Genomic DNA, 57,671 nt, shown 5'->3' on the forward strand with positions numbered 1-57,671 from the left:
ACGCACGGATCTAACTGAGAGGTGCGGGGAATAATATCCCCCATCGACTCAACCACAGCACCAGAGCGTAAACTTTACCTTGCTGTTGGTGCGATCTCGCTTATAAAAATTTTTTCAACCAGGATGTGATTCAACTCATCCTCCACAAACATCAACTTCCACTCATTGTCGTCGATACAGAGACGAATGGCACTAAGAAAAGCCCAAAGACTTATTCTATCCTCGTTCCCAGCCTGGAGGCTGGGAACGAGTTCCGAGAGGCTCTGCCTCTTGTCAAGCTATGGAGGCGGAGCCTCCGAGAATGGTTTCCCAGCCTGGAGGCTGGGAACCAGTTGGGGCAAGGGCTGTATCTTAACTTAGTGCCATTCGATACAGAGACAGAGGAAATCACACAATGGATAAATTGACTGAGTATCCCCAGATAATTAAGCGTATCCTAACAGAGTATGTTGAACTATGTAACCGTCGTCCTAACGGAGACATCGAAACATTTTTGATTATGGATGAGCCAAAGGGGCACTATATCTGGATGAACCTTGGTTGGCAAAATGGCGAACGCATTACTGGTATGACTGTCTACATTCGGATTCGAGATTGCAAATTCTGGATTGAGGAAGATTGGACTGAAGATGGTATTGCAACTGACCTAGTTCGTGCAGGTGTTGCCAAGGAAGATATAGTGTTGGCATTCCATGAGCCTAAGATGCGGCAGTACACAGATTTTGCAGTAGCATCGTAGCGATGAAGCTTTGGTTTGAATGATCTTGCTCGCCGCTAACCTGAGCCGGATAATTAGCTCAGAATTACGACAGGTGAATTTTTGTTAGACTGCTCATCTGTGCGTAACCAAATAGTCACAAAAATAGGGTTTAACGCGTTAATCCTCAACTGGATATTAACTATTATGGCTGAAATGAGGTAAATTCGTTAAGACCACCTTAATTAGATAGACCTCCCACACTGCCCTATTCCCCCTTTCCCCTAACATATTTGTCAAATTAACTGTTAATTTTTAAGTTGTTGGGCTTTATAACAAAGACTACTAACAACTTTATTTAAGATGCTAAATCTGTTAAAAACAATTCGAGATGCGATCGCAAGTTGGTGGTCGGAGTTCACTCTCCAGACTAAACTGCTGGCTGTGGCCACAATGGTCGTTTCATTGGTGATGAGTGGTTTGACCTTCTGGGCTGTAAATACAATTCAGCAGGATGCGCGGATGAATGACACCCGCTTTGGTCGTGATTTGGGGCTGCTGCTTGCTGCCAACGTTGCCCCCTTAATCGCGGACAATAATCTCACAGAGGTTGCCCAATTTTCCCAACGCTTCTATAGCAGCACCTCTAGTGTGCGTTATATGCTCTACGCCGATGAAAACGGGGAAATCTTTTTTGGCATTCCTTTTTGGGAGGCTGAGGTAGAAAACTCCCTTACCATTAAACGGCGAATACAACTGCCAGAAGATTACCCTGGCGATGGGGAAAAGCCGATGGTGCGGCAACACACGACCCCAGATGGGATAGTTACCGATGTATTTATTCCCCTGATTGTCAATAAAAAATACTTAGGTGTATTAGCGATCGGGATCAACCCCAATCAGACCGCTATTATCTCCACCAATTTTACCCGCGATGTCACCATTGCCGTTTTTATCACAATTTGGGTAATGGTGATTTTGGCCGGAGTGATTAACGCCTTGACCATCACCAAGCCCATTAAAGAACTACTGGTGGGGGTAAAGCAAATTGCTACCGGGAATTTTAAGCAGCGCATTAATTTACCTTTAGGGGGCGAACTAGGGGAATTAATTTTAAGCTTTAATGAGATGGCAGAGCGATTAGAGCGCTATGAAGAACAGAATATTGAGGAACTAACCGCAGAAAAAGCCAAGCTAGAAACCCTAGTTTCCACGATCGCAGATGGGGCTGTATTGATTGATAACAACATGCAGGTGATTTTAGTCAACCCCACAGCAAAGCGAATTTTTGGCTGGGAAGCCGCTAATGTAGTCGGTTGCAATGTCTTGCATCACTTGCCAGCATCAGTACAAATCGAAATCACCCGTCCCTTGTACGAAATGGCAGCAGGGGAATGCGAAAGCGCCGAATTCCGAATTTTTATTAACCAACCCACCCCACGGACAATCCGCATTCTCTTGACTACAGTACTCAACCTCCAAAGGGAAAGTATTAAAGGTATTGCGATTACTATTCAAGATATAACCCGTGAGGTCGAACTAAACGACGCAAAAAGTCAATTTATCAGCAACGTTTCTCACGAACTGCGAACGCCTCTATTCAACATTAAAACCTATATTGAAACCCTGCACGACTACGGCGAAGATTTAGCTTTACAAGAACGCCAAGAGTTTCTGCAAACAGTCAACCATGAAACCGATCGCCTCACCCGCCTAGTTAACGATGTTTTGGATTTGTCAAAACTCGAATCTGGTCGTAACTACAGTTTCGACGGCGTAGATTTAGCCCAAGCGATCGAGCAAACCCTGCGTACTTACCAACTCAATGCAAAAGATAAATGTGTTGAACTTGTTCAGGAAGTTGGCCCTAATTTGCCGCTAGTATTAGGTAATTACGATTTGTTAGTACAAGTGTTTGGCAACCTGATTGGTAATGCCCTTAAATTCACCAAAGCCGGTGGTAAAGTAGCAATCCGCGCCTACCAACTAGATTTCAAACCCAGTCACACCGAATCTGCACCAGTGCGGATTGAAATTTCCGATACTGGAATTGGCATCGCCACAGAAGATCAACACTCAATTTTTGAACGCTTCTTCCGCGTAGAAAACCGAGTTCACACCCTAGAAGGCACGGGTTTAGGTTTATCGATTGTCAGAAATATCATCGACAGACATCGTAGTAAAGTCCATCTAGTGAGTGAAGTCGGCATTGGCACCACTTTTTGGTTCGACTTAGCCACCTTTGAAGAAAAAGCGCCACTGATACAAGTTGAACCTATTGCAGAAACATCCAACATCATCACAGCTTGAAGGTTAGGGATTGGGTACAAGAGGCAGAGGGGCAGAGGGGCAGAGGGGCAGAAAAACTTACTGCAACTCTCCCTTGCTCCCCACTAAACCCAAATCAAGACCTTAATATCACGAACAACAAACAGACTAATAATAAACCTAATAGCAACAGCAAAGCCTGATTGCGTTTTACCCAACTTTTCACAGTTATTGCAAAGCTGTTAGTGTAACGCTGCTGTTTCAACTCTAACTTTGTCTCTTCAATATTTTGGTAGAGGGTACAGTCTTTGGCATAAGGACGTTTAGGAAAATTGCAAGTATCATCAGCATGATAGGTGCATGTGTCGCACAGATACCCATCCCCAGCGGCGCGGTGCAATGGAATACCGGGATGACCGTAAGCTTTGAGTGTAGTCCGACAATAGGGACAACTAATAGCTTGACTATCAACAAGTTGATGGCAGTGGGGACAAGATACAGTAGCCAAAACCTTTAGCGCAAATAGGTAAACACTTTGATTCTAGCCATTTACAGGGATAATGGGGAAATACATACGTAGCCTGTTAATTTTGAATATGGCTAGCTCTCAAAATTGGTTACTTTATCAGCAGAAGTACTAATTTTGTGATGATTTTTTAGATTTTAGTAAGTGATTTCTATCACTCAACATAATTAAGGCTATGCCATAATCTAGCAAATATCAGGTTTTGTCCCAAGTCCAATAATTATTTAGAGGTAGAAAAATATTGCCTTTTAATCCTGAGCTGTGCCGTAACGAAAGCGAAGTTGAAAGCAAACTCATAGTGCAATATTTGCTACCGCAGCTAGGTTATACTCCTGACACCTGGCATCAAGAAGTTGCCATTGGTAGCATCCGCTTAGATTTTTTAGCATTTGCTGCACAAGTGATTCCCTTTGTCTTAGATGCCAACTCACCGCTGAGTGTTGTCATGGAGGCAAAGCATCCCAAACAAAACTTAAATCATCATGTCCCTCGACTCAGGCATTATTTAACCAGCTTGAATGTCAGATATGGATTGTTGACTAATGGCAAAGAGATTAGAATTTATCAAAAATTACAGACTGATATTCAGTTAATATTTCAATGTTCTGGGAAGGAAGTTGAAGCAAGGATAGAGGAAATTAAAGGTTTAATTGCTAGGGAAAGTTTCACAAATAGGCAGTCTAAAGATGATTTTGAAATTCAAGTACATGGAAATAATTCAATTATAGAAATTAAGAGAGAACATTCAATGAAAATAATTGCAGTTTATCACAACAAAGGCGGCGTTGGTAAGACAACAACAGTAGTTAACCTAGCTGCTGCTATTAGAAAAAAGGGTAAAAGAGTTTTAGTAATTGATTTTGATAGCCAAGCTAATACTACATTTGCCACAGGTTTAGTCAAATTTGATGATGAAGAATTTGATGATATCAAGGATTCTAATCTTCTCCAAGTATTACAATCTGAAGAATTGTATCCTATTTCGGAAGTAGCCAGAAAATCCAATTTCTGCAATCCTGAGATTGATGTTGTTCCTGCACACATCAATTTGATGAGAAATGAAACTGAATTGAATGCTCTTGATGGTAGTAGACTGATACTTATTGATAAGTTAGAATATGTAAAAGATAAATACGATGTTGTCCTTATAGATACTCCACCATCACTCAATCTTTATGCGATAATTGCTTTGATTACCTCAGACTATCTTATCATTCCATCGGATCTAAAACCTTTTGCAAACCAAGGATTAACAAACGTTAAAGAGTTTATCAAAGGTGTTAATACATTTAGAAAACAAATAAGAAAACCTCCTATTGAAATTTTGGGTGTCCTTGCTTGTAAGATATCTACTAACAATCAATTTGTGAGACATACTTTACCTAAAAGACTAGAAGCAATTCCAAAAAGGTATAATCTTCAAGTCATGGATACAGTAATTTATGATAGAGATGATCTAGCGAAATGTGCTGAAAAATCTCTGATTATAGGAGATATGGAGATAGCTGATCCCATGTCTGTACTTGATTTTAAGCCAGATTCAATTGCCGCACAAGAATTTGAGTTACTAGCAATAGAAGTTTTACAAAAAATAGGGTTAGATTAATGAAACTATCTACTTCACTTGTTGCTGTCAAGAAAATTACCTCCAGCAAGCCCCGTTCAACTTTTGCAGATGATGAGCTAGAACAAGCTGCTCAGTTAATTTTAGAATCTGAAGGGGTTGTTAACCCTATTGTAGTCCGCAGAACAAGTTTGCAATCTTTTGAAGTAGTAGATGGAGACTTTGAGTATTATGCTGCGGCTAGAGCTAGAGAAATAGATATTCGTAAAGGAGAGATGATTGGAGTATTTATAATTGAGTCTGAAAATGAGGAGACTTTAACAAAGCAAGTCGAATTATTTAGAAAATCAAAAGTTTTTATTAGCAACAATGTACCTACTAATTCAGATAGTATTGAATCCCGCTTAATCAATATGGAATCAAGGACTACTAACATAGAATCTCGCATGACAAACCAAGAATCACGTTCTGAAAAACGCACTAATGAATTGGAAGAAGAGTGGAAACGTGAAATTAAAAATATTTATAACAGACTGAACGAACTGGAAAATAGACTTCCCAAACCAATTGAACCTTTAGAAGCACTTAATACTTGGAATCTAACTAAACTGACTTCTAAGTTGAGCCGAGTTAATGTTAAATCTCAAGTAATTGAAAAGATATTCAATGAACGAGAAGCAAATGGCAAATACTCATCCTTTAGTAATGTGCTTGCTCGTATGAAAGGTAAAGGCTTAGGTGAAAAAACAATGCTAAAGATTATCGACAGTTTTGCAGAGGGTACTGTCTGACTTGATTCTATAAAGTTAAAATTGGTGGCTAATTATAATTATGGATAGTCTGGAATCTAAAATTATTGAAATATTAAAACGTGGCACTCCCTTAAGAGCAGTAAAAATTGCTGATATGCTGGGAGTTGAAAAACGGGAAGTCAACCATTACTTATATTCTTCATTGAAGAATATGGTTGTCCAAGATAGTGAGTTTAAATGGTCATTGAAGACAAATGAAATAGGTAATAATCAGCGTATCCCAACTCAACCTCCAAAACCTCAAAACCAATCATCAAAACCTGTAACGCAAAATAACGTCTACAGTTTTACAAAAAAAGAAATTCGACAAGATACTCCGATTCAACCACCAATTCGGCCAAATCAATCCTCAGAACCCGTCAAGCATGAGAAACTGGAGAAATTTCATCAGCAACATTTTCAACCAAACCCTCAAACTCCATCCTCACAACCTGTAAAGCAAACTAATCCTTATGAAGTTGTCAAAAGAGAACTTGCTCAAGTATCTTCTGAGGAAAAGGTAAAAATCCTAGAAAATGCTTTTAGACAAGATAGGTATGCAGAACTAGAAGATGAGCAGATAAATGCTCTCCAATCAATTTTAGAAGAGGCTAGGCGGGAAGTGAATATAGCTAATAGGGCTTATACACAAGGAAAACTAAGCTTTTGGAAGACTAACTCTTTAGCGATCGCACTTATATCAATAGCCTTAACTCTTAGTACATTTTTGGTGATTAGTCAACTGAGATCCAGTTCAACTTACCAACATACCCCAACTATTCCACAAAATAGGTAGATTTGCCATATTCTTTTCCAAATAACGTCAAAAGTAAGTTGCACAATATGTCAATCTCTAAGAGGTTGTTTTAAAAGTGTTTGGCTGTGTTTAATCACATTTTCATCCCCCTTAATCCCCCCTTGTAAAGGGGGGAAACCGGAAAATCTAGTTCCCTCCCCTTTGCAAGGGGAGGGTTAGGGTGGGGTAAACAAATATTTGATACACTACTACAGACTTTTCAAACATCCTCTAACTCTGCATCTGTCGCAGTGCATTAAACGCCTTACCTCGCAACCCAACTGGTAACAACGATAAACCTAAACCAGTCCAAGCTTTAGCAGTCGAAAAAGACTGTCCCGCCAAAACTAGCTCTCTGCCTTTTTGCGTTTCACCCTTTTCAATTAAACGCAAACCTAATAATAATTGTGTTTCAGTTAAACGATTTTTTCTGACTTTCTCTAATTTCTCAGACTCAAACTTATAACTTTCTAAATACTGAATTTTATCAAATAAATAAGGAATGGCTCGATTAATACCTTGCTGCTCTGGATGAGAGCGATATTCCATCAATAATTCTGGTAAGTAATAGCCCTTTTTTCCAGCCAAAGCTAGACGCACAAATAAATCATTATCCTCACAATTTTGCAGATTTGGCTGCATATATCCTAATTCTTGCAAGGTTTTACGGCGAAATAATGTCGCCCCAACTTGAAAACTTTGCTGAATAAATACGACTTCCAACAAATTATTTACAACACCTGCGGGTAAATTCTTCCTACCCCAGCGATGAGAATTTTCTTGAGTTTTTGCCTCATCCCGTACATTGTTAATATCAATTATCCAATGGTCTGTACCAACAAAATCAATGCTAGAGTCTTGAGCAAGAATAGCTGCTGTACTTGCGAGAAAATCGGGTGTTAGCCGGTCGTCATCATCAAATTTAATAAAATATTCACCACTGGCAGCATCAAACCCAGAGCGCATATTATTACTTTTACCAATATTTTGCTGATGACGGATATATTTAATCCGATCGTCTGTGTATTGTGACATCAATTCGGGTGTGCGATCGCTAGAACCGTCATCACAAATAATTAGCTCAAAGTCTTGCTCAGACTGCTTGAGTACACTGTCAATTGCGAAAGGCAGTAAATTAACTCGATTAAACGTGGGAATGGAAACACTAACTTTAGGCATTTTTGCAAGATGAGAGTGGACATTGCTCACTAACTAAACGCTTAATGAGCAAGGCTGGGCAAAAGCTAAGTGTAGGAAATAGTTTGATTAATTTTATTCAAAAGTTTTTTGATAAATCGATTGCTTTTAGCCGCTATGGTAGGTGGCTTTAATCGCTTCGGTTTTTGCTCTGGTTGCTTCAGAAAGCGATAATGCAAAAATTCATTTTTGTAACGGATATCAACATCTTCACCTTTACACAAGCGGGTAAATCCAATAGCAGAATAGCCCATATAGTGAAGGCGATGAATTGGTTTTAATCCCTGTTGGTTGTAAAGAACATTATCAATGTTCACAAATGGATTTGCATTAGCACAGTTACCAGTTCGATCTTCACCATTGGGACTGAGTGTAAAGTTAAATAGTGGTCGAGCAATTCTAAAAGTCATGTAACTAAATAAATCTGCGTCACACCACCAAGCGATTTCGTTAATCAATTCGACTTCCTTATCTTCTATCAATCGCTTTTTGAGTATTTGTAATTCTTCAACGCCTAAAATACCCTTTTTTGAACCAAAAAAACTAGAACAGTGTATTTCTCGCCTGATTTCAGATTCAGGCAAAGACATTTTTTGTTCTAACTTCGGCAAGTCGAAAGCTGCAACTGAAGTTTGTTTTGTGTGTTCCCAGTCATCAAACACAAAGTCGTATTGGTCTAGTTTTTCTAAAACCTTGTCCAACTTATTCATTGCCAAACTATCAGCATCATAAAATACAAATCTTTCAAACTCACCATCAAAAGCACACATTTTTCGGATTAAATTATTTTTTTTATTCCATTCGATAGAAGGTTTATTTTTTCGACCATTTCTTGGATAAGCGTTCCAAACTTGAACGGCAAAATCCTCCCATTTTTTGATCGAGCTTTTATCGTTAAACAGGGTGACATTCGGTCGAGAACGTATCTCCTGTTTAACTCGCTTTAAGCGGTCATCATAGGGAATAATACAAATCGGAATATCTGGACTAACATTCACCTCAATACTATTTAGCAAAGCTACTAGTTGGTCAAATACCACATCATTAGCAAGTGTGTAAATCCCAAAATTATCCATTGTAATAAATTATTTTGATCTTTGATTTACTGAGCAAAGCCAATTCTCTGTGAAGCTGCACATCATTTAAACCCCTCCCAACCTTCCCGAACTCGCAGGAAGCGTCGCAGGTAGTGGGGTAATTTCTACACATCTTTATACAGAATTGGTCTAACGCGAATAATACGATCGCTATTTTTTGACCTATTATTCTCAAATAATAATATACACATTTTCAACTTTATGCTGAAAATTAGTTTGGATGATACTAAACATTACCCACTTACTTAGAAGTGCCTAAAACTCTAGCTGTTAAACAATTGCCTCCTAGAAAATAATCTCAGCAACCCGGCGGTTCCCACACCCCAAGCACCATTAACTAATAAACCTGTCACTATTCCCACAAATTTCCAGCCGCCAGCGATGGGTTGACCCTTGAGCGGTGCAACCACAAACCAAGCCACTAGCGTCGGAGCAATTGCACCAAAGACTAAAGCTCCTAACCAATAGTTTTTATTATGTCGAAAACGAGGTGCAATTACTACCCAAATCAGTCCCCAAATGCCTCCCCAGAATGCATTTGACCAAATTTGCGGGATTCCTAATGGTTGTGTCGGTGCAGTTGAATAAGGGGCGCGAGGTGTAAAATTTACTGCATGTAGCAGCGCCAACACACCTTGATGAAATAGCAAAACAGAGACAAAGCCTGCAATAAATCCTAAAGCAAATCGAGAGAAGGCAGCTTTTTGAGTCATTACTTATACAAAAAGGTACTTATTTGCAGTTGCAGATGTAACTTTAATAATTGACATTTACCATTCCCTATTCTCCATTTTCTCTAGAGCTTGCTTCTGAGAGTTGTCTATGATAGTTTGCTAACTAGTCTCAAATACAGTAACTCCATCAAATTACCGTATTTTGTTGATTTTTATTGTTGATACAGCCGAAGGAGTGGAGAGTTAAGAGTACCTAAGTACTCTACCAAATATATGACAAGTGAAAAAGCCAATCTTGCCGATTCAGAAGTAAATACCTGAACATAAATCTAAATTTTTCAATTCATCTAGAGCATTTCTTAACGAAGCGCTTGCTGCGATGGCTACGCCCGCCGCAGGCATCGCACTCAACATCGCCAACGTTAAGGATGGAAGCGGCAAATTTAGTTTCTTAAACTTGGTAGCGAGGATAGCACCCTACAATGAATATACGTATGCAAACTATTCACAACCGTAAAGTCAAAGGCGGAGGCTAAACGTTGGCACAATTCCAAACAGAACCTCTGGCTTTATCAGGCTCTCAAAAAAATTGGGTCTTACTCGGTGTAGGACTTGGGGTGTTCATGTCTACCCTAGATGTGGGCATTATCAATGTTGCTTTACCCACATTGGTGCAAGCCTTTGGCACTACTTTTCCTACGACCCAATGGGCTGTATTGAGTTACCAGTTGGTCAGTTCTGGTTTAGTTTTGGGAGCAACCCGCTTGGGGGATATGTGGGGTAAGAAGTCCTTATACCAGGGGGGACTTGTTCTGTTTACTTTCAGTTCGCTACTATGTGGTTTTGCACCTAGTATTGAGTGGTTGATTGGCTTTCGGGCACTGCAAGGACTAGGTGCTGTATTCATCTCTGGGCTTGGTTTGGCAATTATCACAGAAGTTTTTCCCTCTTCCGAACGAGGTCGGGCTGTTGGCGTCATCGGTAGTGTAGTGTCACTGGGAATTGCTTTTGGCCCCTCTGCTGGCGGATTGCTCTTAAGCTGGTCAGGCTGGCATAGTATATTCTTCATCAATGTACCCTTGGGGATCATCGCTAGTTTCTTAATAGCTCGTGTAGTGCCACCTTCTGGACGCATTGAGGGCAAACAGACATTTGACTTTTTTGGAGCCATATTGGCTTTATTGACTCTCGGTAGTTTTGGGCTGGGTATGACGTTAGGGCAAAGCCAGGGCTTTAGCAGTACGAATGCATTGATATTATTAGCGATCGCATCTGTGAGTTTCACTACTTTTTTGGTAGTTGAAGCGATTCTAAAGCAGCCACTACTAGAACTAAAGCTGTTTCGCAACCTTCAGTTGAGTATGGGTTTGCTAAGTGGCTGGTTAGCATTCATTGTTATTGGCGGTTCGCTACTCATCGTCCCTTTCTTTCTAGAGAGGGTCAAGCAATATCCGACCGTAAAAGTAGGGCTATTACTAGCCGTATCACCTGTACTTAGTGGGTTAATTGCCCCACTAGGTGGAATCCTTTCAGATCGCTTTGGCGCTCGACTAATCAGTTCAATTGGGCTGGGGTTGATGATTGGCGGGTGTCTGGGGATTAGCACCTTTGATGCTCAAATTACTGAGTTAGGTTATGTATCGCGGTATTTTATTTACGGCATTGGTCTGGGTTTATTCCAATCGCCTAACAACAGCACTGTTATGGGATCAGTACCAAAAGAGCGGCTAGGGATTGCTTCTGGGCTTTTGTCTTTGTCACGTACATCAGGTAACACCGTAGGAGTTTCTGTAATCGGGGCAGTATTCGGAGCCTTAATCGCTAGTATGTCTGCGGGTGCAGATGTCTCTGTTGCCCCTCCTGATGCGATCGTTGCAGGGTTCCAAGGAACTTTTCGTTTTGCAGCCCTAATACTTTGTGGGGCGGCTGTTGCATCCGTTTTGAGGATCGGTAAGAGGTGGGAGGCAGGGGAGGAATAATTAATGCTCAATATTCAATTATCAATTACTAAGGAGTTAGATAAATGACAGGTAAATTAGAAGGAAAAGTGGCAATTATCACTGGGGCTTCAGCGGGAATTGGAGAAGCAACTGCGATCGCCTTAGCAGTAGAAGGAGCAACAGTAGTACTCGCTGCTAGGCGTGGCGATCGCATTCAGGCATTAGCAGAACGCATCGAAGCTAGTGGTGGCAAGGCATTACCTATTGTCACTGATGTAACTGATGAAACCCAGGTAAATAACTTGGTGGCAAAGGCAAATGCAGAATTGGGAAGGGTCGATATCCTCGTGAATAATGCCGGGATTGCCTTGCTGGGAACTATTGAAGCTGGAAATAGCTCAGACTGGCGGCGATCGTTTGACCTCAACGTACTAGGACTGCTATATGCGACTCATGCCGTTTTGCCTTTGTTGAAGGCGCAAAAATCGGGGCATATAGTCAATATCTCCTCAGTGGCTGGCCGGACAGCGCGGGCGGGCGTTGGTGTTTATAATGCTACCAAATGGGGTGTTAATGCTCTCTCGGAAGCATTGCGTCAAGAAGTCCACAAGGACAACATCCGCGTCACCATTATTGAACCTGGGTTGGTGGATACGGAAATTGACAGCCAAATTACCGATCCCGTTGCCAAACAACGGATTGAAGAACGACGCAAGTCAATTCAACCTCTGCAAAGCGAAGATATTGCAGCTGCGATCGTTTACGCCCTTACGCAACCACCACGCGTTAATGTCAACGAAATCCTCATTCGACCAACGGGACAAGAACATTAAAGCTAAAGGGCAGGCTTAATGGGCGTGCCCTTTTTTAGATAAAATCTTTAACCCAATTTCAACATAAGTGATGAATCTTCAAAACTATGGACGCTGTATTATTTGATATGGATGGGACTCTGCTGGATAGCGAACCGCTAAGTGATATTTTTCTAATCAAGTTTTGTAGGGAAATTGGTTTCGAGTTAACAGAAAATATCCTAGACAAATTTAGGGGTTCTGATGGTCGGACATTCTGGACATATCTCAGCAGAGAATTTAATTTATCCTTATCAATAGAAGAGTATGTATTGAGAGCAACATCGGATTTTGTTGAAGAGTTAAAAAATAACTCCAATCTTGCACCTATTGAGGGAGTTAAAGAACTGATCGATGAGCTTTTTGATTTGGGAGTGCCTTTAGCCTTAGCATCTTCAGCTTCTAGAATAAGAATTAACACAGTTTTAGAGTGCTTTAATATGCAAAATAAATTCAGTGTAAAAATATCTGGTCAAGATGTGGAACGAGGTAAACCTGAACCAGATATCTTATTATTAGCATCTGAAAGGATGAATGTTAATCCTAATAAATGCGTTGTGATTGAAGACTCAGAAAATGGGATAAAAGCTGCTAAAAAAGCAGGCATGAAATGCGTTGGTTTTGCTGGATTGAAACATAATAAGCAGAATTTATCAAGCGCAGATTTAATTGTGAGTGCCTACTCAGATGTGAATTTTTACAGATTACAGCAATTATTCAACTGAGAAAGTTAGCTCTTACTTGAATCTGGCTAAGTATACTAAGAAATAAACCTATATATGGAAAGCTTTCAATTACTTTTGCTTTTCAAAAATCAAAGTTAATTCCCCATTTAACATTTAGCATAATTATCTCACTTAGTACTTACTAAATCTTAGAAAGAATCGCTTGGGCAGCAGCTTCATCGGTAATCAGTCCTGTAATTAACTTGCCATGCAGAGCAGCCAAAATCGCCTCCGCCTTTCTCACACCGCCCGCCACACCAATAATTAGTCGATGAGCCGATTGTTCGAGCGCGACACTGGCAACCCGGTTGTTTGTCCCCTCTTGCAGCAATACTCCGCGATCGCTGTAAGCCCAACCTGCAATTTCTCCTACTGCTCCCAGTTCAATTAATTCAGCTACCTCATCGTCATTGATGAAGCCGTCTTGATGTAATGGAGCATTCCAGGCAATATGACTAATTCCGACAAAGGTTACTTTGGCTTGCTCTGCAAGAGTCTTGACGGCGATAAACGATCGCTGTGTCTGCAAAAGTTCTCGTTCTTCAATACTAGTCGCGACAACCGGAGTCGGCACTGGGTAAGCTTGAGAACCGACGCGATCGGATAAATGCATAACCACTTCGTGACGACCTGCACGCCCAGAATGAGACATATTCCCAATAATTGACACAATCTTATGTTGGGGTTGGTTCATTGAGGGGATCTGCTCTACCATTGTTCGCAATGTGCGACCTGATGACAACGCTAGTATGGTCGGGGTTTTAGCCATCAGGTAAGCCTCTAGGTGGGTGGCAGCACATACACCAATCCCGTATAATGTATCACCACTACCTGCGTCAGTTGGTACTACTTCACAAAGTGACAGAGCAAAGCGATCGCGTAACGACTCAGCCAGAGCAATGCATTCACTCAGGGGATGATCGAGTCGAAATTTAATCAATTTTTCACTGACCGCCAGTGCCACTAAGCGTTGTGCAGCTTGCCGGGACACATTGAGCTTGGCGGCAATTTCTTCTTGCGTGTTACCAGCGATGTAATAGAGCCAAGCAGCATGAGCAGCCAAGTCTAATTTGCGCGCCCGAAGGGGGGTGGCATCGCGGCGCTCTAAAAAAGGTTGTCCCATATACTACCTGCAAAAACTATGTATCTATCAAAGGTATGATTGCATTTTATCGATTATATGCCCAAAGATATAATCTTTGCTCAATTATTTTTAAAATTCTATTCTCCCCCAGTAACCTCCAAGTTAAACCCAGTAATGTAGCTTGCTTCTTCGCTCATCAGAAACGCTACTCCATTTGCCACCTCTTCCAGGCTTCCTAAACGTCGCATTGGCACTGAATTGATCATCTGTTGCTCAACTACTTTGGGATCGGCATCAAAGTATTGCGATCCCACTGCTGCTTGCAATTCGGTTTGTCGCGTCCACATAAAACCAGGGCCAATCAACGCAGGCGAGAGTGCATTCACCCGAATGCCATAAGGAGCCAAGTCTTTCGCTGCCGTCTGAGTAATTCCAATCACTGCAAACTTTGAAGCAGCATAAGCCAACATATTTGGTGGCCCAACTACCCCGGCATAACTCGCCATATTAACGATCGCACCTCCACCTGCATCGCGTAATTGTTGTGCAGCTGCCTTGAGAATATGGAAAACGCCGACAACGTTAATATTGATCACCTTTTGAAAGTCGTCTTCAGGATATTCGTCAGTCTTGGCAAACACTCCTTGATAACCCGCATTATTAAATACATAGTCAATTCGCCCAAGTTGCTTTACAGCGCTAGTAAAAGCTTTGGCAACATCATCACTAGCTGTAACATCACAGCCAAACGTGCCAACTGGAACGTTGTAACCTTTTAGTTCCCCAGCCACATCTGCCATCTTCGGTTCATTCAAATCTAGCAGGGCTATTGCTGCACCATTGGCAGCAAAACGATGTGCAGTTGCCTTGCCAATATCTCCTGCACCGCCAGTAATTAGGATCGTCTTACCTGCAAATTGATAAGTTGCTTTTGCCGTCATAGATTCAACCTCTTATTGAAGAATTGTTGCAAATGACCGTGATGGAAATCAGATTGGTATGATTTCTATTATTGAGCTTTTGCCCAAAATTAGAGCATAAAATCAAAAATTTATTTCGTTCGGTTTTTTACTTTAAAGGAGTTATGCGATGCGTATCCGCCGCTTCGCTAAAATGCTAGCTGCATTTCTCGCTGGAGTAATGCTGGTGCATCTGCTATATGCTTGCTCACCGCGCTCCCAAGCCGCCCAGAAAACTAAACTAACGATCGCCACTGTTAATAATGGCGACATGGTGGTGATGCAAGGGCTTTCTCGCAAATTTGAGGAAGCTAATCCTGATATTCAACTCCGGTGGGTTGTGCTGGAAGAAAATGTGTTACGCCAACGCACAACTACAGATGTTGCAAGCCAAGGTGGGCAATTTGATGTCATGACCATTGGTTCCTATGAAACACCAATCTGGGCTAGACGGGATTGGTTGAGACCTTTGGATCTAGGTGCAAACTATGACGTAAATGACCTGCTTAAACCTATAAGAGAAGGACTTTCCAATAACGGCAAACTATATGCCGTGCCATTCTATGGGGAAAGTTCCATGCTGTATTACCGAAAAGACTTGTTTGAAAAAGCCGGGATTGTGGTTCCTCAACAGCCAACTTATCCCCAAATGAGAGAATGGGCAAGCAAAATCCACGATCCAGCGCATGGGGTTTATGGAGTTTGCCTGCGCGGAAAACCCGGTTGGGGTGAAAACGTCGCATTTGTTTCCACATTGGTTAATACCTATGGTGGACAGTGGTTTGATATGAAGTGGCAACCAACGATCAATACTCCAGCTTGGAAAGAGGCGATCGCCTTTTATGTCGATCTGCTCAATAAATATGGGCCGCCAGGAGCTAGTTCCAATGGATTTAATGAGAATCTGGCGTTATTCTCAACAGGTAAATGCGGTATGTGGGTAGATGCAACTGTTGCCGCAGGGTTGTTATCCAATCCCAAAGAATCCCAAGTGTATAACAAAGTTGGCTTTGCTCGTGCGCCAATTGAAAAATATCCCAACGGTTCAAACTGGCTTTGGGCTTGGGCGCTAGCAGTTCCAAAAACCTCAAAATCACCAGAAGCCGCACAAAAGTTCGTTGCTTGGGCAACATCAAAGGAATACATTCAACTGGTTGCTAAGGAAAATGGCTGGGTTGCTGTACCACCAGGGACTCGGACTTCCACTTATGAGAATCCCAACTATCGAAAAGCTGCACCCTTTGCAGAAATCGTGCTGGCAGCAATCCAATCTGCCGATGTTACCCGTCCATCTGCACAACCAACTCCTTATAAGGGAGTTCAATATGTGGATATTCCAGAATTTCAGGCGATTGGTTCTTCTGTTGGGCAAACCTTGGCGGCGGCGTTAACCAATCGGACTTCGGTAGATCAAGCGTTGCAACAATCCCAGAAATCCACTGAACGCTTCATGAAACACACGGGTTATATCGAATGAAAAGAGGGGCTAGCGATAAAATCTTTACTTTTCTCTCTGTGTCTCTGTGGTGAAAAAATAATTAATTTAACCGCAGAGGCGCAGAGAACACAGAGTCAAGATAAATTCGGAGCCAATCTCACCCACAAAACTTTCACAATCTAAAATCCAAAATCTAAAATTCCATTAGATTATGTCTTCTTCATTAGCGGTAAAACCTCAATCCGAAACGCCACCACCCACCAAGCAACGGACTACGCGGCAAGTGTCAACCTTACCTCTGGTTGCGCCTTCGGTCGTTCTCCTGCTGCTGTGGATGATTGTGCCTCTGGTGATGACTATATGGTTTTCCTTTCAGCGTTATAACTTGCTGAATCCAGATGCACGCAAATTCATTGGGATTGAAAATTTCACTTTCATCCTCAGTGACTCAGCTTTATGGACATCGATCGCCATCACAATAGTTTTAGTTGTTTCCGTTTTAGCAATCACAATTGGTCTGGGGACACTCCTAGCAATTCTCTTTGACCAAGACTTTTATGGTCGTGGAGTGGCGCGGGTACTAGCAATCTCCCCATTTTTTGTTATGCCCACAGTTAGCGCCCTGATCTGGAAAAATATGCTGATGCATCCAGTGAATGGGCTGTTTGCTCAAACTACTAGAGGTTTGGGTTTAGGGGCGATCGATTGGTTTGCCAGCGTTCCATTACTTGCCATCATTATTATTGTTTCCTGGGAATGGCTGCCCTTTGCGTTGCTGATTTTGTTGACTGCAATTCAGTCACTCGATCGCGATCAGTTAGAAGCTGCGCGGATGGATGGCGCAAATGCGATCGCTCTATTTCGTTTCGTCATGCTACCCCATCTAAGCCGCGCCATTTCGGTGGTTGCCATGATTGAGACGATTTTCTTCCTCACCATCTTTGCCGAAATCTTTGTTACCACAGGCGGCGGGCCAGGACTTGCAACCACTAACCTTGCTTATTACATTTTCTTAAAAGCCTTGCTGGAATTCGATGTCGGCGGTGCATCAGCCGGTGGATTAATTGCCGTAATCCTTGCCAACATCGTGGCAATCTTTTTGATGCGTAGTGTTGCTCGTAATTTGGATACTTAACATGGGAAGTAAAACCTCGAAGATTTGGCTATGGACATTGCTCGGCTGGCTTGCTGCCTGCATATTGTTTTTTCCAATTTTCTGGATGTTTCTCACCAGTTTCAAAACTGAAGTCGCGGCAGTTTCAACTCCGCCCCAGTTGTTTTTCCGCCCGACATTGGAGAATTATATTGCCATCCAAGACCGGGCAAATTATTTTAATTATGCGTTTAACAGCGTAGCGATTTCCCTCGGATCGACTATAGTCGCGCTGCTGCTTGCCGTACCTGCCGCCTACGCAATGGCATTCTTCCCAACCAAACGCACCAAGGGCACTTTACTCTGGATGCTGTCCACCAAAATGCTGCCACCCGTTGGTGTGTTAGTACCAATCTACATTTTGTGCCGCAACGCCGGATTACTAGATACTCACATCGGTTTGATTATTATTTATACCCTGATTAATTTGCCAATCGTCGTCTGGATGATTTATAGCTTCTTCAAAGAAGTTCCCAAAGAAATTCTCGAAGCCGATCGCATGGATGGGGCAACCACACAGCAAGAACTTGTGCATGTGTTGTTGCCATTGGCAGTACCCGGAATTGCATCCACAGCCTTGCTTTCGATTATTTTGTCATGGAACGAAGCATTTTGGAGCTTGAACTTGACAACAGCAGATGCCGCGCCACTTACAGCCTTTATTGCTTCCTTTTCCAGCCCTCAAGGATTATTCTGGGCAAAACTTTCAGCAGCATCAACATTAGCGATCGCACCCATCCTCATCTTTGGTTGGCTGAGTCAACGGCAATTAGTCCGAGGTCTGACTTTTGGTGCGGTGAAATAAGGCAGTTCCAAATAAAAAAATATCCCAAAACAAACGCTCTATTTCTCCTCTCTCTGTGTTCTCTGCGTCTCTGTGGTTCGTAATTCATTTCTTGGAAATCCTAAGTCAACCCAGAAGTTCTTAAACCACACTCCTCCTACACAATAAAAAACTTAAACCCATTAATGGAAACATTTTATGTCAACAGTTGCTTTAAGAAATATCCATAAAACCTACGCCGACACAGAGATCATCAAAGGCATTGATCTCGACGTAGGCGATCGCGAATTTGTGGTTTTCGTCGGTCCCTCCGGCTGTGGAAAATCAACCTTACTCCGTATGATTGCTGGACTAGAAGAAATTTCCTCCGGCGATTTACTCATTGATGGACAAAAAGTCAATGATGTGCCACCCGATAAACGTGGTTTAGCAATGGTGTTTCAAACTTATGCCTTATATCCCCACATGACAGTGGCAGAAAATATGGCCTTTAGCCTCCGGCTTGCGGGTATGCAGAAAGCCCAGCGTTATGAAAGGGCGCGTGAAGTCGCTCGTATCCTGCAACTAGAGCCACTCTTGAACCGGAAGCCCAAAGAACTATCAGGAGGACAACGCCAACGGGTGGCGATCGGTCGTGCTTTGGTGCGTAATCCCAAAGTATTTTTGTTTGATGAGCCACTATCCAACCTGGATGCTTCATTGCGGGTGCAGATGCGGATTGAGCTTGCCAGTTTACACGACAGCCTGCAAGCCACCATGATTTATGTTACCCACGATCAAGTCGAGGCAATGACCCTTGCTGACAAAATTGTGGTGTTGCAAGGCGGCATCATCGAACAAATGGGTTCTCCCCTGGAACTGTACCATCATCCCCGTAATCTATTCGTCGCCGGATTTATTGGTTCACCGAAAATGAACTTTATCTCGGTGACAGTTTCAGCCCTCAATGACTCTGGTGCAACAGTCAGACTCCCTGGTGATGCAACCGTCATGATTCCGGTGAAGCCCAAAACCCTGTCAGTTGGGGATAGAGCAACATTAGGGATTCGTCCCGAACATCTGCTACTCGATCAAAGTAACCCAAGCGTGAATGGTGAAGTATTAGTCGTAGAACGATTAGGCGGAGAAACCTTTCTCTACATCAAAATTGCCGGTGGCGAAACCATAGTTGTGCAAACAGACGGAGATAATCCAGCCAAAATGCACGATTACGTTCCGATTTACATTAACGGTGAGCTTTGCCATTTGTTCGATCGCGATGGTGAAGCCATTCCCAAAGTTCATCGTCACCACCTCACCCAGAATGAATCCCATGAACAGCAATATCAGCACAGACTCAGCAATCAAGCTGAATGAAGCATCTCTGTCTCATTTAGGCAATAACATTCGCGTACCCAGTTACGATCGCCATCAAATTACTAACGGTATTGTCCATATTGGTGTGGGTGGGTTCCATCGCGCACATCAGGCGTTATACCTGGATAATTATTTTCATCAAAATCCCGGTAGTGAATGGGGAATCTGCGGGGTTGGGCTACTGGAATTCGATAAACGGATGCGGGATGCACTGAAATCACAAGATTGTTTGTATACCTTAGTTGAGAGATCCCCAGAAGGCGATCGCGCTCGTGTGATTGGAGCAATTACCAAATATCTGTTTGCCCCAGATAACCGCCAAGCAGTGATTGACACCTTAGCAGATCCTAAATGCCGCATCGTCACCCTCACCATTACCGAAGGAGGCTACTACTATATTGAAGGTAGCGGTGAATTCGATACCAATCACCCAACAATCCAGTACGATTTGCAGCATCCCGATGAGCCAATTGGAGTATATGGCTTTTTGACAGCAGCCCTTAATCGCCGCCGTCAACAGAGAATAGCACCGTTTACCGTGTTGTCCTGCGACAATTTGCAAGGTAACGGCAACATTGCCCGCAAAATGTTAACCGCATTTGCCCAAATGCAGAACCCAGAATTGGGGCATTGGGTTGCCGAACAAGTAGCCTTTCCTAACTGCATGGTCGATCGCATTACCCCCGCTACCACACCAGCAGATATCAAAATGGTGGCGGAACAGTTTAACATCGATGATGCCTTTCCAGTTGTTGCCGAACCCTTCCTTCAGTGGGTAGTGGAAGACAATTTCAGTGCAGGTAGACCTGATTGGGAATCCGTTGGTGTTCAGATGACTAGCGATGTTCATCCCTACGAGATGATGAAAATCCGGCTGCTCAACGCCAGTCACTTGTTAATAGGCTATCTCGGCTCCTTGGCAGGTTATACATACGTTCATGAAGTCATGGCAGATCCATTGATTCGACAAGCTGTTGATCGTTTGATGGCAGAAGTTACGCCCACACTTCAACCTGTACCAGGGATTGATTTGGACAATTACAAAAAAACCTTAATTGAACGCTTTGCCAATCCCAAGATTCGGGATCAACTCCCGCGTCTTTGCCTGAATAGCTCCGCTAAAATGCCAAAATTTGTTCTCGGCTCAGTCCGTGACGCGCTGCATCAAGGAGGAGCCATTGACTACATGAGCCTAACGGTTGCTGCTTGGTTCCGTTACCTCAACGGACAGGATGATCAAGGTAACACCATTCCCATTGATGACCCAATAGCAGGTACTTTGACTCAACTAGCTCATTTAAGTGGCTCTGATGCCAAACCATTGCTCAATTTAACTGAGATTTTTGGCGATTTGTCCCAATCACCGCTTTTTGTTGATGCAGTTACGAACCATTTACGCAGATTGTATGAGTTTGGAGCGAAAGAAACATTAGCCCGATTCTGATAGAAAACCGATTTTCGATTATGAGTGGAGTCTATACCGAAATGCGAATTGAACCATACGAAGATAGTCATCTTGATGCCATCAAGAGCCTTTCGATTCGGGCATGGACTCCGGTTTTTGATTCGCTTGAGAAAGTGATGGATCTTGACGTGTACCGCTCATTCTATCCCGATTGGCGTGTAAGCCAGCTTCATGCTGTCGAGGGAGTCTGTACTGCTGCGGACACAAAGGTGTGGGTTGCAATCGACTCCGGTTCAATCCTGGGCTTTGTAGCCGTGAAACTCCACCACGAGAGCAGCATGGGAGAAATCTATATGGTTGCCGTCGATCCAGACTATCAACGTCAAGGTATTGGCACCGCTTTGATGGAATTCGCTCTTGATTGGATGCAAGTTACTGGGATGTCCGTTGCTATGGTTGAGACCGGAGGCGATCCAGGCCATGACCCAGCACGTTGTACCTATGAAAGGCTGGGTTTCCGGCTGTTACCGATCGCCAGGTACTTCAAGAAGTTGGGTTAGTTAACGATAAAGGATTTGGAGGGGCAATTGAGGGACATCATAGTTGGCTTAGACTTGGGTACAGGAGGAGTACGAGCGATCGCAGTTGCTCTGCAAGGGCAAATTATCGCTCAGTCAACCAGAAGCTATCCCCTGTTAACTCCACAACCCGGTTGGACGGAACAGAACTCATCGGATTGGGTTGAAGCAAGTTTGAATGCTCTCTTCGATGTTACTCAACAGCTAAACGGACATCGTGCGATCGCCCTCGGTTTATCTGGACAAATGCATGGCATGGTTCCTCTCGACGCTCAAGGTAAAGTAATCAGACCGGCAATTTTGTGGAATGACCAGCGCACCGGTAAAGCTGTTGCTGAGATTGAAGCCGCTATTCCCCGTCAGGAGTTGATCCAGCGCACTGGAAATCCAGCAATTACAGGATTTCAACTGCCGAAGCTTCTATGGTTGCGGACTGAAGAACCACAAGCATACACTCGGTTGTGGCAGATTCTTTTGCCAAAAGATTATCTGGGATATGTGCTAACTGGCGAAGCAGTCACAGAACCATCTGATGCTTCTGGTGTCGGCTGTCTGAATCTGGCGAATCGGCAATGGGATACAGATATTCTCCATACTCTTGATATCAATCCAGCATTATTCCCCCCAGTCATCGAATCTACTGCGATCGCTGGACGGTTAAAATCAGAAATAGCCGCCCGTGTGGGTTTACCTGTGGGATTACCTGTGGTTGCAGGTGGAGGTGATAATGCCGCCGCCGCCATCGGTTTGGGCATCTCATCAAGCAACCTGAGCCGGGGTAGTTTGAGTATTGGTACATCGGGAGTGATCTTTGCACCGTGCGATCGCCCAATTCCCGATCCAGAAGGTAGGGTACATTTGTTCTGCCATGTGGATGGTGGCTATCATTTGCTGGGGGTGACGCTAGCAGCAGGTGGTTCTCTGCGTTGGTATCGAGATATATTTGCACCGCATATATCCTACACCGATTTGATGGATATGGCAGAGCGATCGCAGCCTGGGGCGCGTGGTGTTCTATTTCTACCCCACCTCGCGGGAGAACGCAGTCCCCACCTCGATCCAGATACTCGTGGTGCTTTCGTGAATCTGTCATTAGCTCATACCCAGGCAGATATCACTCGTGCCGTCCTGGAGGGGGTTGCATTTAGCTTGCGGGAGGCATTGGAGGTAATTAGTGCGATCGCTCCCCTCGATCAACTCTTAGCAACGGGTGGAGGCGCACGTTCTCACATCTGGTTACAAATTTTGGCAGATGTTTTGCAAACCAAACTTATTGCTCCCAAAGCCGAAGAAGGAGCTGCTTACGGAGCAGCTATTTTGGCAATGGTGGGGATTGGTGTTTATCCGAATTTAGAAACTGCACTCAAGATTTTACCGCAGGCTAGTAATGTAGTACAGCCGCAGGCAAATCCTTTGTATGAAGCAGGGTTTAACCGTTACAAGCTACTTTACGATACATTGAAAGCTGTTCGTTGATAATTAAATTATCTTAAAGTTAGAGTGAGTTACTGAAGATTTACAGAAAAAATAATCTACATTATGTCACTCAGTCGTAGCGACCTCGAAGCCGGAAATATACAGACTAGACTATTAGAAGCATCACACTCTGGAATCAAGCTAACTACCCTGAGTGAAGATGAGTTACAGCGATCGCTTGATAAAATACTACAACAACAGCCACCAAATTCTGATATCTGGATATTTGCCTACGGTTCGCTGATTTGGAATCCCCTAATCACATACGTCGAGCGCCGTGCTGGGATCATTTATGGTTGGCATCGGTGCTTCTGTACATGGATGATCCTCGGTCGCGGTACTCCAGATAATCCCGGATTACTCTTAGGACTCGATCGGGGTGGTAGCTGTCGTGGGGTTATTTATCGCATTGCTGCTGCCGATGTCCCATCTGAATTACTGCTGATTTGGCGACGAGAGATGTTAGCTGGTGTCTACATTGCTCGGTGGGTGAAGGTATTTGACGGTACGCAGGAATTTTCAGCGATCGCTTTTGTTGCTAATCGCCAACATCCCAGATACGCTCATCAGTTACCATTCACAACTACTGTTAATAGCATTGCCACCGCATCAGGAAAATTGGGTTCCTGCGCTGATTATCTGATGAAAACTGTTGAAGGATTGATTGCAGAAGGCATTAAAGATAGACAATTACTCTTATTACGCAAACAAGTGTTGGCAAAACAACAAGCGCTTTTAGTTAGTGGCGATCGCTCTACTTTACCGCCTATTTCCGGGCAACAGCCATGATGTGAGCGCTCATCCCCAGTATAGAGGGTTCGGTTTCTAACCAGCGAATCGCTTCTAAAAGGCGATCGCGGCGACCTACATCATTCCAGTGTTCCTGAAAGTTTTGTAATAACCAGCCTGGCCCTTCAATCGCTAAAATCTTTTCAGAATGTAAACCCACTTCTTCAACCTCTGCTCTGAGTTCTTCTGGATGATGAAAGAAGGTTTTTGTAAAGTAGCGAGGATGGTTGTTTGGGTTGCGGTGTTGACCATCAATCAAATCCTGTTTAACAATCTCTACAAACTCTGGATCATCTAAATGTCCCCGAAATAATCCATCTAAGGTTGAAGCAAAGCGAGAAACTCCCGCAGCAAAAACAAAACCTCCAGTTTTTAAGATCCGATGAGCTTCACGCAAAGCAATAATCCGATCTGTGCGCTCGGTCAGATGATACAAAGGCCCAAGTAAGAGAACAGCATCAACACTATTATCTGCCCGATTGAGTTGCCGAGCATCTCCAACTGCCAAACTAGCTAGAGGATATTTCGGTTGAGCTTGAGACAAGTGCCGGGCTTGCTCTATGTGCAAAGGAACCGCATCAATGAGGTGGACTTCATAGCCTTGTTGAGCAAGCCAAAAAGAATAAACGCCAGCACCACCGCCAACATCGAAAATCACTGCGGGAGGAGGCGGTAGGTAGCGGCTAATAAGTTCTTGGCTTCGGGCTAATTCCAGCAAACCTGCACCTTTTGATAACCGGTCTTGCTCACGACCACTCGCGTAATGGATTAACGCTTCATCTCCAAGCAGATTGTTTAATTCAGATAAATCTGGCATCGTGAATCTCAACTTCAATCAAATCATTATCTTTAAGGTTATATAGCTCCCGAAGTTAAGTACTTACTTTCATCATAGATTATGTAGAAAAAGTGGTCGTAATTTGGCGAAAATAGTATTGATGCCAACATTTTTAAAGTTATTAAAAATATTTACCTTCTCAAATTGATTTCGGTGCAGTAGCTAATGTTTTACTCATTTTAGTAACTGGAACAAATATCCCACTTCTTAAATAATGAGGTGGTTTTTGGATGGCAGTAAATCCCAGTCGTAAATAAAACCCTTCAGCATAAAGGCTAGCAGTTGTAATTACCTTATCTATACCTTGCTCAGTTGCTTCGTCGCAAAAATGTTGAACTAAAGCACGGCCAATCCCTTTACCTTGATATTTAGGATGGACATACAGCCCGATAAGTTCATCAACAATGAAACTAGCAAAACCTATAACAACATTTCCCTCCATCGCAACCCAGAAAGATTCGGTTTTCATACTCTTCAAGATATTTGAACCATCAGGTTTATCGCGGTAATTGCGCCAAGCTAAAAGTTCTTTTTGGGTGTAGAAAGTTGCAGGTAAAGCTTTGATAGCAGCAATATGAATTGCACTCAGCACCCACGCATCTGTTTCTTGGGCAGGTCGAAGAGATATTTCGTTAGCGCTCATAGGTTCAGGGCTGGCATTCAGATTACAAGAAGAGGCAGGGGGAAAGAAGTATGAATGAAAACTTTAGTTCTGGGGCATTTGCCCAGTTTAAAAAGAAGAATTGTTCTATTTATACACTTGTTCACGAAAATCTTGATCCAATTGCTCCCCTAACTTGCCCAATAGTATAACTCTTGAAATATAATCTACAGTAATCTTATCGACAAAAAGTATAATAAGCTTTAATCAACACTAATTCTATCGGTAAACCGTATATTATGGATAAAGCAATAAAATAACCGCCTTCAAAAGACAAATTTTGAAGTAATTAAGCAATATCTTGTGATATTTGGCTAATTTTGCTGGGTTTATTTTGAATATCTTCTCAAAGCTTGCGCCCTTAGAGTGTTTACCAAGCTGGCAGACATTAGAAAGTCAAAAGGAGTGAATGTGATCAACGCCATACAAATTAACGAAAACTTGACAACAACAGGACAAGTCATACCGAAACAGCTTGAGCAAGCTATTCAAGAAGGTTTTAAGTCCGTTCTCAATTTGCGATCGCCTGATGAACTAGGATTTTCTAAGGATGAGCAAAAAGTAGCGGAAGCATTGGGGCTGTATTATCAAAATGTTCCACTCAAGGTGGATCTCAAAAATTTGAATGAAGAGGTGATTACCAAAATCCTCACAACACTCGAACAAATCCCAAAACCAGCAGTTGTGCATTGTGCCGCCGGGATGCGGTCGACTGGAATTGCGCTGTTGAGTATCGCTATCCAGGAAGGATTAACACCAGAGGAAACCTTAGCAAAAGCAAGAAATCTCGGCTTTGGATTCTTTGAACACGCTGGTGTTAGTCCCCGATTGAAGCAATTATTTGTGGACTACGTTAACAAACACGCAAAGGTAGCTTTACCTGCTAGCTGCTCTTAGATGTTAGTTATTCTAATTGTTATGTGCTAATAGATTAGACGGTTGCTATACAAATCATTGAAGAAGAATTCAGAAGTCAGAATTCAGAATCAAGATTCTCTCTATCTTTGTGCAGCGCGTAGCTTGTTTGTTTGCAGCGGTGGCGAGTCGTACAGAATTCAATTCTGTTAGCGGATAGCTAAGGTTTAGCCCATTCTGGCTCCTGACTTCTGAATTGTTTCTTCTTCAAAATTAAAAACTGCTCTTGCTGAAAGTAGACAAGAGCAGTTTTGAATAGCAAAGCCCAACATAAAAATTTAGGCATCTTCAAGTTCAAATTGAGCCACCGTAACAGCATTAAAAGCGAAAGCTAAAACTAATGGCATCGGCGACTGAAACCAAAAGGTAAAAAGAACAGCTAGGATTGTGCCAATTACTGCGGACATTGACCACAATCGTTCTTCCAAAGTCAGTCCCTTTTCGGCTTTAATCAATCTGAGAACATGAACTGGAATTGGCTCCGGCATTACCCCACCCGGAGGGAAAGCCCAGAAGTTGTTACGTCGCTCAACAAATAAATCTGTCCAGCCATTTTCTTGGCACCATGCCTCAATCCATTGAAGTGAGTAATGATTCATCATCGGGTTTCAGAGTTCGGTTTGTGGAAGTTGTGTGCTTGGTGAATGTAAACTCTTAGAGATTCCTGAAGAACTAACTAATCGCTATAAAATTAACGCTAATTGTCGAACTTTAAGCTTTGTTAAGCAATTGAGACGCATATAATTACGCTCAAACCTTGCTTTCATTAATTAAAAGACTAACAGTTCATGGGGGATGTTGAATTTAAAATACAATAAACTTTACTTGAAACATGGAAAGTCAAGAATTTTAAATAACTCAGTGAGTATTACTGCTCAATAAAACTCTTTATATCTTGAAATTCAAATCTACAAATGAAGAATTGTAAATAAATCAACGAGCGTAGGCATAGCCCATACTAAACATTGCTTTATTCAGCTAAATTATTCCTTGAGAGTTAGGAATTCAAAGTTTTATCTTCAGCAAGAGCGATAAGTTATGCTCCCCGTCTCTGTTTTGCTAAAGCTTGCTTGATGTGACAGGTAATTTATACTCAGTCATTGCGATCTGTATTGTATTTAATAATTATTGTTCTGAATATCTAAATTTTAGTGCGATCGCCTACGGCGGGGCTTCGCCCATCGCAGATTGCCACTCTCTACCCCAAGTAACAGGGAGAATTTTGCTAAAGTAAGAAGCTTATGCTCTTTTTGCGTTACAAAATATTAAGCAACGGAAATACACGTTCTCCAAGTCCAGTAGCAAAGCTGCGAGTCTTAATTTAGTACGATGCAGTCTTGCTAATATTCAAGTGCGGTAATTAAATGCGGGGATTATACACCAAATTGGCTCTTAATATATTTTGGCGGCAAACACTAGCATTCCTTCTCGGAATTATTATCTGGTGTGTGGCCAATCCAGCAGTGGCAGTAGACTGGACTCATCCACTGTCATTTAGCAATGCAGAGCTATCAAGACGTGATTTTTCAGGTGAAAGTTTGCAAGCTGCGGAGTTTTCTAACGCCAATATGGAATTGGCTAACTTTACAAACGCTGACTTACGGGGAGCAGTCATGAGCGCTTCGGTGATGACAAAAGCAAATCTCCACGGAGCGGATTTAACGAATGCAATGGTCGATCAGGTAAACTTGACTAAGGCAGATTTGAGCGATGCAGTTTTCAAAGAAGCTCTTTTGCTCCGCGCCATATTTAATGATGTAAATATAGACGGTGCAGATTTTACAGATGCAATTTTGGATAGAGCGCAAATCAAAGAACTGTGCGAAAAAGCCAGTGGTGTGAATTCCAAAACAGGCGTGCAAACTCGTGATTCTCTAGGATGTCAATGAAACGTGTTGGTGTAATTGGTGGGGGACAACTTGCCTGGATGATGGCGGATGCAGCACAGAAGCTAGGAGTAGAATTAGTAGTACAAACTCCAAGCGTTCACGACCCGGCCGTGTCAATCGCTCAGGAAACTGTTTTCGCACCAGTTGATGATGCAAGTGCTACGGAAATATTAGCTCAAAAATGCGATGTTATCACCTTTGAAAACGAATTTGTTAACCTGCAAGCTTTATCTGGTTTAGCACAGCAAGGCGTTTATTTCCGTCCCAAATTAGAAGCTTTAGCTCCTCTTTTAGATAAATATCATCAGCGTTGCTATTTACGCGACTTGGGATTACCAGTTCCTCAATTTTTCGCTCTCGACGAGGTGGAAAATGTCAAATCAAAAATAGAATATCTAGGTTTTCCAGTAGTTTTGAAATCCCGCCGTCATGGTTATGATGGTCAAGGTACTTTCATAATTCAGGATTTTGCTACTTTAGAACAAAAGTTAAGTGATGAAACCACAACAAAAACTTTAAATCAATCACTTTTCTTGTTAGAAGAATTTGTCCCCTTTGAAAGAGAACTAGCAATAATTGCAGCTCGTTCTGTAAAGGGAGAAATTGTCACTTATTCAGTAGTGGAAACCCAACAAGAACAACAAGTTTGTCGGCGGGTGATTGCGCCAGCCGAGATTACGCCTAATCAAGTAGCAGAAATCCAAGCGATCGCACATACTCTATTAAATAGCCTAGAAGTAGTGGGAATTTTTGGAATTGAGCTATTTCTCAGGGCTGATGGCAAAGTTTTGGTCAATGAAATCGCACCCCGTACCCATAATTCTGGGCATTTTTCTCTTGATGCTTGTGAAACTTCTCAGTTTGAGCAACACCTCCGAGCCGTTTGTGGTTTACCTTTAGGGAATCCAGCTTTACAGTGCGCTGGTGCTGTAATGGTCAACCTACTGGGGTATGAAAATTCTCACAGCGACTACCAAAGCCAGCGTCAACAAATAGCAGCAATTCCCCAGGCGCACGTTCACTGGTATGGGAAGACAGAATCACGTCCTGGGCGGAAGTTGGGACATGTCACTGTTTTGCTGGATAATCAAAATCAAAAATCGGCGACTGCATACGCCAACGACATCGCCCACACCATAGAATCTATCTGGTATCCCAGGTAAATTGATCAGAAACTTTCGATATTGAACACACAACATCTTTTGAAAAGCTATAATGAGTGAGTTGCACTACGACGTTGGTGACTGCCATCAAGTTTTTTGATCTATGCCTTTAATGACAAGGGAGTCAACTGTTCTCGTGGCAGTATACCGGGCATGTACCCGGAAACTTTAAACGAGGAATTTAGGTTCCCACCTGGATAAACCCAGGTCATAAACTTAGGTAAAACGGCGTCGCGGTGAACTTAAAATTATTAGCTCCCAAAGTCAGTTAGAACTTGGGAGCTTTAATTATTTAAATCAGTTTAAAATAAGCGAACTGACAGTAAAGATTGTTATGTTTTTGGGAAACCTAGATACTGAGGTTTCAAGAATTAAGCCCTATGGTCAGCATTCCCGGATATCACGTTAGCAAAGAACTCTACAATGGTTCTCGAACCTTGGTTTATCGCGCTAATCGAGAAACTGACCAAAAATCTGTGGTGATTAAGCTAATGAAAACCGCTTATCCCAGTTTCAGCGAATTGGTACAGTTTCGCAACCAGTTTACCATCGCCAAAAATTTGAATCTACCTGGAATCATCCAAACATACAGTCTGGAACCCTATCAGAATGGCTATGTGTTAGTGATGGAAGACTTTGGAGGAATTTCCTTGAAGGAATGGGGAGTGAGGGGAAGGGTAGAATCTCTGATGGAGTTTTTACAAGTAGCGATCGCTCTGTGTAATGCATTAGATATTTTAATTCGTTATCGGATCATTCACAAAGATATTAAACCCGCCAATATTTTAATTCATCCAGAAACTAAAGAAGTTAAGTTAATTGACTTTAGTATTGCATCTCTGTTGCCACGAGAAACTCAAATCCTCATGAGTCCTAATGTACTAGAAGGGACACTCGGCTATTTGTCTCCAGAGCAAACTGGACGGATGAATCGGGGAATTGATTACCGGACTGATTTTTATTCTCTGGGTGTAACTTTTTACGAATTACTAACAGGGCAATTACCATTTCAATCGCACGACCCGATGGAATTGATACATTGTCATATTGCCAAACTTCCGTCTTTAGTGCATGAGATTAATCCGCAAATTGCGCCTGTACTCTCATCTATTGTGAGCAAATTGATGGCGAAAAATGCCGAAGACCGCTATCAGAGTGCATTTGGGCTGAAATATGATTTAGAAAATTGTTTGGCTCAACTCAAGGAGACAGGGAAAATTGTAAGTTTCCCAATTGCTCAACGGGATGTGTGCGATCGCTTTATTATCCCAGAAAAACTCTATGGTCGTGAGCATGAAGTTGAAACTCTGCTCAAAGCTTTTGACCGCGTTACCAACAACCAAACAGAATTAATGCTGGTGGCTGGTTTTTCTGGTATTGGTAAAACTGCTTTAGTTAACGAGGTTCATAAACCTATTGTCCGGCAACGGGGCTACTTCATCAAAGGCAAATTTGACCAATTTAATCGGAATATTCCCTTCTCCGCTTTTGTGCAGGCATTTCGAGACTTAATGGGACAATTACTGAGTGAAAGTGATGTCCAATTGTCAACTTGGAAAAATAAAATTTTACAAGTGCTGGGCGATCAAGGGCAAGTCATTCTTGAGGTAATTCCTGAACTAGAACAAATTATTGGTCAACAACCACCTGCAACGGAACTTTCACCAAGCGCAGCCCAGAATCGCTTTAATTTACTCTTCCAAAAGTTTATTCAGATATTCACCACAAAAGAACATCCATTAGTAATTTTTCTCGATGATTTGCAGTGGCCTGATTCTGCATCACTCAAATTGATGCAGTTGTTGATGAGTGATTCAGGAAGTGGAGCTTTACTTTTAATTGGGGCTTATCGAGATAATGAAGTATCTACAGCGCATCAGTTGATGTTGACTTTAGCGGAGATTCGCAAAGCCAATGCGACAATTCACACCATTACTTTAGCTCCGTTAAGTAAAGCTAGTTTAAATCAATTGCTGGTTGATACCTTGAGTTGTTCAGATAAAATTGCCCAACCCCTAACTAAACTCGTCTATCAAAAAACTCAAGGAAATCCATTTTTTGCAACGCATTTTCTCAAAGTATTATATGAAGACGGACTGATTAGTTTTAATTTTGCTCAAGGTTACTGGCAATGTGATATTGCTGCTGTGAAGGCACTTGCCCTTACCGATGATGTTGTAGAATTCCTAGCGTTACAGTTGCAAAAGTTGCCAACAGCAACGCAAAATGTGTTGAAATTAGCTGCGTGTATTGGCAACCAGTTTGATTTGCTAACCTTAGCAATTGTTTCTGAACAATCGGAAACCGAAACGGCAGCATCTTTATGGAAAGCTTTGCAGGAAGAATTAATTTTACCTACTACTGAAGTTTATAAATTCTTTCAATATAGTGATCATGATTCTGACTCAAACCCATTAAATTGCAATTTCCAAGTCCCCATCTACAAATTTTTACATGACCGAGTGCAACAAGCGGCTCACTCTCTAATTCCAGATGAAGAGAAACAATTTACCCATCTTAAAATTGGTCAATTACTCTTGCAAAATACCTCTGAGTCACAGCAAGAGGAGCGAATTTTTGAGATTGTCAGTCAGTTAAATCGGGGAATATTGCTAATTACCCAATCGGCTGAACGTCAACAATTAGCTAAGTTAAATCTGAATGCTGGTCGAAAAGCGAAAGAAGCTACCGCTTATGGTGCAGCAATTCATTACTTCTATTCTGGAATTCAGCTGCTAATAATTAATAGTTGGGAAATCGCCTACGAATTAACTCGAAGTTTATACGAAGAAGCTGCCGAAGCTGCTTTTCTCAATCATGAATTTGAGCAGATGGAATCTCTTATCCAGGTGGTCATCGAACAAACAACCACCCTACTAGATAGAGTGAAAGTTTATGAAGTTCAACTCCAAGCTTATCAGGTGCGGAATCAATCATTCAAAGCGATCGCAATTGGGCGTGAACTTCTCGCTCAACTTGGGGTAACATTACCTGAATCAGTCACACCTCCAGACATTCAGGAATCTGTAGTCAACACGCTCTCTACCTTGGCTGGCAGAAGTATTCAGGGCTTAGTTGATTTGCCATTGATGAATGATCCCAAAGCTTTAGTTGCTTTGCGGATTATGGCTAGCATCGCTCCCGCCATCCATCAGGCTGCGCCTTATCTGTTCCCAATTATTGCCTGTGAAGAGGTGAATTTATCTCTTAAATACGGCAATGCACCACTTTCTGCACCAGGGTATGCAGATTTTGGAATTGTACTTAATATTTGTAACCAACTGGAGTCAGGCTCAGAATTTGGCCAGCTAGCTTTAATGCTTGTGGATAGATTTCAAGCAAAATCTGTTCAAAGCATGACTATATTTAAAGTGGCTGCATTGAATCAATGTAATAAACAACATGTTCGCACCTCAATTAGTTTATTACAGGAATCCCATAGTTTTGGATTAGAGACAGGCGATTTATTTCATGTGCTAGCATCGATGATTTTCAAGTTATTCTATGTCTATTTAAGTGGCACAGAAGTTTTAGAAGTTTTGCTAGCAAATATCAAAGCTTACGAGTCTAATTTTGCCAAAAATCAGCGCTTATTAAATTGGTCTAGTATAGTCTGTCAAAGTATTAACAATTTAACTGCATATAGCGATAATCCAGAATGCATTTTTGGTGAATATTGTCAAGAAGAACAACTCTTATCTGCGCTCATTAAAGAGAACGACGAATTAACACTCCATATATTTTTCTTAAGTAAGTTAACACTCAGCTATCTATTTGAGAACTTTCCGGCGGCAGTTGAGAATGCAAATCAGGGAGAGCAATACCTCAACGGTGCAGCAGGAATGCTATCTGTGCCTGTTTTCTACTACTATGATTCTTTGTCTCGGCTAGCTGCCTATCCAACGGCTGAACCATCTCAACAAGAGCAATTACTCTTAAAGGTTGGCGAAAATCAAGAAAAATTGCAGTTTCGAGCCAACTTCGCACCGATGAATTTCCAGCACAAATTTGATTTGGTGGAAGCAGAACGGCATCGAGTTTTGGGCGAAAAAATAGCAGCAATAGAATTATACGATCGCGCCATAACTCTAGCTAAAGAAAACCAATATATCCAAGAAGAAGCCCTAAGTAATGAACTAGCTGCCAAGTTCTACCTCGACTGGGGCAAACAAAAAATCGCCCAAGTTTATATGCAAGAAGCTTATTATTGCTATGCTCGTTGGGGCGCTAAAGCCAAAACTGAGGATTTAGAAAAACGCTATCCTCAACTCCTGGCTCCCATCTTACAAGGGCAGCATCATCGCTTTCAACTGAATTCAACTGTCGAAGCATCATCATTTCCACATCAAACCATCCATACAAACCTTTCTAGCAGCAGTATTTCGGAAGCCCTCGATTTTGCCACCATCTTTAAAGCCGCACAAGTTCTCTCCAGTGAAATTCAATTAGAGCAATTACTCACTACCCTTTTGCAAGTAGTAATGGAAAATGCTGGGGCACAAAAAGCTGCATTACTCGTACTCCAACAGGGTGATTTAGTGGTTGAAGCTGTAGCCACTATCAATGAAGGAGTCACTCTGGTATCTGTACCATTGTCAATTAGCGAAGGCATTCCCATTACACTGCTAAACTATGTCAAACGCAGCTTAAAAACTGTTGTGCTGGATGATGCAACAGCACAAACTGATTTTATTGCCGATTCATATTTTATGCAGCAACAACCTAAGAGTGTGTTGTGTACGCCAATGTTAAATCAGGGTAAACTTATTGGGCTGCTATATCTAGAAAATCCGCTGACAATTGGTGCATTTACAAGCGATCGCACTGAAGTAATCCAACTGCTATGCGCTCAAGCTGCCATCTCTCTAGAAAATGCCCGTCTTTATCAAGAATCTCAAAATTATGCCCAACAGTTAGAGCGATCGCTACAAGAACTTGAGCATACCCAATTACAAATGGTGCAAAATGAAAAAATGGCAACCTTGGGTAATTTGGTTGCTGGGGTAGCACATGAAATTAACAATCCGATTGGATTTCTCAAAGGCAGCCTTAACAATGCCAAAGAGTATACTCAAGACTTACTTGCTCATATCCAATGCTACCAACAACATTATCCCAATCCAGCGATCGCAGTCATTGAGCATGGCGAAGAAATTGACCTAGAATTCCTGACTGAAGACTTACCAAAGCTAGTAGACTCGATGAAGGTGGCTTCAGAAAGGATCAAAGATATTAGCATCAGTCTTCGCACCTTTTCCAGAGCCGATACAACCGAAAAAGTTGCTTGTAACCTCCATGAAGGGATTGAGAGTACTCTATTGATTTTGAAGTATCGCCTCAAAGCTAACGAAAAACGTCCAGCGATCGAAGTCATCACCGAATACGGTAAATTACCGCCTGTCAAGTGCTTTTTAGGACAGTTAAATCAAGTATTTATGAACATCCTCGCTAACGCAATCGATGTCCTAGATACTTCCTGCGAGGGGCTTTACTTTGCCCAAGCGCAAGCTAATCATCACCAAATACTGATTCACACCGAAGTATCAAGCGAACAAAATATGGTGGTAATTCGCATCAAAGATAACGGTCAGGGGATGCCAGAGGAGATTAGATCGCGGATCTTCGACCACCTATTTACAACAAAAGAAGTTGGGAAAGGAACAGGATTAGGATTAGCGATCGCTCGTCAAATTGTTGAGGAAACCCATGATGGACGGTTGAGTTGCAATTCTGTGCTTGGCGAAGGAACAGAATTTGTCATTGAGATTCCAGTATTTTAACTAATTTGCGATTTTTCTCTCAATGCATAACGCTTCTAATTTTTCGGTAATCTGGAGGACAGGAATAGCATAATTCTACTAAATCTGTATAACTTGATTCTAAATCAGGTATCGTTCAGAGTTAAAATGACACAATTGCCTTAAATTGTGGTTAAAACTACAAAAAATTGTTAAAACAACTAACTAATACCGTATTTCCAGCCTCGGTCTTCCGACTAGAGAGTGGTTTAACTTTTATTCATCAAGAAATTCCCACTACTCCTGTAGTTGTGGCGGATGTTTGGGTGCGTGCTGGAGCCAGCTTAGAGCCAAAACCGTGGTTTGGCATGGCGCACTTTTTAGAACACATGATTTTTAAAGGTACGGCGACGCTACCCCCTGGAATGTTCGATTCCAAAGTTGAAAACCGAGGTGGCGTAAGTAATGCGGCGACAAGCTATGATTATGCTCATTATTCACTCACCACAGCTGCCCCTTATTTAAAAGATACTCTACCCTACTTGGGAGAACTACTACTCAATGCGGCAATTCCAGAAGATGAATTTAGCCGAGAACGGGATGTAGTCCTAGAAGAAATTCGCTCATGTCAGGATGATTCCGACTGGATAGGATTTCAAGCTCTAATTCAAAGCATCTATCCGCATCACCCTTACGGACGTTCGGTGTTGGGTACTGAGCAAGAACTGATGCAGCAGTCACCAGAAGCAATGCGCTGTTTTCATCACGCCCACTATCAGCCGGAAAACATGACGGTGGTAATTGCCGGAGGTATAGCCCAGCAACCAGCTTGGGAAATGGTAAATCATTCATTTGCTGATTTTGCCGAACGCTCGAATTGTCCGCAGTTTGAGAAAGCGACAAAGCCAGCGATCGCCGGAATTCATCGTCAAGAATTGTGTTTACCACGCATAGAGCAAGCGCGATTGTTGATGGCGTGGCTGGTACCCGGAGTAGAAGATATCCGTACTGGCTATGGTTTAGATTTATTGTCAGTGTTATTAGCAGAAGGGCGGACTTCGCGTTTAGTGCGTGATTTACGAGAAGAGTTGCAATTGGTACAGGGAATTTGCAGTAGTTTTTCTCTACAACGGGAATCGAGTTTATTTACAATTACTGCTTGGTTAGAACCAGAAAATCTGGAGGAAGTTGAGTCTTTAATTTGCGCTCATTTGGATGATTTGCAAACTAAAGGAATTAGCGAACAAGAACTTGCTCGGACACGCAGGTTGCTATGTAATGAGTATGCGTTTTCTACCGAAACACCAAATCAACTTACAGGGCTTTACGGATATTACAATACCATTGCCCAAGCTGAATTAGCAGTGACATATCCCCAGCAGATTCAGTCATTTGGTGCCCAAGAATTGCAAAAATTAGCTAAACAGTATCTATCGCCCCAGAATTACGCAGTTACTGTACTTAAACCGTGTTAGTTATTGGAAATGGGGCATGGGGCATTGGGAATTGGGCATTGGGCAAATGACAAAGGACAAATGACAAATGACAAATGACAAAGGACAAAGGACAACCTTGCTGCAAAAATCGCCCATCCATCGCACTGTATTGAACAATGGCATTGTCGTGCTGGTGGCAGAAAATCCGGCTGCGGACATTATTGCAGCGCGAATTTTTGTGCGTGCCGGTAGTTGTAACGAAAACCGGGAGCAAGCAGGGTTGGCACATTTGCTCTCAGCAGTAATGACAAAAGGATGTGATGGACTTTCTAGCTTGGAAATTGCAGAAAAAGTCGAGTCTGTAGGGGCGAGTTTGAGTGCCGATGCTGGCACTGATTATTTTTTGCTATCTTTCAAAACGGTAACATCTGATTTTGGGGAAATTTTAACATTGGCAGGCCAGATTTTGCGATCGCCGACTTTTCCCGAAACTCAAGTGGAACTAGAACGGCGTTTAGCACTCCAGGATATTCGTTCGCAAAAAGAGCAACCATTCAATGTCGCCTTTGAACAAATGCGGCAGGTAATGTACCAAAATCATCCCTACTCCATGTCAGTGCTGGGAGATGAAACCACGATGAGTTGCTTAACTCGTGCAGATTTAGTAGAGTATCACGAAACTTATTTCCGTCCAGATAATGTAGTAATTAGTATTGCAGGTAGAGTTACACCCACAGATGCAGCAGCATTGGTGGAAGAAGTTTTTGCTGATTGGCAAGCGCCAGCCCAGGCACTACCAATACTGAATTTACCTGAGATTAAGGTAGAACCGCAGGTAAGGGTTAAGCCAATACAGACACAACAATCAATCGTGATGCTTGGTTATTTGGGAACATCGGTGAATTCTGTTGACTACGCCGCCTTGAAGTTGCTGTGTACTTACTTAGGAAATGGGCTTTCTAGTCGCTTGTTTGTCGAATTGCGGGAAAAACGTGGTTTAGCTTACGAAGTATCCGCCTTTTACTCCACAAGGCTATTTCCAGCCTCGTTTGTAGTTTACATGGGTACAGCACCAGAAAATACCAGCATTGCCCTAGAAGGACTGCGTACAGAAGTAGATTTGTTGTGTACTACTGAAGTATCCGAAAGCGCACTCCAAGCTGCTAAAAACAAGATCCTGGGGCAATACGCCTTGGGTAAACAAACGAACGGGCAAATTGCTCAAATATACGGTTGGTATGAAATTTTGGGCTTAGGAATTGATTTTGACACCAAGTTCCAAGAATTGATTGCGGCGGTGAGTGCCCAGGATGCGATCGCTTCAGCTTGTAAATATTTAAAAGAGCCTTACTTGTCTTTAGTTGGTCAAGAAGAAGCAATTAATCGAGCGATCGCGTAACTGAGAATGTGCCGCAGCGAAGGTCCTCGGAGATATTGTAAAATACAGCAGCTGTTTTTTAAACCAAGCGGCTGTACCATTAGCATGAGAATATTCTGGGAGTAAATTCCATGCAACGCAGCCTGACAGCAAGTATTTTGAGTTACTTAAAATTACTATATCCAACTGTAAATCGCTGTAAAATGGAAAAACGGCAAAAGGGTTGGCGGCCAAAGAGGTCTAAATCTTTATCAGCCATTGAAATACTCTTGTTTTCCGCTACGCCTCTGCTCATTGCCTCAACGACTTTAGTATCAATAGCAGCGCCACAAAAAATTGCCCAAGTAAATCCTCAAGATAGTATTAACCGTCCTAGCCTGAAAGTTGGTAGCCAAGGCGAACGCGTATCTGAACTTCAGGCAGCTTTGAAACTTTTGGGTTTTTATTCTGGTGCAGTAGATGGTATTTATAGTGAGAATACAGCTAGTGCTGTTTCCCGGTTTAAACAAGCAGCTGGCTTGAATCCAGATGGCGTTGTTGATGCCAACACCTGGCAACGACTTTTTCCTAATCAACCAGTAGCAGCATCAACCGCCCCTTCATCCCAGCCAAGATTTAACTCAGCTACAAATTTTCCTGTTCCAACTCAGGCTAGTAATCTCACCAACGTTGCAAATCCCAACCCCAACCCTCCGAGACAAGCTGTAACACAAGTTCCGACTAGACCAAAACCTACTACTCCAAAAAAAGCTGTAACCCAAGTTCCGACCAACCCTGAACCAAGACCTGCTACTCCCAGAAAAACTCCGACTTCTAGCACTAAGAAAACGCCGTCGCGTACTACATCCACTACTAGAACTCAGTCAAACACAACTACAAAACGAACTCCTGGTATTCAATACACCTCAGAAGGTTTGCCAATTTTGCGTATAGGATTACGTGGTTCTGAAGTTGTTAAGTTGCAACAACAGCTGAAAAAGCTAGGTTTCTTGAAAGGTGATGCCGATGGAGACTTTGGCGAGACAACCGAAGCAGCAGTGAAAGCTGCACAAAAGCGCTATGGTTTAGAACCTGACGGCGTAGTTGGTGGCTCTACCTGGGAGGTTCTTTTGCGGCGTTAGGCATAGTATGAGCATAGCCAGCATCTGCTTTGCGTGTAAGCAAAAACGCTGACAAAATGCTCCGAAGTTCTGAGAACCTATTTCTTTTTTGGAAATTCCCAAGTTACAGAGGTTTTTCAATTTCAATAAACCTCTGTAGGGGTTTTGCGCTTCAAAGCATTTTTGATGAATTTAACTAAATCACCGTAAGTTCTCCACTTAAATTGTACTCAGGTCGGTGTGGGTAGTTCACTGCGGTACATCCTGCAATACGATAAAGATATACCGATTAGAAGTATCTCTCTTGCCAGCACTGAAAAATTACATTGATTTTAGGCTGATAAAAGATGATGGCAACTTTAGGAGTCAAATACAACAACACTCGATCGTGTTACAAATCGCAACTGGCAATAGTGAAATTAATTAAACTTACTGCTAAATCCTCTAAAAAAACTTATGCAACACTTTTTATTAACTTGGCTCGGTACTGCGGTGGCGTTATTCATTACAGCTAATATCGTTCCGGGATTCTTTATCAAGAATTTTGTGACTGCCTTAATCGCTGCCTTTGTAATTGGTCTAGTTAATGCATTTATTAGACCAATTTTACAGATTTTGACGTTTCCAATTACCTTGCTCACCTTTGGTTTATTTACATTGGTGATTAACGCCTTAGCCCTTTGGCTGGCAAGTATCCTAACTCCTGGTTCTGGTTTTGAGATTCAGGGCTTTTTACCTGCTTTGTTAGGTTCAATTGTGCTGGCAATTGTTTCTAGCATAATTAACTATTTTTTGAGAGTTGTTGACTAGAAAAATTAGGAAACTTTTGTAATACTAATATTTTAAGCTTGGGCAACAGCAAGAGTTACCGCTCCTAGTTGCCCTTGTATTTGGAAAATTTGTTTAGGAACTAAGAACTTCACCCGCAATTCCTCTATGTTTGTAAAGGGGAAAACAGTCAAAGATGTGAGTTGAGAGGCTGCAAGAATAGCAGCTGCCTCTGCTACGCTAGGCGTACCTACTTTATCGTCGGTAATTGTGGCAGGGTTCGGGACACAGACAGAGCTAAGAATTTCCGCAGAAAAGGTTTTTAAGGGCAAATTGCGGAGGCGACAAAGTTTGACTAAGCCTACTTCCGAGGCTTTAGTGTCAATGGTAGCAATCCCTGCGATCGCACTTGTAAAAAGTTGATTTTCTCGAAATACTTGCTCAATTGCCAGATCGATCAACTCCCATGATGTTCCCCGTTTACAACCGATTCCTACCCATAAAACCTGTTGTATTTGCTGTATTTCCTTACTCAGGCTGTCAGGGTTTGACATGATTGGGTTTACTCCAACAGCCAACCAAATAAATCTCCTACTGTCAGTCTCAACTCACTTGCAAAATCTGGCACTGGAAGTAAAGCTTCTAGTTCATCCAACATGACTGGCTGTTGATTGCGGATATATACAAATACCGTTTGTTCTTCTGGATCGATCAGCCAACCCATTTGTGTTTCATAATTCAAGCAATGTAGAATATTTTTTGTAACTTTTGTTTGTCTTTGGTCAGGCGATAGAATCTCAATAGTCCAATCGGGAGCTGCTGAAAATAAATTTGCTACCCTGCCATTTTCTTTGCGGGGTATTCTCTCCCAGGTAAATATCGCTACATCCGGGACAATTGATCTGCCACCAAAAGTACACCGTAGTTCTGGGTATGCTCGTGCAACTTTTTGGGGTTTCAATACAGCATTAATAAAAATAATCAATTCACCTTGAATAGTGCTATGTTCTCCCTGTGCCATTGGTTTTTGAATAATTTGGCCATCGATGTATTCACTAGCGGGCTTCGTTTCTGGTAACATCAGAAATTCTGCCAAAGTTATATTTTTTGATGGTGTCCGTACCATTTGCGATCGCCTCCAGTCCAGCAATTCTAATAAAAAAACCGCAAAGGAAACAAAGAAGCTTTAACTTAACTCTTACTCTGCGTACCTTTGCGCTACCTCAGCGTCACTTTGCGTTAAAAAATATTACATCCTCTCCAATACCTGAATTCCCAACAAAGATAATCCCAGCTTCAGAGTTCTAGCAGTCAAATCACACAGAATCAAACGGGATGTGCGCTGTGGTTCCTCCGCCTCTAACACCTGAACTCCCTGATTGCGATCGTAAAACTGATTAAACTTTTTACTCAGTTCGTACAAATACTCACATAAACGATTGGGAAGCAAGTCTTGCTCTACACTACTAATAACTTCATCCAGTTGAAGTAAATATTTTGCCAGCGCTAATTCTGTTTCATGCTCCAACAAAACAGCATTGTTTCCCAACTCCTTAAAGTTAATATCACCCTTGCGGCTAATCCCTTGAATCCGCGCATAAGCGTACAACATATAGGGCGCAGTGTTACCTTTAAAATCCAGCATTTTGTCGTAGCTGAAGATGTAGTTACTAGTACGATTTTGGCTTAAGTCTGCATACTTAACTGCGCTGATTCCAACTACTCTAGCAACTTCATTAATGAATTCTTCACTTTCTTGGCGTTCTTCTTCTTGTAATCTAGTGTTTAGGTCAGTATGGGCACGAGAAACAGCTTCATCTAATAAATCCCGCAAACGCACACTGTCCCCAAAACGAGTTTTGATTCTTTTACCATCTTCTCCTAACACCAACCCAAAGGGAACATGCACTAATTCCACATCATCAGGAATCCATCCAGCTTTACGTGCCACCTGAAAAAATTGGGCAAAGTGGTTTCCTTGTCCAGCATCTGTTACATAAATTATCCGCTTTGCTTGATCCTGCTGAATTCGGTAGCGCAGAGATGCTAAATCTGTTGTGGCGTAGTTATAGCCACCATCTGATTTCTGCACAATTAAGGGTAAAGGTTCACCTTCTCTATTTGTAAACCCTTCTAGAAAAACGCATTTTGCCCCTTGATTTTCTACCAGTAATCCAGATTTTTCTAAATATTCCACAACTCCTGGTAGTAAGGAATTATAAAAAGATTCGCCGCGTTCAGTTAACTTGATATCCAGCAACTCATAAATTACTTGAAACTCCCGCCGCGACTGTTCGCACAATAGTTTCCAAGCATGGAGTGTATCTTCAGCACCTGCTTGTAATCTGACAACTTCTTGGCGTGCTGTTTCTTGAAAAGCTTCATCCGCATCAAAGCGCAATTTGGCTTTGCGATAAAAAGAGACTAAATCACCAATATCTAAAGCATTAGCGGTGGTAAGCGCGTCTGGGTAAACTTCCCGCAGATAGGCTATTAACATTCCAAACTGCGTACCCCAATCGCCTACATGATTTAACCGCAGTACATCATGTCCTTGAAATTCTAAAATTCGGGCGATGGAATCACCAATAATCGTCGAACGCAAGTGTCCGACATGCATTTCTTTAGCAATATTGGGACTGGAAAAATCCACAATTTCCCGCTTTGGCGTTTGCGCGGCTGGAACTCCCAGCCTGGGATCGGCTTGAATCGCGTTTAGTTGTGCTTCTAAATATGCTGTTTTCAGTTTGAGATTGATAAATCCTGGGCCAGCGATTTCTGGCGGTTCGCAGATTTCGGATACATCTAGTTTCTCAACGATCGCACCTGCGATCGCTCTTGGTTGCTTTCCTAACTTTTTACTTAGGGATAAAGCCACATTCGCCTGATAATCGCCAAATTTAGGATTGCTAGCAGGAACCAAAATGGGATCTACTCCAGCCAATTCAGCGCCAAAAGCTGCGATTAAAGCCTGCTCTACCTGAGCTTTTAGTTTTTCTTGTGTAGCGTTCATATATAGATTTTATCTGTGAAAGGGGGAATGTAGCTCTGGAAAAGCTTGATTATTTTAACCTTAAAAGATATTCATTAAGTCTAAGCAAAGACTGTCATTTTAAAGTACAACCCCCTCAAATTGTCTCCCATTCTTGGCATAACTTCTAGATTCTGATTATACCGAAGTCGATTTTGACAGACTACTAGTACCGCAAGGCGGAAATCAAAAGTCAAAAGTCAAAAGTCACGCATAATTGTATTCCGAGCTTCTTGCACCATTTGAAATGGTATGTTTATTTCCGCGCCCGCTGTACTAGTTAATCAAGTCAACGAAAGTGTAATACGTAGTAAACACTTTAGCGCTTAAAACAAAGACTAAACTTATTTACCCAGGTTTCATTGATTTGATAGATTACTACGTTTCCCAACGTAAGTACGGAGATCAACTCTATTTGTATAGCAGCGTATTAACTGAGGCAAGGCTTAGTTGATACGGATGGCAGCGCACCATTGCTTATCTACCTCATTTAAATGAAAATTCCTATAGATTAAGCTTTTAGCTTTTCACTATATAAATTGCATATCTTATTTTCATAAAAAGTATAAATTTTTAATTAAGTTTCAATCATGTATAAGTTTAATTGCTAAGTGTTAATAGCAGTGTAATACCAAATCATAAGTGTATTTTTTCAGTAGAAATACTTTAGATAAAGAGCTATTTAAATATACTAGCAAAAGTAAATAAACAGATTGACGTTGCAGAAGTATAGCTGTTAGAAGTAAGAGACAACTGAAGACAGATAACTGCTCAAAAAGCATTATCTAAATTGTTTTTCCTACTTAATGGCTCATAATATGAAACCTAACTTATTCACAGCCTTGATTGCTGCTACAGCTACCTTAACCGGATTAATTTCTAAAGTAGAAACTGCATCTGCTGCTGATTTTAATTGGAATAGCTCTTGGACTCAACCAACTATATATAATAAGTCTCAAACTGGTTTTAACGACACTCCTTTCCAACAATTTGTCCAAGCAGAAAGTGTTGCACTTCCAAACAGCGGACAATTTAAATTAGACCCCAATAAATTAAACCTAAAATACGACCACGATGTTTCTGTTTACTTTATCAATGAGGGCGCAGGTTATAGAAACCAGTTAGCCTTTGAATCTACAGGAACTACTAATAAGTCTGGGCTGCTTTTTAATGATATTTCCTGTCAAGGAAATGGATGTGTTAGTGGTGACTGGGGTGGTAATGCCCTAAAACTGGGTGATGGCGTCAAAGTTGGTAATGTTACCGCAGGTACTCAACTCGACTTCTGGTTGAGAGCTGATGGTTTGATCCGTGGCAACTCTGCCAATATCTTTGGTACTGACACTGCCTCTAATGCTGACGGACTACAGCACGCAGTTGCTTACGCTTACAACAACTACATCCTCTTGGCATTCGAGGATTTATACGGAGGTTTACATGCTTCAGGGGTAGATTCTGCAACTGGTAAGTGGAATGAAGGTTCCGATCGCGACTTTAATGATGTTGTCGTCGTTCTTGATATCGGCGAGGCAAACGTTAAAGCGTTAATTGGTGCTACTGTTCCTGAACCATCTGTTACTCTATCAATGTTTGCGGTGGGAGCAGTTGGTATGTTTGGATTGCGCCGCCGCCGTCAAAGTCGCACTTCTAACTAAACTTTGAGACGGTGCTTAATATAAAGTGCATTTAGTTCTATTGGAAAATAACAAGTGATCGATCGCATTTTCACCCGTATAAATAATGTACGGGTGATTTTACGTTTGTAGTGGCATTTATATTTTATCTATTGCGATCGCGTTCTAAATCATCAATGACTTTTTGCAAATACCACTCGTCTGACATCCCAGGATGATAATCTTTGTTTTGCTGAATCAATCGTTCGGCAATTTCCCAATATCCTCCAACCATTCGTGAAAGTCGCTGACGTAGCAGGTGATATTTTTGCTTTTTTGACTCTGGACTAAATTTCTGGATTTTTTCTAGGCTATTTAAGACTTGTTGATAATTTTCCCAGTCTTCTTGTTGACAAAAGATACTCGCCGCCCGTTGATAATCTTCAACGGCGTTTTGTATTTCTTCTAAGAAAGTATAGGCAATACCGCGATTGTAATAAGCTTGAGCATCATCAGAATTGATTTGCAGCGCTTGGGTGTAATCTTGAATTGCACCGAGATAATTGCCCGTTGCCCGATAGACATTACCTCTGGCAATATAAACTAAGACATCTTCGGGTTGCATCTGGAGTGCTTGGTTAAGATCAGCGATCGCACCTTGATGATCTCCCAAGACAGAACGTGCTTTACCTCGGTTGCGATAGACAATGGCATCTTGAAAATTTAGTCGTAATGCTTGATTAAAATCTGCGATCGCTTCTCGATAATTCCCCATTTTACAACGCACAACGCCACGACAGCAGTAAGCTTGAGCATCTTGCGGATCGGCTTTTAATACCCAGTTTAAATCGGCAAGTGCTTCTTGAGTATCTCCCTTTTCAGCCTTTTCTAATAATTGCGTAAAATAATCATTGGTGGATAAAATTGGCGCATTGCTGGAACGCGATTCCTGAAGGGTAGGTAATTCTTTAGGTTGTAGCTGTTTAATTCGTTCCAAAGACAAACGACAATTCTCTTTATCCTGTTGCTCTAGATATAACCCAGCAGCTTTTTTAAAGTTAGCGATCGCATCTTGAATAAAACCCTGTTTGCGCCGCACCATTCCCCGCAGATTATAAGCAGCAGCATAATTGAGATTGAGACGAATCGCGCGTTCAACATCGTCTAGCGCCCCCGATAAATTTTTCAGCGCTACCCTAGCTAATCCGCGACAATAATAGGCCTCTACACTGTCAGGATTCAGCTTCAGGGCTTCGGTATAATCTGAAACAGCTTTTAGAATTGCGCCTGAGTCATAATGTGCTAAACCCCGTTGCAAATAAGCTTCGCTAAAGTAAGGTGTCAGTTGTAAAGTATGGTTAAATTCCTCAATTGCTCCCGCGTAGTCTTTTTGCCTAGCCTTTTCCAATCCTCTATTGTAGAATTCGTCATTCATGGCATTTGTTTGGTTGATTCAGTTAATTGAATTCCAGCAGACTTCTTTCGTAGCCTAACCTATGCACTCATCTTCATATTTTAAGTATATTTCATCCTTTATGTGAAATAAAACTAACATACTACTTTCCAATAAAAAATTGGGGAAATGACTAGATCAATTCCCCATATATTGTAGATTGTAAAATATTTACAGTTGACTAAAATCCAGAAGTTAGGAGTCAGAATAGGTTAAGAATCAGCAGAAAATTTGTGGAATCAATATACTAATAATACTGAATTTCTTCTTCTTTCTGGGTGCTGATTTTTTTCACTAAAATTATTCTGAAAGCAAGCTGGGAGAAGTCAGAACAAAAACATCCCAATTTCCTGGAGCCTCAGTTTGTGGTTTTATAGGATTGGCGTAGTGAAAAAACTCATGGTCATTAACCAATAGGAGTTCTCCCGGATTTAAAATTTTGCTAAATACAGGCTTTTGTTTTTTGGCAGTATACAGATGTGTTTCTCCACCTTGAATATTATCTCTATCTACTGAGAATATGCCAATAAAATCAGTGCCATCTTGATGGATACCTTCAGGTGCTGGATTACCAAAATTTTCTGGAGAACAACTAATTCTAATTTGATGAACTCCAATTTCAGCTTCAGGATGAAGTTTACAAGAATCACTAAATGCCAAAACAAGATTTTTGAAAATATCAAGTTCTATGAGTGCATCATCTAATTCTGCAAACTCTCTTTTGATGTCACCCACTAATTGATTATACTCTTTACTTTGAAAGAAGACGCCATGAGGTAATTTGATTAACTGATTTCCAGAGACTGTGAACCGAGATAATCTTCTAGAACGATAATTGTTTTTGATATAAGGGTCAAGAGGCATATTATTAAAAAATGCCTTAAAACCTTCTAGACTGATGGAATTTACCTTTCTAAGAGTAAATAGAAAAGCATATTCTAATTCCGTTGCTGTCCACACTTTTTGCATAGGATTTACCTCCTTGCACGTTGAGATTCTCCCAGATTTTTATGGGAGGCTTGTAATACTTAGTATATGCTACTTTTTATTACTATGTTGTTAATTTAACTACAAAAATTGACAATCCATGATATACGAAGTTACCCAAATTCTGTCAGAGGGCAGAGTAGCTACTGAAAAGATTTGCAGATATGGGTTCGGTGGGCAAAGAATCAACGTATATTTACAAACAGCAACAAGGTTCCATAATGATAGATTGGCTTTACCGTTACCCACCTTTAGGTAACTGTAATAATCTATAATGCTTGTCATTCAGTTATTTAATGACTGACTGACAAACTTTGAGCATGGAATGAGCATCATGGTAAATAGCAGCAAAACACCGTCTGGCAAGGCAAAGAAAGGGCAGTTATCTCCAATTCAACTCCGTAGCACGGGGTTTGTTTTTTGATTGGGTGCGATCGCAGTAGAAAATTGTATTCCTAAAAAAGTAGGAAAAGTAGGATACGTAGCTTCAGTAAAATCTAAATAGTATTCTTTCCCTACCTCAAAAAAATTTACACCGTCACAATCATTAACCATCATCCCAAGTCTTCCACTTGAAACCTGCTTCCGATAGTTGTTTATCTTCTTCACTACTTCCCAGAGATGGACACTCAGCTATTTGCCTCAAGGTTTATTAGCAAACTCCCATTCTTCTACGGCGTAATCTGCTAGCTCCTTGTAGCATCTACCTATATAAATGTCACCATTACTTAATTTTTGACTTTCCCGTAATGTTGCTATAAATGGCTTATTTTTACTACGCCAAGGAATATTTGATTTGTTAATTATATTTGTAATTGGGCTTTCTTTATAACCTCCCCAACACCATTTTATTGAACGTTCTAGCTTTATCCCATCCCATTTTCCTAATTGAGGTTTTTTATTTAAAAGATTACTTAATAGAGATTTAATTATTAACTGTGTATATGTTTTAGTACCGTGTAATTTGATAATTGTATTAAAGCCTAGATTATTTTTTTGGTAATCTGCATAAGCAGATATTATGTTTTCTTTACCTTTTTTGCTGACTGCGTTATTATTTAAAATTTGATTTATAAATTGAGAAAAAGTTATATTAGGATCTTGAATTAAAGGTAAAATGTCTTGAAGCTGCCGTAAGTAAATTTCTTCACTTTTTGACATACTTCTTCCTTCATTATCTGCAATAATTAGTTCAATAATATCGAAAAAATCATTGACTCTTCTCATTTCTACCTGAACTTCAAAATGATATTTATCTTTATTCCATTTTTCCAGTAAGTTCAGTAATGCAGTTACTCTATGTCTGCCTCCTATTATGTAATTGTTTCGTATAGGATTATCATCATCATTATCTTCCTCTCTTTCAATTTCTACGTATGCAATACTAGGTAATCTGAAAAATTTATTATATTTTTTCAAACTGTTCATAATATCTAGTAATCTTTTAGAATCTTCTTCAATAAGAGCTTGATTAAAAGTTTTTTCAGTTCTTTCAAAAGCTTTTTCCAGTTTATCTGCTGTCATTATTCCTATATATGGTTCATAACCTTTTTCATAGCTTATCCAGTTTTCTTGATTTTGAGAAAAACCACTCATTATTTTTTCCTTGTAATTCTGTTTATAGAAAATGATGAATTATATATTTTCTGCATTTAAAGTGCTGAAACTATACTTCGGTTTTACCTACTAAGTGAAAAATATTGCAACAGTATAACTACTAGAACATCTGTAAAAACTTGTTAAAGAACAGGCGATTACTAATATCGATCAAGCAATTCTGACTAATTGGAGGTCAATTCCTTGTAGGCTGTCGATCACAGGGTTTACAGTCTGGCAATGAAAATCGATCGGCACGGACGCGCTAAGGTTCTCACCCAGTCAGAGATACAGCTATAGATTTAAGGCTAGAGTCAATTTCCTAACCCTAGCCTTAAATTTATTATTTATATATATTGCTTTTCAACTATCTGTAGTTTAGACAGAACGTTAGAAATAAAGCTCTAATTACTGTTGCCTTCCTTTCTTTTCATCCAGTGCTTTTTGAATAGCTTCTCTACAAAATTCAGGAGGATTGTCTTGTTGCTGTACTTCCTCTTTCATGGATTTTGTCATGCGTAAGTTCATCTTCTCGGTAAGCGGCTCCTCTCGTTCTGACTTAATTGGCTTTAAATTTTCAGGAGTTCCTTTAGGATTAGGCATTATTGAGAGATGTAAATATAGCTTGAATCTTTTGGAAGCGAAACATTAGAGTGTTTATTCGATGGGTACAGAAGCCTGAGAAACTTGTTACCCATCGATACCACTTTTAAGGAATGGCTATTCTATGTTTACACGAACGGAACTCGAAATCAAAACTATTCAAGACCTTCGGGACTTGTGTCGTAGATACGGTATTAAACCAACCGGGAACGCTGGATACAAAAATTCATACATTGTAAGCTTGCTGGCATTCCCAGCGATCGCACTGAACCAGATGCAAGAAGGTAGGGGATTAAGACGGTTAAGTTTTGAAGCTTTCCAAAATATCGGTGCTGCACTCGATCAAATGAATTCTCCAACTGATGAACAAGCAGCGCTTATCAAAATCACGATGGAAGGTAGACGTTTTCATTCTCCATTGTCATGGGAACAACAAAAGCTTCTCAATCTCTACATAGCTAAACAAAAGCTAGAAGAGGTGATGTATTTGTTGGGGGAATAGATAACTCAAAAGCTTAGTTAATAGCAAGGACTCTAGATAGAGTCCTTTTTTTGTGCATATTTTCAAAATACTTGGAGTAGTACTTGGAGTTTTCAGAAGATAAAGGATAGATAGACAGGAAAATAATATTTTTGTACTACTTTTCTACTCATTCTCAATAGCAAGTGATAATGACTCTCTCGATACTTTGATTAATGCCTAAAAGACCCTCTAACCGGGTACTGGTAAGGGAATGATGGAATGAATGTACAGGGAATTAAGAATAGATGGCCTAGTGAATAAAATGGCTGTAATGCTTGTATGGTAAGGTGTGAGATAGACTTAGAGTCGTACTTAGAGTATATACGAGATGATTAGTATGTGAGCATATATTGAGTATTGACAATAAGTATTTATTTATACTTATTTCCGCCAAGTTATTACTTGAAATATGATACCTGAGCATTAAATGAGCATTTATTGTAATTTATAGGTTGAAAGTATTGAGAATGCTAATATTCAAGTACCCACCTTTGTATCCCGGTATTTTACTCAAGCGTTACAAGCGGTTTTTTGCTGACGTTCAACTGACTTCTGGCGAAATAGTGACAGCGCACTGTCCCAATACTGGGCCAATGACTGGAGTATCAACACCTCTAAGTGCAGTACAGCTTTCCAAAAGCGATAATCTTAACCGCAAATTGGCTTACACTTTAGAACTCATTCAGGTACATGACAATGAGCCGACTTGGGTAGGCATAAATACTTTTTTGCCCAATCGGGTGGTAAAGTTAGCTTTGGCGAAACATCTTTTTCCAGAATTGGGCGACTATAGCCAAATCAAGGGTGAGGTGGTTTATGGGCTAGATAAAAAAAGTCGAGTGGATTTTTTTCTGACGGGGAGTAATGAGGAACGCCCGATTTATTTAGAAGTGAAAAATACAACTTTATCTGAAGGGAGATTAGCCCTATTTCCTGACACGGAGACTACAAGAGGGCAAAAGCACTTGCGAGAACTGATGGCGTTGTTACCTTTGACTCGTGCAGTGATGCTTTACTTTATCAATCGCGGTGATTGTATCGAGTTCTCCCCTGGCGATCGCACAGATCCTGTATATGGTAAATTGTTACGGGATGCGATCGCTCTCGGTTTAGAAGTCTTACCTTGCCGTTTTGACATTTCCCCCGAAGGTATCCGTTATTTAGGTTTGGCAAAACTAAAAATTTGATTATTAAGAGAAACTAGCAATTGCAACGTTTCTACACGCATAAAACAATAAATCCATCTAGACACGATCTAGATGGATTTATTGGTAGTTGATGTTTACTAAAAAACATTCAACCAGACTGTAATGAAAAAACGACTATAGCTAGCCGCCACCCCAGAAATAGCATTCGCTATTCTGACGTTTGGTTATGCAGGAATCAAAACTGTGTCAATGACGTGGATAACACCGTTATCAGCAGCAACATCTGCTGTTGCAACTGTTGCATCATTGATCTTAACGCCATTAGAAGCGTCAATTTTTACATCTGAACCTTCAACTGTTTTAGCTGTCTTCAGCTTAACTACATCAGCAGCCAGTACTTTGCCTGATACAACATGATAGGTCAAGATTTTCTTGAGCTTTGCAGGATCTTTCAGTAATGCGTCTACAGTACCTGCTGGAAGCTTGTTAAATGCTTCGTCAGTTGGTGCGAAGACGGTGAATGGGCCTGCGCCTTTAAGTGTATCTACCAGACCAGCCGCTTCGATCGCTGCAACTAGTGTCTTGAAAGAACCATTGTTGGTAGCAGTGTCTATTATGTTGGCCATGTGATTTACCTAGTTCTGTGTAACTTGTTACAAATCTAAACTATTTATCCAATAAAATCTATCTATCATTAGGCGTATGCCAAATAGTTTTTGTTATTGATATTATAAGAGTTTATATATATTTTTATACAAAGAAAGAATTATACGTACATTACCTAAGTGGATAAGTTATAAGCACTGCTAGATGCACCCAGTCTTTTTTTTACACAGTGGTAGGGGCGATGAGGCGATCGCAGACTCGCTTGCCGTCGGCGCTATCCGCCAGTCATACAGAATACCCAACTGAATTCTGACTCCTGACTCCTGAATTCTGTTTGATAAATATTTTTGTTATAAAAAGACGGTTGCAGACAATGTAACAATAGCGATCGCAAGCAAATAATTTTAGCCATACCCACCAGTGAACGCCCCTACCAATATCTCTGCACAAACTCAGAATCGCAAAGCCGATCACATTCGCATCTGCTTAGAAGAAGATGTTCAGTGCGATCAAATCACCAATGGATTGGAACGTTATCGTTTCACCCATTCTTGCTTACCTGAACTCAACCACGACGATATTGATATAAGTACAACTTTCTTGGGAAAAAAACTTGACGCACCCTTGTTAATTTCTTCGATGACTGGCGGAACAGAACAAGCCGCAATCATTAACCAGCGTTTGGCCAAAGTCGCGCAACACTACAAAATTGCAATGGGTGTCGGTTCTCAGCGAGTAGCGGTGGAAAAACCCCAGGTGGCTGATACTTTTGCTGTCCGTAAGTATGCGCCCGATGTTCTGCTATTTGCAAACTTGGGGGCTGTGCAACTTAACTACAAGTACGGCTTAGATGAATGTTTGCGGGTAGTTGATATTTTAGAAGCTGATGCCTTGATTTTACACATTAACCCTTTACAAGAGTGCATTCAACCCAAAGGTGATACTAATTTTCGGGGTTTGCTTGACAAGATTTCTATATTATGCTCAAAATTACCAGTACCAGTGATTGCGAAGGAAGTTGGTAACGGCATTTCAACAGCGATCGCACAGAAACTTCTTGCCGCTGGGGTAGCAGCAATTGATGTCGCGGGTGCGGGTGGTACTTCTTGGGCAAAAGTAGAAAGCGAACGGGCAGAAAGTCCTTTGCAACGTCGCTTAGGGAGGACGTTTGCCGATTGGGGTTTACCGACAGCAGAGTGCATTACAACAATTAGAGCGATTGCCAAAGATGTGCCCTTAATTGCTTCGGGAGGTTTGCGTCATGGATTGGATGTTGCAACCGCGATCGCCTTGGGAGCAGATATAGCTGGTTTAGCAATGCCTTTCTTACAAGCAGCAGCAACATCGGAGACAGCAGTTGCGGAACTCACTGAGGTATTAATCGCTGAAATCACCACAGTCTTATTTTGTACTGGCAACACCACCTTGTATCAGTTAAAGCACTCTGGCAGTTTACAGCGCATAGAATAGGTAAATAGGTCATTGGTCATTAGTCATTAGTCATTTGGTTATAACCAATGCCCAATGCCCCATGCCCCATGCCCAATGCCCAATAACTAATGCGTAATTTTATCAAACAAACTTTTGCTAGTTTAGTTGGCACTTTACTAGGACTAATTATTTTCGGTGGTCTGGGAACCACTGGACTATTCTTGCTGATATTGGCTGCTAGCTCGTCTAAAGATACTGGGCCAAATGTGAAAGATAAGTCAGTGTTGGTTTTTGACTTGTCAATGAAAATTACTGATGGCGAACCTAGTTCAGGGGAACTGTTTCAAAACACAATTTCAGGTGTCGATGAAGATAGAATGGCACTCCGCAAAGTTGTGGAAACTTTGGAAAAGGCGCGGCGCGATCCGCGCATTGTCGGGATCTATGTGGATGCAACGAACACAAGCCAAGCTGGTAACGTCGGCTATGCTTCCCTGAAAGAAATTCGGAAAGCGCTGGAGGAGTTTCGCGCTGCGGGGAAAAAGATTGTGGCATACGGCAGTGATTGGAGTGAAAAGGAATATTACGTTAGTTCAGTGGCAGATTCCATTGTCCTTAATCCTCTGGGAATGATGGAAGTCAACGGTTTGAGTTCACAACCAATGTTTTTGGCGGGAGCATTACAGAAGTATGGTATTGGTGTTCAAGTTGTGCGGGTAGGGAAATTTAAGGGAGCCGTTGAACCGTTTATTCTCAACAAGTTGAGTCCAGAAAACCGCGAACAAACTCAGAAATTGTTGGATGATGTTTGGGGAGAGTGGCGCACTACTGTCGGCGCAAGTCGGAAAATTGAACCCAATAAGTTACAAGCGATCGCAGATAATCAATCCTTACTAGAAGCCACACAAGCCAAAACTAGCGGTTTAGTCGATCTAGTACAATACCCCGATGAGGTTGTCGCTGACTTGAAAAAGTTTACAAATAGCGATAAAGAAGACAAAACATTCCGACAAATTAGCCTGAATAGCTACGCACAAGTTTCTGGTAAATCTTTGGGTGTAGAACGTAACTCCAAAAATCAAATTGCCGTTGTTTATGCTGAGGGCGAAATTGTCGATGGCAAAGGAGAAGATGGCCAAGTAGGAGGCGATCGCTTTGCGAAAATCTTCAACAAGCTGCGACAAGATAAAGATGTGAAGGCTGTTGTATTACGAATTAATAGTCCTGGTGGTAGTGCTACCGCAGCCGAAGTCATGCAGCGAGAAGTGAAATTAACTCGTGAGGTAAAACCAGTTGTAGTATCAATGGGTGATGTCGCCGCCTCTGGTGGTTATTGGATTGCTAGCGACTCTAATCGCATTTTTGCAGAACCAAATACCATTACAGGTTCGATAGGGGTGTTTGGGATCTTATTCAATGGGGAAAAGCTGGCTAATGATAATGGTATTACTTGGGATTCGGTGAAAACCGCACGCTATGCTGATAGTCAAACAGTTTCGCGTCCGAAATCGCCTCAAGAGTTAGAAATTTATCAGCGCAGTGTTAACCGTATTTATAATATGTTTCTGAATAAAGTTTCTCAAGGTCGGAAACTCCCAGAACAAAAAGTAGCAGAAATTGCCCAAGGAAGAGTTTGGTCGGGTGAGGCGGCCAAAGAAATTGGTTTGGTGGATGAAATTGGCGGTTTGAATACTGCGATCACATACGCTGCCAAGCAAGCGAAACTAGGAGAAGACTGGGAAGTACAAGAATATCCTCGCACTAGCAGTTTCGGAGAACGCTTTTTTGGGCGTGCAACAGAAGAGGCGCGGACTGCTTTCGGAATTGAGGGGGCGCAACTCAAACAATCCAATCCCCTCACCGCTGAATTTCAGAAATTACAACAGGAAGTAGAGATTCTGCAAAAGATGAACGATCCACAAGGGGTATATGCCCGCTTGCCTTTCAACTTGAAGATTGAGTAGATGCTTTTTTGAGCATCTGTGGTCAAAACTCAATACAGTTCAGATAAACCCAAAACGCAGATTGTAGAGACGCGATAAATCGCGTCTTGTTTATCGCGGCGAGGCGCATGAGTTCGCCTCATCAGCCATAAACCAGCTGACATTTACTGCCCGGATGTGTAAAGTAGTTGAAAGTCAACCACAATTTCCAACCTTTGACAGAATTTTAGATTTGGAATTTTGCTGAAGCAGCCCGATTAAACTAGTGCTTAACTATGAAAAATCTAAAATTATTTATTCAGACCAATTTATTCACATACTGATCCAATCTAAAGTCTAAAATACAAAATTGAGTAAAACATCCATCTATGGCTAGAAAAACACAACGTCTTTTACTGCTAATTATTTCTTGTAGTATCACTGGTGTAATTTTAGGAGGTACTGCTGGTTGGGCAGAAAGTAGTATTTGCTTGGAAGACAGTAAGGTTACAAGTGAGTGCCTAACCCAAGATCCATTCCAAAAAACTATCCAAGGAATGAGTACTGGATTGTTAGCTGGGGCTGGGGCCGCTTTTGGTGCAGTCTGGCAGTTACGGAATGAAGATTGAGCATGAACTACTACTAACCCGGAACTCCGGGTTAGATTAGGTTTCTGTACTAATTAGCCAATGCCTCCACTTTGACTTTCGCCCAGCATTAAAGTCATGTGGGTCAATTATCTTAATTTATATGGCTTTGGAAGAATATCGGTCTATTAATGCACGAGCAAATTTCTGGTGTTGTTCAGCTAGATGTTGAGGAGAGATGAACTGAGCATTGCCCATGAAGCGGTACACCCAGCGACAAAACTCCTCCAGCGATCGCGTATAACTTTTTTAGTGCAATATGCAATATATAGATAAGTAAAAAATGAAGATACATAAAGTAAAGCTAAGTAATGTAAGAGCTTATGAAAATGCAGAAATCGAGCTTTCTCCAAGCATAAATTTAATAGTAGGAGAGAATAATAGTGGGAAAACAACAATATTAAGAACATTACTTTTCCTGCAAGACAGATCGTCATTTACGACACAAGATATAAGGATAAATGAGGAGATTGGAGGTATAATACTTACTTTTGAGGGGAATATAAAGAAATATTTTAATCCAGTACTTGCTAATTCAATTGATAACAAAACTTATCTTGAAATCACTATTAGTAATCAGGGACTAATTATTAATGGAACTGATTTTAATCAAAATTGTATTGTAAATATTGAGCCTAAAAATTTTATCTATCCATTTCTTTCCAAGAGAAAAGTTACGCAATTTAACGAAGGTATAAACCTTCAGAATTCAAATTCAGTTATAGGAAATTTTTCTAATTTATATGCCAAAGTAGATCGGATTACTACAGATGGTTTGCCAGCGAAAAATGAGTACGTAAAAGCTTGTAGGGATATTTTCGGCTTTCAAATAAGTTCTTTTCCGTCCAATAACGGTAAAAAATCTGTATATATTGTGGATAACCATCAGCATATTCCATTAGAACTAATGGGAGAAGGGATAGTAAATATTTTAGGATTAGTTCTGGATCTTTGCATGGCTAAAGACAACTTATTTTTGATAGAAGAGCCAGAAAATGATATTCATCCCAAGGCATTAAAAAAGCTTTTAAGTTTTATTATTGAAAAGTCAAAAACAAACCAGTTTGTCATAACTACTCATTCAAATATTGTTTTGAAGTATCTTGGAACTGAGGATCTGAGTAAGATTTTTAAGGTAGATATGGAATTTGTAGATAAGATTCCAACTTCTTCAATTACTGAAGTTGATAATTCACCTAAAGCAAGAAGAGAAATTCTCGAAGATTTAGGTTATGAGCTTTTCGATTTTGATATTTGGGATACATGGTTGATTCTCGAAGAATCATCTGCCGAAGTTATAATTAGAGAATTTATAATTCCTAATTTTGTGCCTGGGCTTAAAGAAAGACTAAAAACTTGCTCCACAGATGGTGTTGAAAAAGTGCCAGACAGGTTTTTTGCTTTGCATAGCTTGTGTCTTTTCTTTCATTTACAGAAAACCTTTAACCAAAAAATTTGGGTCTTAGTTGATGCAGGTGAAGAGGAAACAAGAATCATCGACAATTTAAAGAATAAATATAAATCATGGAATAAAGATAGTTTTTGCCAGTTCAAACAACATGATTTTGAGAAGTATTATCCTGAAGAGTTTCAGGCAGAAGTAGATAAAGTGCTAAAAATACCAAACAAAAAGGAGAAAAGGAATGCAAAAAAAATATTACTTGACAATATAAAGGAGTGGTATACAGAAAATCCAGATATTGCCAAGGAAGCTTTTAGTAAATCTGCTTGTGAGGTAATTGACATTCTCAAGAACATCGAGAAAGTTGTTGCAAAGCATTAAAAGCTAACATATCACCAGAGCCGAACAGTGAGAAGTAATTGCTTGATATTAATTTGCTACTTGTGTAGGCTCAGTTCAACTGTTATGTGGCTTAGTCCGTTGATGGGAGGCTACAAATGGTCAAAACCCAGGATCATTGTCTAACTTTGCTATCCGTTGCAGCTAACACTTCGCTGCAACAGACTGAATCGATATCTGGGTTGGGATGCAAAGAAGCAAACGTCTGGGTGCATTTGCATTTTTGGTAGCTTATGGAGAATAATCACAAAGAAAGCAGCTTTGGCGTCTTCGTGC

53 protein-coding genes and 1 other RNA gene are annotated in these 57,671 nt (G+C 41.3%); 34 read left to right on the forward strand and 20 right to left on the reverse strand.

The genetic code is table 11. The annotated features are described in order from the left end of the window. Positions 1-125: 125 nt before the first annotated feature. The 3 genes from HWQ43_RS07725 (at position 126) to nblS (ending at position 3,007) form a co-directional block, all read left to right on the forward strand. Positions 126-407 (forward strand): hypothetical protein, encoded by a 282-nt coding sequence (locus tag HWQ43_RS07725; protein ID WP_292731880.1) that lies wholly within the window; start codon positions 126-128, stop codon positions 405-407. Further along, positions 395-739 (forward strand): XisI protein, encoded by a 345-nt coding sequence (locus HWQ43_RS07730; protein WP_292731882.1) that lies wholly within the window; start codon positions 395-397, stop codon positions 737-739. Before HWQ43_RS07725 ends, HWQ43_RS07730 begins: the two co-directional genes overlap by 13 nt. A gap of 321 nt (positions 740-1,060) precedes the next feature. Then, the gene (gene nblS / locus HWQ43_RS07735; RefSeq protein ID WP_292731884.1) at positions 1,061-3,007 is read left to right on the forward strand and encodes a two-component system sensor histidine kinase NblS; all 1,947 of its coding nucleotides are present in this window, start codon (positions 1,061-1,063) and stop codon (positions 3,005-3,007) included. A 94-nt stretch (positions 3,008-3,101) separates the two neighbouring features. Here the strand turns inward: nblS and HWQ43_RS07740 are convergent, their stop codons facing one another. Next, the gene (locus HWQ43_RS07740) at positions 3,102-3,473 is read right to left on the reverse strand and encodes a zinc ribbon domain-containing protein (protein WP_292731886.1); all 372 of its coding nucleotides are present in this window, start codon (positions 3,471-3,473) and stop codon (positions 3,102-3,104) included. Positions 3,474-3,732: 259 nt separating this feature from the next. On the opposite strand from HWQ43_RS07740, the gene HWQ43_RS07745 reads away from it, so the two are divergent. The 3 genes from HWQ43_RS07745 to HWQ43_RS07755 are packed head-to-tail and all read left to right on the forward strand — an operon-like array spanning position 3,733 to position 6,642. Then, positions 3,733-5,097, forward strand: coding sequence for an AAA family ATPase (locus HWQ43_RS07745; RefSeq protein ID WP_292731888.1), 1,365 nt, complete (start codon positions 3,733-3,735; stop codon positions 5,095-5,097). Further along, positions 5,097-5,846 (forward strand): hypothetical protein, encoded by a 750-nt coding sequence (locus tag HWQ43_RS07750; RefSeq protein WP_292731890.1) that lies wholly within the window; start codon positions 5,097-5,099, stop codon positions 5,844-5,846. Before HWQ43_RS07745 ends, HWQ43_RS07750 begins: the two co-directional genes overlap by 1 nt. Positions 5,847-5,886: 40 nt before the next feature. Beyond that, positions 5,887-6,642, forward strand: a complete 756-nt coding sequence (locus tag HWQ43_RS07755; protein WP_292731891.1) for a hypothetical protein — start codon at positions 5,887-5,889, stop codon at positions 6,640-6,642. Between the two features lie 231 nt (positions 6,643-6,873). Here the strand turns inward: HWQ43_RS07755 and HWQ43_RS07760 are convergent, their stop codons facing one another. The 4 genes from HWQ43_RS07760 to HWQ43_RS07775 all read right to left on the reverse strand — a co-directional run bounded on the left by HWQ43_RS07760 (position 6,874) and on the right by HWQ43_RS07775 (position 10,051). Then, the gene (locus HWQ43_RS07760; protein WP_292731893.1) at positions 6,874-7,821 is read right to left on the reverse strand and encodes a glycosyltransferase; all 948 of its coding nucleotides are present in this window, start codon (positions 7,819-7,821) and stop codon (positions 6,874-6,876) included. Between the two features lie 65 nt (positions 7,822-7,886). After that, a complete protein-coding gene (locus HWQ43_RS07765) occupies positions 7,887-8,915 on the reverse strand; it encodes an Npun_R2821/Npun_R2822 family protein (RefSeq protein ID WP_292731895.1) in 1,029 nt (342 codons plus the stop codon). 284 nt (positions 8,916-9,199) lie between these two features. Beyond that, positions 9,200-9,649, reverse strand: a complete 450-nt coding sequence (locus HWQ43_RS07770) for a hypothetical protein (RefSeq protein ID WP_292731897.1) — start codon at positions 9,647-9,649, stop codon at positions 9,200-9,202. Positions 9,650-9,913: 264 nt separating this feature from the next. Then, positions 9,914-10,051, reverse strand: coding sequence for a hypothetical protein (locus HWQ43_RS07775; RefSeq protein ID WP_292731899.1), 138 nt, complete (start codon positions 10,049-10,051; stop codon positions 9,914-9,916). A 98-nt stretch (positions 10,052-10,149) separates the two neighbouring features. Between HWQ43_RS07775 and HWQ43_RS07780 the strand changes: the two genes are divergently transcribed. The 3 genes from HWQ43_RS07780 to HWQ43_RS07790 all read left to right on the forward strand — a co-directional run bounded on the left by HWQ43_RS07780 (position 10,150) and on the right by HWQ43_RS07790 (position 13,126). After that, positions 10,150-11,589: an MFS transporter gene (locus HWQ43_RS07780; RefSeq protein WP_292731901.1), complete on the forward strand. Its 1,440-nt coding sequence runs from the start codon at positions 10,150-10,152 to the stop codon at positions 11,587-11,589. A 44-nt stretch (positions 11,590-11,633) separates the two neighbouring features. After that, entirely contained in the window at positions 11,634-12,383 is a 750-nt protein-coding gene (locus tag HWQ43_RS07785) for an SDR family NAD(P)-dependent oxidoreductase (RefSeq protein WP_292731903.1), read from the forward strand. A gap of 86 nt (positions 12,384-12,469) precedes the next feature. Beyond that, positions 12,470-13,126, forward strand: a complete 657-nt coding sequence (locus tag HWQ43_RS07790; protein WP_292731905.1) for an HAD family phosphatase — start codon at positions 12,470-12,472, stop codon at positions 13,124-13,126. 142 nt (positions 13,127-13,268) lie between these two features. Here the strand turns inward: HWQ43_RS07790 and HWQ43_RS07795 are convergent, their stop codons facing one another. Both HWQ43_RS07795 and HWQ43_RS07800 read right to left on the reverse strand, forming a co-directional pair. Beyond that, on the reverse strand, positions 13,269-14,249 hold the full coding sequence (locus HWQ43_RS07795; RefSeq protein ID WP_292731907.1) for a sugar-binding transcriptional regulator: 981 nt from the start codon (positions 14,247-14,249) through the stop codon (positions 13,269-13,271). Positions 14,250-14,347: 98 nt separating this feature from the next. After that, positions 14,348-15,151, reverse strand: a complete 804-nt coding sequence (locus tag HWQ43_RS07800) for an SDR family oxidoreductase (RefSeq protein WP_292731909.1) — start codon at positions 15,149-15,151, stop codon at positions 14,348-14,350. Positions 15,152-15,299: 148 nt separating this feature from the next. Between HWQ43_RS07800 and HWQ43_RS07805 the strand changes: the two genes are divergently transcribed. The 8 genes from HWQ43_RS07805 (at position 15,300) to HWQ43_RS07840 (ending at position 24,148) form a co-directional block, all read left to right on the forward strand. Beyond that, positions 15,300-16,646, forward strand: coding sequence for a sugar ABC transporter substrate-binding protein (locus HWQ43_RS07805; RefSeq protein ID WP_292731911.1), 1,347 nt, complete (start codon positions 15,300-15,302; stop codon positions 16,644-16,646). A gap of 172 nt (positions 16,647-16,818) precedes the next feature. Further along, positions 16,819-17,742, forward strand: coding sequence for a carbohydrate ABC transporter permease (locus tag HWQ43_RS07810; protein ID WP_292731913.1), 924 nt, complete (start codon positions 16,819-16,821; stop codon positions 17,740-17,742). Between the two features lies 1 nt (position 17,743). Continuing rightward, entirely contained in the window at positions 17,744-18,565 is an 822-nt protein-coding gene (locus HWQ43_RS07815; protein WP_292731915.1) for a carbohydrate ABC transporter permease, read from the forward strand. Positions 18,566-18,742: 177 nt separating this feature from the next. After that, complete coding sequence (gene ugpC, locus HWQ43_RS07820; protein ID WP_292731917.1) at positions 18,743-19,900, forward strand: sn-glycerol-3-phosphate ABC transporter ATP-binding protein UgpC; 1,158 nt, start codon at positions 18,743-18,745, stop codon at positions 19,898-19,900. Next, positions 19,803-21,344: a mannitol dehydrogenase family protein gene (locus tag HWQ43_RS07825; protein WP_292731919.1), complete on the forward strand. Its 1,542-nt coding sequence runs from the start codon at positions 19,803-19,805 to the stop codon at positions 21,342-21,344. Before ugpC ends, HWQ43_RS07825 begins: the two co-directional genes overlap by 98 nt. A gap of 137 nt (positions 21,345-21,481) precedes the next feature. Continuing rightward, on the forward strand, positions 21,482-21,865 hold the full coding sequence (locus HWQ43_RS07830) for an N-acetyltransferase (protein ID WP_292732043.1): 384 nt from the start codon (positions 21,482-21,484) through the stop codon (positions 21,863-21,865). A 27-nt stretch (positions 21,866-21,892) separates the two neighbouring features. Further along, the gene (gene xylB, locus HWQ43_RS07835; RefSeq protein ID WP_292731921.1) at positions 21,893-23,359 is read left to right on the forward strand and encodes a xylulokinase; all 1,467 of its coding nucleotides are present in this window, start codon (positions 21,893-21,895) and stop codon (positions 23,357-23,359) included. Between the two features lie 63 nt (positions 23,360-23,422). Beyond that, on the forward strand, positions 23,423-24,148 hold the full coding sequence (locus HWQ43_RS07840; protein ID WP_292731923.1) for a gamma-glutamylcyclotransferase: 726 nt from the start codon (positions 23,423-23,425) through the stop codon (positions 24,146-24,148). On the opposite strand, the gene HWQ43_RS07845 is transcribed toward HWQ43_RS07840, so the two are convergent. Next, complete coding sequence (locus HWQ43_RS07845; RefSeq protein ID WP_292731925.1) at positions 24,126-24,965, reverse strand: class I SAM-dependent methyltransferase; 840 nt, start codon at positions 24,963-24,965, stop codon at positions 24,126-24,128. The two genes, HWQ43_RS07840 and HWQ43_RS07845, sit on opposite strands and share 23 nt — an antisense overlap. 160 nt (positions 24,966-25,125) lie before the next feature. Continuing rightward, positions 25,126-25,629: a GNAT family N-acetyltransferase gene (locus tag HWQ43_RS07850; RefSeq protein WP_292731927.1), complete on the reverse strand. Its 504-nt coding sequence runs from the start codon at positions 25,627-25,629 to the stop codon at positions 25,126-25,128. Between the two features lie 429 nt (positions 25,630-26,058). On the opposite strand from HWQ43_RS07850, the gene HWQ43_RS07855 reads away from it, so the two are divergent. After that, a complete protein-coding gene (locus HWQ43_RS07855) occupies positions 26,059-26,544 on the forward strand; it encodes a sulfur transferase domain-containing protein (RefSeq protein WP_194040625.1) in 486 nt (161 codons plus the stop codon). A gap of 296 nt (positions 26,545-26,840) precedes the next feature. Here the strand turns inward: HWQ43_RS07855 and HWQ43_RS07860 are convergent, their stop codons facing one another. Continuing rightward, complete coding sequence (locus HWQ43_RS07860; protein ID WP_292731931.1) at positions 26,841-27,164, reverse strand: hypothetical protein; 324 nt, start codon at positions 27,162-27,164, stop codon at positions 26,841-26,843. A 473-nt stretch (positions 27,165-27,637) separates the two neighbouring features. Between HWQ43_RS07860 and HWQ43_RS07865 the strand changes: the two genes are divergently transcribed. The 9 genes from HWQ43_RS07865 to HWQ43_RS07905 all read left to right on the forward strand — a co-directional run bounded on the left by HWQ43_RS07865 (position 27,638) and on the right by HWQ43_RS07905 (position 40,076). After that, positions 27,638-27,796, forward strand: a complete 159-nt coding sequence (locus tag HWQ43_RS07865) for a hypothetical protein (protein WP_292731933.1) — start codon at positions 27,638-27,640, stop codon at positions 27,794-27,796. Between the two features lie 130 nt (positions 27,797-27,926). Then, a complete protein-coding gene (locus HWQ43_RS07870) occupies positions 27,927-28,451 on the forward strand; it encodes a pentapeptide repeat-containing protein (protein ID WP_292731935.1) in 525 nt (174 codons plus the stop codon). Then, complete coding sequence (locus HWQ43_RS07875; RefSeq protein WP_292731937.1) at positions 28,448-29,614, forward strand: 5-(carboxyamino)imidazole ribonucleotide synthase; 1,167 nt, start codon at positions 28,448-28,450, stop codon at positions 29,612-29,614. Before HWQ43_RS07870 ends, HWQ43_RS07875 begins: the two co-directional genes overlap by 4 nt. A 60-nt stretch (positions 29,615-29,674) precedes the next feature. Further along, positions 29,675-29,858: non-coding RNA, 6S RNA (ssrS, locus tag HWQ43_RS07880), on the forward strand. Between the two features lie 136 nt (positions 29,859-29,994). Next, positions 29,995-35,394 carry an ATP-binding sensor histidine kinase gene (locus tag HWQ43_RS07885; protein ID WP_292731938.1) on the forward strand — a complete coding sequence of 1,800 codons (5,400 nt, stop codon included), beginning with the start codon at positions 29,995-29,997 and terminating at the stop codon, positions 35,392-35,394. A 167-nt stretch (positions 35,395-35,561) separates the two neighbouring features. Beyond that, a complete protein-coding gene (locus HWQ43_RS07890; RefSeq protein WP_292731940.1) occupies positions 35,562-36,827 on the forward strand; it encodes a pitrilysin family protein in 1,266 nt (421 codons plus the stop codon). A 67-nt stretch (positions 36,828-36,894) separates the two neighbouring features. Next, entirely contained in the window at positions 36,895-38,187 is a 1,293-nt protein-coding gene (locus HWQ43_RS07895; RefSeq protein ID WP_292731942.1) for a pitrilysin family protein, read from the forward strand. A 110-nt stretch (positions 38,188-38,297) separates the two neighbouring features. After that, the gene (locus tag HWQ43_RS07900) at positions 38,298-39,287 is read left to right on the forward strand and encodes a peptidoglycan-binding protein (RefSeq protein WP_292731944.1); all 990 of its coding nucleotides are present in this window, start codon (positions 38,298-38,300) and stop codon (positions 39,285-39,287) included. A 435-nt stretch (positions 39,288-39,722) separates the two neighbouring features. Further along, a complete protein-coding gene (locus HWQ43_RS07905; protein WP_289797505.1) occupies positions 39,723-40,076 on the forward strand; it encodes a phage holin family protein in 354 nt (117 codons plus the stop codon). 32 nt (positions 40,077-40,108) lie between these two features. Here HWQ43_RS07905 and HWQ43_RS07910 read toward each other — a convergent pair whose 3' ends face one another. The 3 genes from HWQ43_RS07910 to argS all read right to left on the reverse strand — a co-directional run bounded on the left by HWQ43_RS07910 (position 40,109) and on the right by argS (position 43,047). Continuing rightward, complete coding sequence (locus HWQ43_RS07910; protein WP_292731947.1) at positions 40,109-40,588, reverse strand: cobalamin biosynthesis protein; 480 nt, start codon at positions 40,586-40,588, stop codon at positions 40,109-40,111. Between the two features lie 8 nt (positions 40,589-40,596). Then, positions 40,597-41,160, reverse strand: a complete 564-nt coding sequence (locus tag HWQ43_RS07915; RefSeq protein WP_292731949.1) for a Uma2 family endonuclease — start codon at positions 41,158-41,160, stop codon at positions 40,597-40,599. 123 nt (positions 41,161-41,283) lie between these two features. Beyond that, positions 41,284-43,047 (reverse strand): arginine--tRNA ligase, encoded by a 1,764-nt coding sequence (gene argS, locus HWQ43_RS07920; RefSeq protein ID WP_292731950.1) that lies wholly within the window; start codon positions 43,045-43,047, stop codon positions 41,284-41,286. An 836-nt stretch (positions 43,048-43,883) separates the two neighbouring features. On the opposite strand from argS, the gene HWQ43_RS07925 reads away from it, so the two are divergent. Further along, positions 43,884-44,720: a DUF4114 domain-containing protein gene (locus HWQ43_RS07925; protein WP_292731952.1), complete on the forward strand. Its 837-nt coding sequence runs from the start codon at positions 43,884-43,886 to the stop codon at positions 44,718-44,720. A gap of 124 nt (positions 44,721-44,844) precedes the next feature. On the opposite strand, the gene HWQ43_RS07930 is transcribed toward HWQ43_RS07925, so the two are convergent. The 5 genes from HWQ43_RS07930 to HWQ43_RS07950 form a co-directional block, all read right to left on the reverse strand. Continuing rightward, positions 44,845-46,113 (reverse strand): tetratricopeptide repeat protein, encoded by a 1,269-nt coding sequence (locus HWQ43_RS07930; protein WP_292731954.1) that lies wholly within the window; start codon positions 46,111-46,113, stop codon positions 44,845-44,847. Positions 46,114-46,431: 318 nt separating this feature from the next. After that, positions 46,432-47,100: a 2OG-Fe dioxygenase family protein gene (locus HWQ43_RS07935; protein WP_292731956.1), complete on the reverse strand. Its 669-nt coding sequence runs from the start codon at positions 47,098-47,100 to the stop codon at positions 46,432-46,434. 411 nt (positions 47,101-47,511) lie between these two features. Further along, positions 47,512-47,676: a hypothetical protein gene (locus HWQ43_RS07940; protein WP_292731958.1), complete on the reverse strand. Its 165-nt coding sequence runs from the start codon at positions 47,674-47,676 to the stop codon at positions 47,512-47,514. Positions 47,677-47,760: 84 nt separating this feature from the next. Further along, on the reverse strand, positions 47,761-48,714 hold the full coding sequence (locus tag HWQ43_RS07945; protein WP_292731960.1) for a hypothetical protein: 954 nt from the start codon (positions 48,712-48,714) through the stop codon (positions 47,761-47,763). 408 nt (positions 48,715-49,122) lie between these two features. Beyond that, positions 49,123-49,317, reverse strand: a complete 195-nt coding sequence (locus HWQ43_RS07950) for a hypothetical protein (RefSeq protein WP_099098922.1) — start codon at positions 49,315-49,317, stop codon at positions 49,123-49,125. Between the two features lie 124 nt (positions 49,318-49,441). Here HWQ43_RS07950 and HWQ43_RS07955 point away from each other — a divergent pair, with 124 nt between their 5' ends. After that, on the forward strand, positions 49,442-49,819 hold the full coding sequence (locus HWQ43_RS07955) for a hypothetical protein (protein WP_099098921.1): 378 nt from the start codon (positions 49,442-49,444) through the stop codon (positions 49,817-49,819). 488 nt (positions 49,820-50,307) lie between these two features. Continuing rightward, entirely contained in the window at positions 50,308-51,027 is a 720-nt protein-coding gene (gene sfsA / locus HWQ43_RS07960) for a DNA/RNA nuclease SfsA (protein ID WP_292731965.1), read from the forward strand. Between the two features lie 185 nt (positions 51,028-51,212). Here the strand turns inward: sfsA and HWQ43_RS07965 are convergent, their stop codons facing one another. Continuing rightward, complete coding sequence (locus HWQ43_RS07965) at positions 51,213-51,614, reverse strand: fasciclin domain-containing protein (RefSeq protein ID WP_094347688.1); 402 nt, start codon at positions 51,612-51,614, stop codon at positions 51,213-51,215. A 254-nt stretch (positions 51,615-51,868) separates the two neighbouring features. Then, complete coding sequence (locus tag HWQ43_RS07970; protein ID WP_292731968.1) at positions 51,869-52,006, reverse strand: hypothetical protein; 138 nt, start codon at positions 52,004-52,006, stop codon at positions 51,869-51,871. 8 nt (positions 52,007-52,014) lie between these two features. Between HWQ43_RS07970 and fni the strand changes: the two genes are divergently transcribed. From fni to HWQ43_RS07990, 4 genes are all read left to right on the forward strand, one after another. Further along, positions 52,015-53,064 carry a type 2 isopentenyl-diphosphate Delta-isomerase gene (gene fni / locus HWQ43_RS07975; RefSeq protein ID WP_292731970.1) on the forward strand — a complete coding sequence of 350 codons (1,050 nt, stop codon included), beginning with the start codon at positions 52,015-52,017 and terminating at the stop codon, positions 53,062-53,064. An 89-nt stretch (positions 53,065-53,153) separates the two neighbouring features. Beyond that, on the forward strand, positions 53,154-54,989 hold the full coding sequence (sppA, locus tag HWQ43_RS07980) for a signal peptide peptidase SppA (protein ID WP_292731971.1): 1,836 nt from the start codon (positions 53,154-53,156) through the stop codon (positions 54,987-54,989). A 347-nt stretch (positions 54,990-55,336) separates the two neighbouring features. Further along, entirely contained in the window at positions 55,337-55,576 is a 240-nt protein-coding gene (locus tag HWQ43_RS07985) for a hypothetical protein (protein ID WP_292731972.1), read from the forward strand. A 301-nt stretch (positions 55,577-55,877) separates the two neighbouring features. Further along, complete coding sequence (locus HWQ43_RS07990; protein ID WP_292731973.1) at positions 55,878-57,377, forward strand: AAA family ATPase; 1,500 nt, start codon at positions 55,878-55,880, stop codon at positions 57,375-57,377. The last annotated feature ends 294 nt before the right edge of the window (positions 57,378-57,671 follow it).

The organism is Nostoc sp. JL31 (assembly GCF_017114965.1).
GTDB classification, from domain to species: domain Bacteria; phylum Cyanobacteriota; class Cyanobacteriia; order Cyanobacteriales; family Nostocaceae; genus Nostoc; species Nostoc punctiforme_A.

Bases quoted from the DNA above. Each gene is read 5' to 3' on its own strand.
- HWQ43_RS07730 (WP_292731882.1), top strand. From the start codon at position 395: ATGGATAAATTGACTGAGTATCCCCAGATAATTAAGCGTATCCTAACA.
- nblS (WP_292731884.1), top strand. From the start codon at position 1,061: ATGCTAAATCTGTTAAAAACAATTCGAGATGCGATCGCAAGTTGGTGG.
- HWQ43_RS07750 (WP_292731890.1), top strand. From the start codon at position 5,097: ATGAAACTATCTACTTCACTTGTTGCTGTCAAGAAAATTACCTCCAGC.
- HWQ43_RS07755 (WP_292731891.1), top strand. From the start codon at position 5,887: ATGGATAGTCTGGAATCTAAAATTATTGAAATATTAAAACGTGGCACT.
- HWQ43_RS07760 (WP_292731893.1), bottom strand. From the start codon at position 7,821: ATGCCTAAAGTTAGTGTTTCCATTCCCACGTTTAATCGAGTTAATTTA.
- HWQ43_RS07765 (WP_292731895.1), bottom strand. From the start codon at position 8,915: ATGGATAATTTTGGGATTTACACACTTGCTAATGATGTGGTATTTGAC.
- HWQ43_RS07770 (WP_292731897.1), bottom strand. From the start codon at position 9,649: ATGACTCAAAAAGCTGCCTTCTCTCGATTTGCTTTAGGATTTATTGCA.
- HWQ43_RS07785 (WP_292731903.1), top strand. From the start codon at position 11,634: ATGACAGGTAAATTAGAAGGAAAAGTGGCAATTATCACTGGGGCTTCA.
- HWQ43_RS07790 (WP_292731905.1), top strand. From the start codon at position 12,470: ATGGACGCTGTATTATTTGATATGGATGGGACTCTGCTGGATAGCGAA.
- HWQ43_RS07795 (WP_292731907.1), bottom strand. From the start codon at position 14,249: ATGGGACAACCTTTTTTAGAGCGCCGCGATGCCACCCCCCTTCGGGCG.
- HWQ43_RS07800 (WP_292731909.1), bottom strand. From the start codon at position 15,151: ATGACGGCAAAAGCAACTTATCAATTTGCAGGTAAGACGATCCTAATT.
- HWQ43_RS07805 (WP_292731911.1), top strand. From the start codon at position 15,300: ATGCGTATCCGCCGCTTCGCTAAAATGCTAGCTGCATTTCTCGCTGGA.
- HWQ43_RS07810 (WP_292731913.1), top strand. From the start codon at position 16,819: ATGTCTTCTTCATTAGCGGTAAAACCTCAATCCGAAACGCCACCACCC.
- HWQ43_RS07815 (WP_292731915.1), top strand. From the start codon at position 17,744: ATGGGAAGTAAAACCTCGAAGATTTGGCTATGGACATTGCTCGGCTGG.
- ugpC (WP_292731917.1), top strand. From the start codon at position 18,743: ATGTCAACAGTTGCTTTAAGAAATATCCATAAAACCTACGCCGACACA.
- HWQ43_RS07825 (WP_292731919.1), top strand. From the start codon at position 19,803: ATGGTGAAGCCATTCCCAAAGTTCATCGTCACCACCTCACCCAGAATG.
- HWQ43_RS07830 (WP_292732043.1), top strand. From the start codon at position 21,482: ATGGATCTTGACGTGTACCGCTCATTCTATCCCGATTGGCGTGTAAGC.
- HWQ43_RS07840 (WP_292731923.1), top strand. From the start codon at position 23,423: ATGTCACTCAGTCGTAGCGACCTCGAAGCCGGAAATATACAGACTAGA.
- HWQ43_RS07845 (WP_292731925.1), bottom strand. From the start codon at position 24,965: ATGCCAGATTTATCTGAATTAAACAATCTGCTTGGAGATGAAGCGTTA.
- HWQ43_RS07850 (WP_292731927.1), bottom strand. From the start codon at position 25,629: ATGAGCGCTAACGAAATATCTCTTCGACCTGCCCAAGAAACAGATGCG.
- HWQ43_RS07860 (WP_292731931.1), bottom strand. From the start codon at position 27,164: ATGATGAATCATTACTCACTTCAATGGATTGAGGCATGGTGCCAAGAA.
- HWQ43_RS07870 (WP_292731935.1), top strand. From the start codon at position 27,927: ATGCGGGGATTATACACCAAATTGGCTCTTAATATATTTTGGCGGCAA.
- HWQ43_RS07875 (WP_292731937.1), top strand. From the start codon at position 28,448: ATGAAACGTGTTGGTGTAATTGGTGGGGGACAACTTGCCTGGATGATG.
- HWQ43_RS07885 (WP_292731938.1), top strand. From the start codon at position 29,995: ATGGTCAGCATTCCCGGATATCACGTTAGCAAAGAACTCTACAATGGT.
- HWQ43_RS07895 (WP_292731942.1), top strand. From the start codon at position 36,895: ATGACAAATGACAAAGGACAAAGGACAACCTTGCTGCAAAAATCGCCC.
- HWQ43_RS07900 (WP_292731944.1), top strand. From the start codon at position 38,298: ATGCAACGCAGCCTGACAGCAAGTATTTTGAGTTACTTAAAATTACTA.
- HWQ43_RS07905 (WP_289797505.1), top strand. From the start codon at position 39,723: ATGCAACACTTTTTATTAACTTGGCTCGGTACTGCGGTGGCGTTATTC.
- HWQ43_RS07910 (WP_292731947.1), bottom strand. From the start codon at position 40,588: ATGTCAAACCCTGACAGCCTGAGTAAGGAAATACAGCAAATACAACAG.
- HWQ43_RS07915 (WP_292731949.1), bottom strand. From the start codon at position 41,160: ATGGTACGGACACCATCAAAAAATATAACTTTGGCAGAATTTCTGATG.
- argS (WP_292731950.1), bottom strand. From the start codon at position 43,047: ATGAACGCTACACAAGAAAAACTAAAAGCTCAGGTAGAGCAGGCTTTA.
- HWQ43_RS07925 (WP_292731952.1), top strand. From the start codon at position 43,884: ATGAAACCTAACTTATTCACAGCCTTGATTGCTGCTACAGCTACCTTA.
- HWQ43_RS07930 (WP_292731954.1), bottom strand. From the start codon at position 46,113: ATGAATGACGAATTCTACAATAGAGGATTGGAAAAGGCTAGGCAAAAA.
- HWQ43_RS07935 (WP_292731956.1), bottom strand. From the start codon at position 47,100: ATGCAAAAAGTGTGGACAGCAACGGAATTAGAATATGCTTTTCTATTT.
- HWQ43_RS07940 (WP_292731958.1), bottom strand. From the start codon at position 47,676: ATGATGGTTAATGATTGTGACGGTGTAAATTTTTTTGAGGTAGGGAAA.
- HWQ43_RS07945 (WP_292731960.1), bottom strand. From the start codon at position 48,714: ATGAGTGGTTTTTCTCAAAATCAAGAAAACTGGATAAGCTATGAAAAA.
- HWQ43_RS07950 (WP_099098922.1), bottom strand. From the start codon at position 49,317: ATGCCTAATCCTAAAGGAACTCCTGAAAATTTAAAGCCAATTAAGTCA.
- HWQ43_RS07955 (WP_099098921.1), top strand. From the start codon at position 49,442: ATGTTTACACGAACGGAACTCGAAATCAAAACTATTCAAGACCTTCGG.
- sfsA (WP_292731965.1), top strand. From the start codon at position 50,308: ATGCTAATATTCAAGTACCCACCTTTGTATCCCGGTATTTTACTCAAG.
- HWQ43_RS07965 (WP_094347688.1), bottom strand. From the start codon at position 51,614: ATGGCCAACATAATAGACACTGCTACCAACAATGGTTCTTTCAAGACA.
- HWQ43_RS07970 (WP_292731968.1), bottom strand. From the start codon at position 52,006: ATGGCTAAAATTATTTGCTTGCGATCGCTATTGTTACATTGTCTGCAA.
- sppA (WP_292731971.1), top strand. From the start codon at position 53,154: ATGCGTAATTTTATCAAACAAACTTTTGCTAGTTTAGTTGGCACTTTA.
- HWQ43_RS07985 (WP_292731972.1), top strand. From the start codon at position 55,337: ATGGCTAGAAAAACACAACGTCTTTTACTGCTAATTATTTCTTGTAGT.
- HWQ43_RS07990 (WP_292731973.1), top strand. From the start codon at position 55,878: ATGAAGATACATAAAGTAAAGCTAAGTAATGTAAGAGCTTATGAAAAT.